Below are 57,338 nucleotides of genomic sequence, written 5' to 3' on the forward strand. Positions count from 1 at the left end.
GGAGACCGCGACCGCCGCTGCAGGTAAAGCGGATGACCTGAACAGTACGTTTCGCACCGGTATCGACAACCAGAAGAAAAATACCGAGAGCCTGAAGCAGCAGCGCCAGGAGCTCCAGACTCTGCTCAACAAAATCAGCCCCGTTAACAAAGCGTTGGATGAACTCGATACCATTCAGGAGAGCCTGTCTAAGTTTCGCAGTAAAGGGCTGGTGGATGATGAAGATTTTACGCGTTACAACAGCGTGCTTGAGTCAACCCGCGCGAAACTAGCGCAGGTCATGGAATCTGAAACAGCAGAGGGACGTGCTCGCATTGAGCAGGCACAGGCAGCACAACGGGCAGCTGCCGCAGGCAAAACTTTTATCGACTCACTTGAGGATCAGGTTGCAGCTATCGGAAAAACCCGTGCAGAGTTACTCGAACTGAAGGCGGCCCAACTCGGCGTGTCGGATCGCGCTGCGCCAATGATTGCCCGACTAAAAGAGCAGGAAGAGTCCTGGAAATCGGGAGCTATCAGTGCGGGGCAGTACCGTAATGCCATGCGTTACCTGCCAATGCAAATGACGGATATTGTGACCTCACTGGCCTCCGGTATGCCGGTTTATATGGTTGCTATCCAGCAGGGGGGGCAGCTGCGTGATTCCTTTGGCGGGGTGGGGAACGCGCTAAAAGCGATGTTATCCATGGTCACCCCGGCGCGTGTAGCGATTGGTGGTCTGGCTGGCGCTGTACTGATTGCGGCAAAAGCGGGGGCGGACTACTTCACAGCCTACGACGAAATTAACCAGGCCATTATCAGGACTGGCAACATTGCCGGCACGTCAGCGCTCCAGATCATGGCTTCCTCCCAGTCTATTGCTGCCTCTACTGGCGCTACTGTAGGAACCGTTCAGAGTTTGATGACTGAGCTGGTTGGCATGGGATCGCTGACACAGCAGCAACTTGAAAAAGCAGCGGGCTCCACGGCGCTGGCGGTTCAGACCGGTATAGTCTCGGCTCAGGACATTACCAAGGCTTATAAGGATATTGATAAGGATCCGGTTAAGGCTCTTCAGAACCTTAATGAGCAATTCAACTTTCTCACCGTTTCACAGCTTAAGCACATTGACGAGTTAGTTAAGCAGAAAGACCAGACCGCTGCCGTTACTCAAGCTATGGATTTGTTTGGCGACACGATGGCAGAGCGCGGAGAGCAGGCTTACGACTCGCTGACGCCATTTGGCCGCCTGTGGCTTGATATCAAGGGATGGGCGTCTGAGGCTATGCAGAGCATCGGTCAATGGGTAGCTGAGCTGGCATCAAACACGCTAAAGGAATTTAACGCGATTTATTACAGCGTCGCGATAGTTTTCCAGAAGCTGAACCAGATTATTTCTTCTTCTATCGCGGCTGCGATTAATCTCGTTCCTGACTGGGCGAAAACGGATACTTTGCAGGGATGGCAGGACTATAACGAAAAAATGGCCGGCGCTTATGGTAACAGCGTATCTCAGCTGAAAAAGGACTGGGACGCAGCTGACATTAGCGCAGGCAAGTACCTCGATACATCCCGCAAAATAAGCGCCGCGACCACTCAGAAGGATCGTGAAGCAGTCGCTTCGTTTGGCAAAAAAACGAAAACAAGAAAACAGGGTACTGTATCGGCTGGCGACCGCAGTACTGACGCTGCTCAGGCCGAATTGCTGGCGCTTCAGGCGCAGTTGCGTGCTCTTCAGCAGCATAAAGGGCTGAACGACACTATCAGCCAGCAGCGCAAAGATCTGTGGACGACTGAAGCAAAATTTCAGGTGCTGGAGGAGGCCTCGCGTTCACGTTCCCTGACAAAGCAGGAACGATCCCTGCTGGCGAGTAAAGACCAGGTGCTTCAGTTGGCACGGCAGAAAGCCCTGTTAGGTGATCAGATTACCGAACAGGAACAGCTGAACAAGCGAATGGATACCTCGCAGAAATACGTCACGCAGATGGCAGAGAAGCAGGCTGCTTTGGTCGGTGGAGCTGGAATGAGCGATCGGTTAGCTCAGCGTGAACTCGCGAAAAGTCAGCTTGCCGCAGGTTGGGTGAACGCCGGCGGTTCTCTGGAGGACGTTGGTTATCAGAAGCAGCTCAAAGCGGCGAATAATTACTATGCCGCAGAGGACAGGTTGCGTGGCGACTGGTTGACCGGCGCGAAAAAGGGCTGGGCTGAATTTGAGGACTCCGCAACCAATGTTTACTCACAAGTGCAGACACTTACCAGCAATACATTCACCGGTATGGCCAGCACTCTTACAGACTTTTTTACCACTGGAAAAGCTAACTTCTCAGATTTCCTGACAACCTTTTTGAAAGGAACAGCCCAGATGCTGACACAGTTGGCGCTGGTTAACGGAATGAAGTCTGCGTTTGGGGGGACATCATTTGGTTCATTTTTCGGATTTTCTAGTGGCGGCGCAGTTCCGGAATTCAATACTGGCGGCTACACAGGGGATGGAGGAAAGTATCAGCCAAAAGGCGTGGTGCATAGTGGCGAATTCGTCTTCACCAAAGAGGCAACAAGTGCGCTGGGGGTTGGAAACCTCTATTCACTTATGCGAAGCGCACAGGGTTATGCAAATGGCGGTTATGTTGGCCACGCTCCGATGTATGGGCTTCAGTCATCATCGGCCGGTGGGGTAAGTATTCAAACGTCCGTAGTTGTTCAAAACCAGAACTCTCAGCAGCAGACTTCTGCAAATAACGATGCTGTTTCTCGCGCTTACAAGCAGACTATTGATCAATCTGTTCGGGCAGGTATTGCGAAACAACTTCAGCCTGGTGGGCTCATCTGGAATGCAACAAAATCAAGATAAGAGACATGGTGTTTGTTTTATCACATTATTCATCATGTTAAGATGTTTCCGATTGCAATCAAAGGAAACTTAAAATGAAGAAGGTAGTGGCTTTAGCTCTTGGGGCTTTAATGTTGTCTGGCTGTACTGTTCGTGTTGCTGATATGACCGTTGGTAGTACTAAAAATTACAACTTGAACGCAGCTAAGTTTGAAAAAGGTCAACGTGTGACTGGTGAAGACAAAGCTCCAATTGTTATTTTCCCGCTGGGCATTCCAAGCGTTAAAACTGCAATGGATCGGGCTATTGAAAAAGACAAGTGTTCCGTAGGCCTAAGCGATGTTGTTATTTATCAATTAAACCACGCATTTCTGTTCGGCACATATGGTTACCGTGTTGAAGGCACGCAGATTATCGACAAGTCTCAGCTTGGTTGTGAAACCCGCTAATTTCCTTCTCATATTGTCACAAGCCACCTTCGGGTGGCTTTTTTTATGGAGCAAACATGGCACTGGAAACGTTCACCTGGCGAACGCAGATACAGGCGGGAATGGAGGGAACGTTTAACCATAAAACCCGCTCTGCAACCTTTGGCGACGGCTATGAGCAGATTGCCGGGGAAGGCATCAACCCTGAAAAGCAGTCATGGCCTGTAACCCTAACGGGCAAAAATACGGACATGCTTCAGGCTCTAAAATTTTTTCGTTCTCACGTCACAAAGGCATTTATCTGGACATCTCCAGTTGGCGAAACAGGACTCTTCCGGATTGAGGCCGAATCAATCAAGTCACAGCCCTTATCCAGCAAAGTCATGACCATTTCCGCAACATTCAAACAGGCGTACGCACCATGATCACAGCAGACTATCAAAGTCTTGAGCCCGGCAACAAAGTCCGTCTTATCGAAGTTGATGGTTCTACGTTCGGCGTGGATGATGTACTGCGATTTCACGCGTACAACTTCCCGCACACAGAAGAAGAAATCGCAGCCGCTGGTGGCGATGAATCAAAGCTGAAGGCGAAAAGTATCTGGTGGCAGGGGGAAGAATATGCCGCCTGGCCGTATCAAATTGAAGGGCTTGAAGCCTCCACAGACGGAAACAGCGCCCAGCCAACGCTCACGGTTGCAGATATCGATAGCAAGATTACAGCGCTGTGCCTTGCTTATGACGATATGCTACAGGCCAAAGTTACTATCCATGACACTTATTCACATTATCTGGATGCGAAGAACTTCCCAGCAGGTAACGCAACAGCTGATCCGCAACAGGTCAGAAAACGAGTTTTTTACATCGATGGCAAAAGCAGCGAAATTCCGGGCGAAAGTATCGAATTCGTACTCGATAGCCCGATGTCGTTGCAGGGTAAGATGATCCCCACGCGCCAGCTTCATTCCCTGTGCACCTGGTGCATGCGCAATAAGTACCGCACCGGCGACGGCTGCGACTATGCCGGTACCCGCTATTTCGATAAAAACAACAACCCGGTGAGCGATCCGTCGCTGGATGAATGCCCCGGCACGCTTACGGCCTGTAAGCTCCGGCATGGAGACGGCAACGAACTGCCGTTCGGTGGATTCCCGGGCACGTCGTTGATTAGGAGTTGATATGCGCCAGAAAACCATTGATGCGATTATGGCGCACGCTGCCGCTGAATATCCTCGTGAGTGCTGTGGTGTGGTGGCGCAAAAAAGTCGTGTTGAACGTTATTTCCCGTGCCGGAACCTTGCCGCGGCACCGGAGGAAAATTTTGTCCTCTGCCCGGAAGATTACGCAGTTGCTGAGGACTGGGGTACGGTGATCGCCATCGTTCACAGCCACCCTGACGCCACTACGCAGCCGAGCGAACTGGATAAAGCGCAATGCGACTCAACGCTTTTACCCTGGCATATCGTGAGCTGGCCAGAGGGGGATTTACGCACCATTCAGCCGCGCGGAGAGCTGCCGCTGCTGGAGCGTCCTTTTGTGCTTGGTCACTTCGACTGCTGGGGGCTGGTAATGAGCTATTTCCGGCAAACGCATGGTATCGAACTCCACGATTACCGGGTTGATTATCCCTGGTGGGAAAACGACTATCCGGACAACTTCTATCAGGATTGCTGGTACGAGTGCGGATTCCGTGAATTCGTCGGGCCGCCGAAACCTGGCGATATGGTGATCATGCAGGTTCAGGCTGATAAGTGGAATCATGCGGGGATTCTGCTGGAAGGTAACATGCTACTGCATCACCTTTATGGGCATCTGAGCCAGCGCGTTCCTTATGGCGGTTATTGGCTTGAGCGCACAATGAAAATATTGCGGTTTAAAGACTGTTTCTGATAACCGCCTGTGACAGTTTTTTATGGGGGAAAAATGGCTACATTACTCAATGTTGAGCCTGTCCGCACAATTCGATTGTACGGCGTGCTAGGTGCCACCTTCGGGCGTGAATATCGTTTATCAGTAGCTTCACCAAAAGAGGCCATCCGCGCCCTGAGCATTATCGTGCCGGGTTTTGAGCGTTTCCTTAATACCAGTAAGCAACGAGGTTTAACTTATGCGGTATTCAGCGGGAAACGAAACCTTGTAAACGATGAACTCAGTATGGACAGGAGTACAGAGGAAATCCGCATCGCGCCAGTGATCATCGGCAGTAAGCGAGCCGGGGTTTTTCAGACAATCCTCGGGGTTGCTCTTGTCGCTGTTGCTGCGTTCGTCACGGGAGGGGCCGCGATCGGGATTGGTGGTACCGCTTTCGCTGGTGGATGGGGAGCTGTGGCGGGGATTGGGGCATCAATGGCGATCGGCGGCGTAGTCCAGATGCTTTCTCCCCAGACTACCGGGCTAGCCAGCAAGCAATCAGCAGATAACCGCGCCAGCTATGCATTTGGTGGCGTGACGAACACAACCTCTCAGGGAAACCCTGTCCCCATTCTCTATGGTAAACGGCGAATCGGCGGCGCTGTTGCCTCTGCCGGGATTTACGTAGAAGACCAGCAATAACAAATATTTGTCAATCAGGCCACCTTCGGGTGGTTTTTTTATGGGCGCGATATGGCTAAAACAATTACCGGACGTAAAGGCGGCAGTTCGAATTCCCGCACCCCTGTCGAGCAGCCCGATGATCTCCAGTCCGTTGCGAAAGCGAAAATCCTGATGGTTCTCGGCGAAGGGGAGTTTGCTGGTGGGCTGACCGCGAGGGATATCTATCTTGACGGCACACCTTTACAAAACGCTGATGGTTCCGAGAACTTCAGCGGTGTCGTGTGGGAGTTTCGCCCAGGGACACAGGCTCAGGATTACATTCAGGGGATACCTGGCACAGAAAATGAAATCAGCGTCGGTACCGAAGTATCCAGCGAAACAGCCTGGACGCATACCTTCACCAATACGCAGCTTTCAGCGGTTCGCCTGCGCCTGAAGTGGCCATCTCTTTTCAAACAGCAAGATAACGGGGATTTGGTAGGGTATTCCATCAACTATGTGGTGGAGCTTCAGACGGACGGTGGCAGCTGGCAAAAGGTCCTTGATACTAATGTGACCGGGAAAACCACATCCGGTTATGAACGCAGCCATCGCATCGATTTACCGAAAGCTGGCAACACCTGGACCATCAGACTGCGCAAAATTACCGCTGACGCAAACAGTGCCAAAATTGGCGACACGATGACGCTCCAAAGTTATACAGAGGTCATCGATGCCAAACTGCGCTATCCAAACACAGCTCTGTTGTACATCGAGTTTGATTCCAGCCAGTTCAATGGCTCTATTCCCCAAATTGTCTGTGAACCACGTGGTCGTGTCATCCGCGTACCGGATACTTACGATCCGGAAACAAGAACTTATAGTGGTACGTGGCTTGGGACATTCAAATGGGCCTGGACAGATAACCCTGCGTGGATATTCTACGATCTGGTGGTTAGCGACCGTTTCGGGCTTGGGGATCGTCTCACAACAGCGAACATAGACAAATGGACACTTTACCAGGTTGCACAGTATTGCGATCAGATGGTGCCGGATGGCAAAGGCGGAAGTGGCACCGAACCACGTTATACCTGCAACGTCTACATTCAGGAACGCAACGACGCTTATACGGTCCTGCGTGATTTTGCTGCTATCTTCCGCGGGATGACCTACTGGGGCGACGACCAGATTGTTGCGCTGGCGGACATGCCGAGGGATGTTGATTTTACATACACGCATGCGAACGTTATCGATGGCCGGTTTACCTATTCCAGCAGCACCACAAAGAACCGTTATACCAATGCGCTCGTATCCTGGTCTGATCCTGATAACGCCTATTCTGATGCGATGGAACCTGTTTTTGAACAGGCGCTGGTTTCGCGTTATGGTTTTAATCAACTTGAGATAACAGCTATTGGTTGTACCCGGCAATCGGAGGCGAACCGAAAGGGGCGATGGGGGATCCTCACCAATAACAAAGATCGCGTTGTTACTTTCAATGTAGGGGAAGACGGTAACATTCCACAGCCTGGCTATGTAATTGCTGTAGCCGACCGAAATCTTTCCGGACGTGACCTTGGCGGCCGTGTTTCTGCGGTGAATGGTCGTGTTTTGACGCTGGACAGGGCACCGGATGCATCTTCGGGCGACAGGATGATTGTCAATCTGCCATCAGGGGTTTCGCAGTCACGCACCATCCAGTCGATAAGGGGCAATAAAGTAACCGTTACGACCGCTTACAGCGAAACGCCTGTGGCTGAGGCCGTATGGGTCATTGAGTCTGATGAGCTCTACGCACAGCAGTATCGCGTTATTACGGTAACTGATAATAATGACGGCACGTTCACAATCGTCGGTGCAAATCACGATCCGGATAAATTCGATCGGATTGATACGGGAGCCATCATTGACCAGCGGCCGGTGAGCGTGATCCCGCCGGGCAACCAGTCGCCGACTGCGAACATCGTGATCAGCTCGTTTTCTGTGGTACAGCAAAATATCAGCGTCGAAACGATGCGCGTGAGCTGGGACCAGGCGCAGAACGCTATCGCCTATGAAGCGCAATGGCGCCGCAACGACGGGAACTGGGTTAACGTGCCGCGCAGCTCCACCACGTCATTCGACGTCCCCGGGATTTATGCAGGGCGCTACCTGGTGCGCGTGCGCGCAATCAATGCCGCAGAAATCTCGTCCGGATGGGGCTATTCAGAAGAGAAAACGCTGACGGGGAAAGTGGGCAATCCACCGAAGCCGGTCGGCTTCATCGCTTCTGAAAACGTGGTATTCGGTATTGAGCTGAGCTGGGGATTCCCCGCGAATACCGACGACACACTGAAGACGGAAATTCAGTACAGCCTGACCGGGACGGAAGACGATGTGATGCTGCTGGCAGACGTACCCTTTCCGCAGCGCAAGTATCAGCAGATGGGCCTAAAGGCAGGGCAAATTTTCTGGTACCGCGCGCAGCTGGTGGACCGCAGCGGAAACGAATCAGGGTATACAGACTTTGTGCGCGGGCAGGCCAGCATCGATGTATCCGACATCACCGATGCAATCCTGGAGGACATGAAAGGCTCCGATACGTTCAAAGACCTGATCGAGAACGCGGTGGACAGCAATGAAAAAATTGCTGGCATGGCTGACGACATCAAACAGGCCAACGACGAACTGGAGCAACAGGCGCAGAAAATTGCCCAAAATGCCCAGGATATCGGAAAGGTTCAGACCAACGTTACAAACCTGTCGAGCAAGGTCGGAGATGTGTCTTCTTCTCTGAACGAGCTTGAGCAGACAGTGGCGACGGCCGATACCGCACTGGGTCAGCGTATCGATAGCATCAACGTGTCTGTGGACGGCATGGCGGGGGGAGTGAAGAACTCCGCCATCGCGATTATTCAGGGCAATCTGGCGCAGGTGGCCGCGCGCAAAACGCTGTCGGCATCGGTCGCCGGTAACAGCGCGCAGCTGGACCGCATTGATGAGGTGATCGTCAACGAGAAGGAGGCAACGGCGCGTTCGCTGCTGAGTTTGCAAACTGACGTGAACGGCAACAAGGCATCCATCAACAGCCTGAACCAGACGTTTTCCGATTACCAGCAGGCCACGGCCACGCAGATAAACGGCATCACAGCGACCATCAACGGGCATACGTCAGCCATTACCACTAACGCTCAGGCCATCGCGAACGTTAACGGGGATCTGAAGGCGATGTACAGCATCAAGGTCGGGTTATCCAGCAATGGCCAGTACTACGCCGCAGGGATGGGGATCGGTGTAGAGAATACGCCGTCCGGCATGCAGTCGCAGGTTATCTTCCTGGCTGACCGCTTCGCTGTTACTCACCAGGCCGGAGCGACCGTTACGCTTCCGTTCGTTATTCAGAACGGGCAGGTGTTCATCAGAGACGCGCTGATAGGTGATGGCACCATCAGCAACGCCAAGATCGGCAACTACATCCAGTCCAATAACTATGTTGCTGGCTCAGTCGGGTGGAGGCTGGATAAGGGCGGTACGTTTGAGAACTACGGTTCGACAGCTGGTGAGGGGGCCATGAAACAGACAAACCAGACAATCAGCGTGCGGGACTCCAGGAATGTTTTGAGGGTGCAGATCGGGAGAATCACGGGAACATGGTAACGGGAGGCCTCTTACGGGGCCTCTTTTTTCAGGAGGACTGGATGGCGGAATATGGAGTTCAGACATGGGACGCCTCAGGCAAGGTAAACAACTATGGCGTTAAGCCTGTCAGCGTTTGTGGCTATCTCCAGCTGGCCCAGAACCAGAAAACAGGCTCTTACACCGTAGCGCTTCCACCGGGTTGTAGGCTGACCTATTTTCAGAGCATGAACGGCGATCAGTTTGGTACGAGTCGGAGGAAGATCACCATTTTGGGGGGAACAGCAACAGTGTCAGCAGTAGGCGATACCGACTACTCAGCAGGGACTGAGCCTGCGGCAGCGGCTTATCTCATTTTCCAGATCGAGAGGGCATAAATGGCGGAGTATGGCGTTTTACTGACGACCACGAGCGGGGAAGTATGGGTGACCGCTAACAGCTCGCCAATCGCTCTTCAGGCGCGAAAGACAGCGGCACTTCAGGGAACATCGGGGTTCAATACCAAAGTGACGCACACATTCCCCGCAGGTCAGCCTGTTGTCGCCTTCGTTCATTGCACGGTTGAGGTCGAAATAACTCAGACGATAAGCGGGAACACCATCACGATTGATTTTTTCAGACCGAATGCAACCGGCACAGCGTACGTTTATTTTTTCTCTATTTTCCCGCAGACAAAGCCAGACTACGGGCTGGCTGTGTGGGATGCATCAGGGACGCTGATTTTAACAAACGAAACGCGCACGCTGAGCGATGTTGTCACCCTCGGTACCGCCGGGGTGGATGCCAGCTCAGGATACAACATCAATACAACTCTGGCGGGGAAGTGGGCCTGCATGCCTGCCATGCTGGGACTAATTACCGGGGTTGTATCGGCTGGCGGTCAACCGCAGCCCTACTCGGCCATATACAAGAGCATGGCAAAACTTGAGGGAAGCAATACGCGGATATTCGCCAGGCCGCAGACAACCCCCGGCGGTAACCTTCAGAACGTTACGTATTCGAATCTGAGGAACGTGATTATGGCCATCAACTGCGCCAACTATGATTGATCGTTTTGAACGATCAATTTCGAATAATTGATCTACCAAATCAATTATATCCCATTGATTCATATTGTTATTGTGTAGCTTCATGAATGCCCTGGGATATAACCACTATGAAAAATATGATTCTTTGCCTGGCGGTAGCGGTATTGCTCTCCGGTTGCGCTGGCGTTATTGAGAAGCAGCAACCCGTATGCACCGGAACAGCCCTGGTCGGCGGACAGGAAAGCAGCGTCCAGATCTACGGAGTCCGTAAACAAAACAATCAGACACAGTACCGCGCCGGTTATCCCTTTAACTGGACCTGGGTGAGCGCCAACACGTTCACCAGCACCACCTGCCAATAACTCATTCTGTCTCAAAACAAACCCCGCTCCGGCGGGGTTTTTTATTGCCTGGAGAAAATATGCTTTATAACACTGGCACCATCGCCATTAACGGAAACACCGCAACCGGCACCGGCACGAACTGGACGGCGCCAGCCAGTCAGATTCGGGTTGGCCAGACGTTGTTTGTTCTTTCTAACCCGGTACAGATGTTTCAGATCACAGCCATCAACAGTGCGACGTCACTGACGGTTACGCCTGCCGCTTCTCCGGCGTTGAGCGGCCAGAAGTACGGCATTCTTGTTACTGATAGTCTCTCGGTCGACGGCCTGGCGCAGAGCATGTCTCAGCTCATCAACGAGTACGACGAGAACATCGGCGCCTGGGAGACGTTCGCCACCACCTCAGCAAACCAGAACATCACCGTTACCATCAACGGCACTCGTGTAACTATTCCGGCGATCGGTAAGCTGGCGCAGAAGGGGAGTAATGGAGCTATCCCGATTGGGCAGGGCGGGACCGGGGCAACGAATGCCGCTGATGCTCGCACAAACCTCGGTTTGGGAAGTGCCGCAACAGCCGCACTAACCACATCATCAACTGATATGACTCTAGGTCGGGTTCTGAAAGTTGGTGACTTTGGATTAGGCAGAACAAATCTGAATGCGTCTGACGCCACTTTAAATGCAAATGACGTAACTTTCTCGTGTTTTAGTTCTGGCCCTGGTGCCAGCGGTTCTAATTATTATGACCCCTATTCCACCATGATAACTGGCGTACGTGTGGGGGGAGGTGATGGCACAGGTTATGTATCGCAAATACAGCTAACAGTTGATAATCGAATGGCATCACGTCGAAGATATCTTAATAACTGGTCACCGTGGGCCGTCTATTATTCCTCGGCGAACACCACTACGGCATCAGATGGCACGCTTAAGGCAGCTTCGCCGGTGGCCAGAATCGTGAAATCTCAGAACGAGAACCAGCGTACCGATGTTGACGAAGTAGGCTTCACCTGGTGCGGCTGCGGTACGGCGAACGCCGAGGCTGAAGGGATCAAAATCTCTCGGCTGGATGTTGGGGTATATATTCTTACCGGTTCGGATGGCCTGGCATCAGAAGGCTGGCAGCTGCTGCCGCCAATGGACCCTGGCGGCATGGGAGAGCTTGGGATTGTTGAAGCAGAGCAGGCAGAAAGCGGTGGGCTGACTATCCGCCTGTTTAAGCGAAAATACATGCTGAGCGATGAAGGGGAGATCGTCAAAACAAAAGGGGAACCGATGGACGTGCCGGTGAACAGCTGGATCGATGTTCGCTTGGATATCCCTGATGATTCTGCCTTTAATCAGATGATCAATCAGAAACTTCAGCCATAGCTGCACGCTGATTCCAGATACTGTTTTGCGGCATCTCTACACGGACACTGACAAACTGATCGGCCGGAATATCGGCCGGTTCGCCATCCACGAAACCTTCCCGTGAGTTCCTCGCAAATATCGGTGCTGACGGGTATTCCCGGTGGAATGTTTTCACGAGCACTGATCCGTCGGCATTAACCTCATAGTCAAGCCAGATTAGGGCCTGCCCATTACGATCTTTAGGGATATCGAAGCCACCATCAATCCCACCCCACGCCGCATCTGAATTCATACCCATGCAGCCCTCGATCAGATACTCTCCGGCTTTCAAACGAGTTACAGAACAGCCTTCTGATTCGTCATTAGTTTCAAACGAACCGTCTGCAAAAAGCTTAACTACTGGGGATGCTGCCTTAAGAGTTCCGTCGCTGGCTTTTGTAGTGTTCTGCGTCGAATAAAGGGTATGCGTCGTGGAGAACCCGACGTTAGCATTGCCCTGAATTGTTCCATTACCCTGACGATACTTGAGCCCCTGAGAGGTTGAGGCAAGCTGCCACGACACATAGCCACCACCTGACGGATCATGCCACCCACGTAGCGTTAGCATGCCCGTATATGTATCTACTCCACTACCTCCTCCCCACGCATTGCCACCGGACTGAATACCGAAGGACATACCGAGAGGATATTGGGCTATAGCGTCGTAAGAGGCGAGACTGCGATAATCACGATGACATTGCGCCATTACAGCGGCGCCATTAAGGTACGAAATTCCTGGGGCAAACTGACTATCAACATCTCGTGTAGCGCTGTTTCCTAAACCGACGTTTTATAGATTGCCCTGCGGCAGCCATGCCGATAACTTCACCTGATTTTTTTGCAGAAAATATTGGGTGAAAAATATGCAAATTGGCTACGTAAGGGTGTCAACAAATGACCAAAACACAGATCTTCAGCGACAAGCTCTCGAACGCGCAGGATGTGAACAGGTTTTTGAGGAAAAAATGAGCGGGACGGTAGCGAACCGGCCAGCGCTTAAAAAGCTTCTGCGAACGCTGAATGAGGGCGATACGCTGGTGGTGTGGAAGCTGGATCGCCTCGGGCGAAGCATGCGGAACCTGGTACTGTTGGTGGACGAACTCCGGCAGCGCGGCATCCACTTCAAAAGCCTTACGGACAGCATCGACACTTCCAGCCCAATGGGTCGTTTCATCTTCCACATCATGTCAGCCCTGGCCGAGATGGAGAGGGAGTTAATCGTGGAACGCACCCGGGCAGGACTGGCGGCAGCCCGGGAGAAAGGGCGCATAGGCGGCAGACGGCCAAAGTTAACCCCTGAGCAATGGACGCAGGCTGGCAGGCTGATCGCAAACGGAGTGGACAGAAAGCAGGTGGCGATTATTTACGACGTTGCGGTGTGCACCTTGTATAAGAAATTTCCGGCGCGGTAGTGGCAGAGGAAAAAATTTTAAACATTTAATCCAATTTTCGTAATAAAGTATTGAAGGAATGTAATAAAGTTGTTGAAATGTTGGTAAGTGGTTAGGTTGAGCATTGGCGGTCTTCATGGCAAAAACAGATTCTATAACACCTGAAGAGTTCAGGGCTATTCACTTTGGGTTGTCTAAGATCTCATCAACATGGGCAGACTTATGGTTAACATTATTTTCTCTCCGTGCTGAAGGTAGCAGGGTTATTACTATTAGATATTCCGATATCGAAGATGACATGCTGCACTTGGCTGGAACTCCAAAATTTGAGCCACGAACAATTAGATTAAATTTAATGCTTTCTAAGTTGATTGCGTACAGAAAGGATTGCAATCCTTCTGATATTTATGTTTTCCAGAGTAGATCAAATCGAGTTAAAGGGCTGGCTAGACCTGTGACTGTAATAGCAATGAATAATGCCTTAAAACAAGCATCCAAATATGTAACAAGGAAAAACATCACCATGAAAAGTGCTTTAAGGGTAATCGGAAGGAACTAGTTGGACGGGGGTTCATACACTACATACCCACCTGTGTATGGAAGGTTAGGGCGATGGTCTATGAGCACGTCCTTTATCAAGTCATTATTCTCCCTGATGATTGTCGATTGACTACTCGATCGGATTTAAGAAATGTACTTGCATGAATCTTAGGAGGGATTTCAAGTAAGTAAAATGAGATCCTGATCAGAATAAATCAAACCGGGCATTGAGCAGAGTGAATAATAAAGCAGCGCATGCAAGGTTTAAGACTATAACAAAATGGGCAGAAACATTCATTGAACAAATCTCCGGTTCATGTATTAGACAGAGAATAACTGTAATGTAAAACCATCTTTCAAACACCTACTAAAAAAGACAGATAAACCAAGGTGGCGTCCGATGAGGTAGCTAAGCATTTTTGCCTTGTATAGGTCTTATCATCGGAGCATGGGGTTATGTTGGCTTGTTGAGTGCTGAGAAATGAAGAGATTAGAGGTTTAGAAGAGGGAGCCGGCCTGTCAAACGAGATAGTTTACTTACGACGCTCAACATATTGAATTATGTGGCTTTATCGTGGTGGGTTGAGGGGGGGGAACGAACTTATCACAATGCATCACAAGCATACAGTCCTCTTTCGCTTGGTGTCTGAAAGTAGATGGGGACGATTTTTCACTTTTTCTTCTAAAGGTCCAGAGTACTTTGCCGATAGTGAACATAGCGGCGCAGGAGCCTAATGGTGGAAGCCGTATACTTAAATTAAGTTCAGTCAAACAGGAATTACTATCATGGCACAAGTCATTAATACCAACAGCCTCTCGCTGATCACTCAGAACAACATCAATAAAAACCAGTCGGCAATGTCTACAGCCATCGAACGTCTGTCTTCAGGCCTGCGTATCAACAGCGCTAAAGACGACGCAGCGGGCCAGGCGATTGCTAACCGCTTCACCTCTAACATCAAAGGCTTGACTCAGGCTGCACGTAACGCAAACGACGGTATCTCTCTGGCGCAGACAACCGAAGGCGCACTGTCCGAAATCAACAACAACTTACAGCGTGTTCGTGAACTGACTGTTCAGGCGCAGAACGGTACCAACTCCGATTCAGATTTGACTTCCATCCAGGATGAAATCAAATCCCGCTTAAGTGAAATTGACCGAGTATCTGGTCAGACTCAGTTTAACGGCGTGAACGTACTGGCCAAAAACGGGACAATGTCTATCCAGGTTGGTGCTAATGATGGGCAGACTATTGATATTGATTTACAAAAGATCGATTCTTCAACATTAGGTTTATCAGGATTTAATGTTCAGAATTCCTCAACATTAACAACTACTGCTGTCAAAAGTAGTTTCGCCGATTCTGGTACCGCTATTGGCGCAATCGACGTTGCTACTTTAGGTGCAGGTGCAACTGCATCTGCCGTATCCTTCGATGACATAACTGGTAAGTACTATACAACAATCTCGGGTTCGGCGAATTCATCGGAGAATGGTGTCCATGAAGTAACAGCGGCAGCAGGTAGTTCAACATTAGGGACCTCTGTAGGTAGTATTCCTGTAGGTTCCCGTACTGTAACTGAAATTCAAACTGGTACGGCAATTAATACTACAGCTGCAGCCGCGACTCTCGTTGGTGCTAACGTTACAGGTGCGACGAGTGCGAATACTTCTTTAGTTAAAGTTTCAGCTACCGATTCTCAAGGTAATGTCACTGACGCTGGATATGCAATTTCTTACAATGGTAAATTGTATAAGACTGACTACAACGGTGCTGATAATACCACCATTGATGTTAACACTGTTAAATACACCGATTCCACTGGTGCAACTGCTACTGGTGCTGTTGAATTAGGTGGAGTTGATAAACAAACTGCCGTTGTTAATGTGGGCGGTAAAAATTATGCAGCAGATCAAGTCAGCGGTCACGATTTCAAAAATGGTGCAGCATTAACCGCAGTGGCTTCCACAGCAACCACGAATCCGTTGGAAAAACTCGATCAGGCTATTTCTCAGATTGACAAATTCCGTTCTTCTCTGGGTGCTGTACAGAACCGTTTGAATTCTGCGGTAACCAACCTGAACAATACCACTACTAACCTGTCTGAAGCGCAGTCCCGTATTCAGGACGCTGATTATGCGACCGAAGTGTCCAACATGTCTAAAGCTCAGATTGTTCAGCAGGCAGGTAACTCTGTTCTGGCTAAAGCTAACCAAGTTCCTCAGCAGGTTCTGTCTCTGCTGCAAGGCTAATCCAATACCTATATACGAAACCCTGCCAGTGCAGGGTTTTTTTTATTGAATAAATAAAGATGTATTTTGTGGCTAAATCCACTGATAGTAATTATCACTTTTAGCTTAGGATGCTTTCAGTGATTTTGTTGTTCTTATAGGATTTATTATGATCAAAAAAAAGGCATTTAAATTTCTGCTTGAACCAAGTAAAAGTCAGATTTCTGACGTTTTGGTTTTTGCTGGTGCCTGCCGTTTTGTCTATAATAAAGGCCTTGCTCTCCTAAGCGAAAACTATAATAACGGCAAGCCGTTCCTGAACTATAATAAACTTGCACCTTTATTAGTCGAGTGGAAAAATGATAATAAGTTGGAGTGGCTTAAACTTTGTCCATCTCAATCCTTACAGCAATCATTACGTGATCTCGATAGGGCTTTTCAGAATTTCTTTTCAGGAAGATCACAGTATCCTCGATTCAAAAAGAAAGGCCGCAGTGATTCCTTTAGAGTCCCATGCCAAAGAGTTAGATTAGACCAAGAAAAAGGTTTGGTATCATTGCCTAAATTAGGATGGGTTAAGTACCGTAAAAGTCGTGCAATCACTGGAGATTTGAAAAATGTTACAGTGTCAAGAAAGTTTGATAAGTGGTACATAAGTTTTAATACTGAGGAGGTTGTTTCTAATCCGGTTCATTCATCAGTTGATAAGACAAGAATTTTACTCAATGATGGATATGTTACCCTGTGCACGGGGGGCGATCTTTCAGTCAAAAAATTTACTAGTCTAGTTGATGAAAAAAAAATAAAACGTCTTAATAAAGAGTTAAGTAGGAAAGTTAAAAACAGTAACAATTGGCTGAAAAATAAAAAGAAAATTGACAAAATAAGATTAAAGTCAGGTAGTTTCAGACTGGATGCTATACATAAGATAACTACGACAATATGCAAAAAACACGCAGTTGTGGAAGTGGTTAACGTAAAGAATTTTGTATCGGATAAAAATAACATTGCAACAAGTATGAGATACGAACTTGTTAGGCAATTATTGTATAAACAGGAATGGTTAGGTGGGAAAATAATTCATCTGGATGCTTAGTATTTATTAAATATCCTTTGAGAGATTTTTCACTCGTTTTTTAATATAAATCAAAGTGATTATTGGCGGCAGGGCATGTCGTTTCAGTTTGTGGAGGAAGGTTTTTTTAACTTCTGTTGAAGCAAAAATCTCGGATGTCATTGAGAATGTCAACGTCTGGTCCAATACTAATTGGTGATTTTTGTATATAATTCATAAAGTAAAAATTCGTCGGTTGTTGATGTAAGAGCAACCGACGAAGATTCTAAGGAATTTCAATCATCCTGTAAACCAGTCATCTGCGCTTTCCAACGCTTCTTGTGACACTTCCTGTACATATGTCTTATTCCCTTTTTTCTAAGCCACACAATGGACAAGCCATCATTGCTTGCCGTCTTGACGATCATCTCTATGTATTCATAATGCGTACTCAGGCGCTTTGTCAGCTCCTGAGTCAGCGCGTTAATGGAGTCTTTCGGCAAAGCCCTCGCTTTATTTTTGGCAATACAGATCTCGACACGCATGATAGTCACTGCCAATCACTGGTTAAATACACAGTCCCTAAAGCCCAGAACTAAAGACTGTCAAGTCAATTGGCGGATTATCAGTTCAGCTTTGAAAGTTTTTTGATGTTAAGAATGGTCTACAAGCCTTATGGTGTCTGCTCTCTGGTGAAATTAGTCGTGGGGCATGGGTGGGGCAAAAAATCCTTGTTAAGTTCGTTAAACTTCGCAAATCTCGCTTTGCATCGTTCTCGCTCAGCCCTTGTTTAATGCGCTCCTGGACGATTTTTATCGATTTTAAAAATTATGCGTTCATATTATAAAAATGTAGCTAAAAAGGGCGTTGTGCCTGAAAAGATGAACATTCTGCATAGCGCGTTTTACACAACAGGAATATATTGAATCGTTACTCGACAAACGATGCATAAGGTTTTCTATGACACAACAGCCACAAGCTAAATACCGCCACGACTATCGTGCGCCGGAATACCTGATAAGCGATATCGATCTGACTTTCGACCTGGATGCCACAAAAACCGTGGTGACGGCGGTAAGCCAGGTGACGCGCCAGAGCGCGACAGCCGTGCCGCTGCGTCTGGATGGTGAAGACCTGACGCTGGTTTCCCTGCATATTAACGATGAAGCCTGGTCAGACTATAAAGAAGAAGGCAACCAGCTGGTCATCGACAACCTGCCGGAACGCTTTACCCTGCGCATCGTGAATGAAATTAGCCCTGCCGCCAATACCGCGCTGGAAGGACTTTACCAGTCAGGCGTAGCCCTGTGTACCCAGTGTGAAGCCGAAGGTTTCCGCCACATTACCTGGTATCTGGATCGCCCGGACGTCCTGGCGCGCTTTACCACCAAAATTATTGCCGACAAAACGCTGTACCCGTACCTGCTTTCCAACGGCAACCGGATTGGTGAAGGGGAACTGGAGAATGGCCGTCACTGGGTACAGTGGCAGGATCCGTTCCCGAAACCCTGCTATCTGTTTGCGCTGGTGGCGGGAGATTTCGATGTCCTGCGCGACACCTTTAAAACGCGCTCTGGCCGTGAAGTCGCGCTGGAGCTGTTCGTGGACCGTGGCAACCTTGACCGCGCACCGTGGGCAATGACTTCCCTCATCAACTCCATGAAGTGGGATGAAACGCGCTTTGGCCTCGAATATGACCTCGACATCTATATGATCGTTGCGGTCGATTTCTTCAACATGGGCGCGATGGAGAATAAAGGTCTTAACATCTTTAACTCTAAATACGTGCTGGCGCGTACCGATACCGCCACGGATAAAGATTACCTCGATATCGAACGCGTTATCGGCCACGAATATTTCCATAACTGGACCGGGAACCGCGTCACCTGTCGCGACTGGTTCCAGCTGAGCCTGAAAGAGGGCTTAACCGTCTTCCGCGATCAGGAGTTCAGCTCCGATCTGGGATCGCGGGCGGTGAACCGCATCAACAACGTGCGCACCATGCGTGGTCTGCAATTTGCAGAAGATGCCAGCCCAATGGCGCACCCGATCCGCCCGGATAAAGTCATTGAGATGAATAACTTCTACACCCTGACGGTGTATGAAAAAGGCGCTGAAATTATCCGTATGATCCACACCCTGCTGGGTGAAGAGAATTTCCAGAAAGGGATGCAGCTTTACTTTGAGCGTCACGACGGCAGTGCGGCCACCTGCGACGATTTTGTTCAGGCGATGGAAGACGCCTCTAACGTCGATCTGTCTCATTTCCGCCGCTGGTACAGCCAGGCCGGTACGCCGATCGTGACGGTCAAAGACGACTACAACCCGGAAACCGAGCAGTACACGCTGACCATCAGCCAGCGCACGCCGCCAACGGCCGAGCAGGAAGAGAAACATCCGCTGCACATTCCGTTCAGCGTTGAGCTATACGACAACGAAGGCAACGTGATCCCGTTACAGAAGGGCGGCCACCCGGTGCATAACGTGCTGAACGTGACCCAGGCAGAGCAGACCTTTATCTTCGATAACGTCTATTTCCAGCCCGTTCCTGCCCTGCTGTGCGAATTCTCCGCGCCGGTGAAACTCGAATATAAGTGGAGCGATCAGCAGCTGACGTTCCTGATGCGTCACGCGCGCAACGATTTCTCGCGCTGGGATGCGGCACAAAGCCTGCTGGCGACCTACATCAAGCTGAACGTCAACCGTTACCAGCAGGGCCAGCCGCTGACGCTGCCGGTTCATGTGGCAGACGCGTTCCGTGCCATCCTGCTGGATGAGAACATTGACCCGGCGCTGGCGGCTGAAATTTTAACGCTGCCTTCTGCGACTGAAATCGCCGAGCTGTTTGACATCATCGACCCGATTGCCATCGTCGCCGTGCGTGAAGCGCTGACCCGCACGCTGGCGACCGAACTGGCAGATGAGTTCCTCGCCATTTACAACGCCAACAAGCTGGACGCGTATCGGGTGGAACATGCGGATATCGGTAAACGTTCCCTGCGCAATACCTGCCTGCGCTATCTGGCGTTTGGTGAGGCAGAGCTGGCGAACACGCTGGTCAGCAAGCAGTACCACGAAGCCGATAACATGACGGATGCCCTGGCCGCGCTGGCCGCAAGCGTTGCCGCCGAGCTACCGTGCCGCGATGCGCTGATGCAGGAGTACGACGACAAGTGGCATCAGGATGGTCTGGTGATGGACAAGTGGTTCATCCTTCAGGCCACCAGCCCGGCAGCCGATGTACTCAGCAAAGTACGCAGCCTGCTGAAGCACCGTTCGTTCACCATGAGCAACCCGAACCGCGTCCGCTCTCTGATTGGTGCCTTCGCCAGCAGCAACCCGGCCGCGTTCCATGCCGAAGACGGCAGCGGTTATCAGTTCATGGTTGAAATGCTGACCGAGCTGAACAGCCGTAACCCGCAGGTGGCGTCTCGTCTGATTGAGCCGCTGATCCGCCTGAAACGTTACGATGCGCAGCGTCAGGCGAAAATGCGCGCCGCGCTTGAGCAGCTGAAAGGGCTGGAAAATCTGTCTGGCGATCTGTACGAGAAGATTGCTAAGGCGCTGGCCTGATGTAAAAAAGCCCGGTGGCGCTACGCTTACCGGGCCTACGTGGGGTCGCGGGGCATCGGTTTTCTCCCTCTCCCTGTGGGAGAGGGCCGGGGTGAGGGCATCAGGCATTAGCCTTTATCCGCTGAATCTCCGCTTCCCCACGTTTCATCACCCGATCCAGTACTTCGGCTTCCAGCTCCGCCAGTCTGGCCGATCCCACGCGGCGAGGACGTGGAATATCTACCGTCAGATCCAGACCAATTTTGCCCTCTTCTATTAACAGCACCCTGTCTGCCATTGCCACGGCTTCACTGACATCATGCGTCACCAGCAGCACCGTAAAGCCGTGCGTCTGCCAGAGGGTTTCAATCAGATCCTGCATCTCGATCCGCGTCAGCGCATCAAGCGCGCCGAGCGGTTCATCAAGCAGCAACAGGCCGGGACGGTGAATCAGCGCGCGTGCCAGCGCTACGCGCTGCTTTTGTCCACCCGACAGGGCCGCAGGCCACTCTCCCGCGCGATTCTCCAGCCCTACCGCAGCGAGTGCCTGCCGGGCGTCCTCCCGCCAGCTGCCCTTCAGGCCCAGCCCGACGTTATCCATCACCGCTTTCCACGGCAGCAGACGCGCGTCCTGAAACATCATGCGCGTATCATCCTGAATCGTGGCCAGCGGCGTAGTGCCTGCCAGAATGTCACCGCTATTTGGCGCTTCCAGCCCGGCTAAAAGACGCAGCAGGGTACTCTTGCCGCCACCGCTGCGGCCGACAACGGCCACAAACTGTCCGGCAGGAATATGCAGATCCAGTGCATTCAGAATGGTGTTGTCGCCGTAGCGTTTGGTCACGCCGTTCAGCAGTAACGGTGTTCCCTGGTTCAGTCGTGCAGTATTCATGCTTTCGCCTCCTGAGCGGTGTAGGCCGGGTTCCAGCGCAGCCAGCTACGTTCCAGCCACTGGGCGCTGACGTCCGCAAGTTTGCCGAGCAGGGCATAAAGGATAATGGCAACCACCACCACGTCCGTTTGCAGGAACTCGCGGGCGTTCATCGCCAGATAACCAATGCCGGAGTTAGCCGAAATGGTTTCCGCCACGATCAGGGTTAGCCACATCAGGCCGAGCGCAAAACGCACCCCAACCATAATGGAGGGCAGGGCGCCCGGCAGGATCACATGGGTAAACAGGGCAAAACCTGACAGGCCATAGCTGCGGGCCATCTCCACCAGACCGCGATCGATATTACGGATCCCATGCCAGGTATTGATATAAATCGGGAATAACGTTCCCAGCGCCACGAGGAAAATTTTGGCGCTCTCATCAATGCCAAACCACAGGATAACCAGCGGAATAAGCGCCAGATGCGGCACGTTGCGCAGCATCTGAACGGAGGTATCCAGTAGCCGCTCACCCCAGCGTGACAGGCCGCTGATCAGCCCCAGCGTCAGGCCGATGCTTCCGCCAATCGAAAAGCCAATTACCGCGCGCCAGGAGCTGATGGCAAGATGTTGCCACAGCTCACCGCTGGCGCTTAGCGACCAGAACGCTTCCACAACGCCCTCCGGAGAGGGCAAAATGCGGCTCGACAGCCAGCCAGTTGAAGACGCCAGTTGCCAGACGAAGACAATGCCGACGGGCAGAAACCACGGCGCGGCGCGCAGCAGCCATTTTTGTGCGGTTGCAGACATGGTGGCTCCTTAGCTTTGCGCGACTTTTCTCGGGATAAACGCGTTCGCCACGGCTTCGCCCTGCAACTGAAGCTGACGTGGCTGCGGAATTTCCGGGATAGCGACATCCAGGTGCGGGAAAAGCAGTTCACCCACCTTGTACGCCTCCTCCAGATGTGGGTAGCCAGACAGGATAAAGCTGCCGATCCCCAGCGCCGCGTATTCATTAATGCGTGCCGCTACGGTTGGACCGTCGCCGACCAGTGCCGTGCCGGCGCCGCCGCGCACCAGACCTACCCCGGCCCACAGGTTCGGGCTGATCTCAAGATTTTCACGCTTGCCGTTGTGCAGGGAAGCCATCCGATGCTGGCCCACGGAGTCGGTTTTGGCAAACGCCGCCTGTGCTTTAGCGATAGTGTCGTCGTCCAGATGAGCGAGCAGACGGTCGGCGGCTTGCCAGGCCTCGTCGTTGGTTTCGCGGACGATCACGTGCAGGCGAATGCCGAAGCGTACCGTACGGCCATGTTCTGCGGCTTTAGCGCGTACCTGAGCAATTTTCTCTTTCACCAGCTCCGGTGGCTCGCCCCAGGTCAGATAGAGATCGACCTGCTCAGCCGCCAGCTCCTGCGCCACGTCCGACGATCCGCCGAAATAGAGAGGAGGGCGCGGCTGCTGTACCGGCGGGAAGTAGAGCTGCGCATTGCGAACGTGGATATGTTTCCCTTCGAAGGTGACGGTTTCCCCTTCCAGCAGACGTCGCCAGACGCGGGTGAACTCTGCGGAGGCTTCATAGCGCTCGGTATGATCGAGAAAGACGCCATCGCCCGCCAGCTCCTGCGGATCGCTGCCCGTCACCAGGTTGAACAGCGCACGGCCGTTGGAAAGCCTGTCCAGCGTTGCCGCCTGACGCGCCGCGACGGTTGGCGACACCACGCTCGGGCGCAAGGCTACCAGGAATTTCAGGCGCTGGGTGACGGGGATCATTGACGCGGCAACCAGCCACGCATCCTCACACGAGCGGCCCGTCGGGATCAGTACCCCGGTAAAACCGATGCGGTCTGCCGCCTGGGCGATCTGCTGTAGATAGCCGTGATCGACCGGGCGGGCGCCTTCTTCTGTGCCAAGATAGTGTCCATCACCGTGGGTGGGTAAAAACCAGAAAAGATTCAGACTCATGATTTTTTTCCTTCAATGCCAGCGGGTTGCCAGATGCGTTCGCGAATATTCACCTGCTTTGGAACCAGGCGGTTTTGATAAAAGAGGTCTGCCGTTTGCTGCTGGAGAGCGGCAACGTGGGCGTCAACCGGTGCTATGGTGGTGGGAGGACGGTGGTCAAGATAGGTGGCGATCACCGGTTCAGGCAGGCCCATGGTTTTTGCCAGCAGCGTGATGCTCTGCTGACGCTGGCTTTGGGTCAGCGCATCGGCCTGAGAGAAGGTATCCAGCACCTGCTGAATAAATGCGCCATTTTTCTCAGCGTAAGGACGTGCCGCCAGGTAGAACGAACCGGTCTGCTTCAGGGTGGTGCCGTCTTTCAGCACCCGCACACCGCCCTGCAACAGTGCGGCGGAGTAGTACGGATCCCAGATAGCCCAGGCATCAACATTTTTTTGCTGAAACGCCGCGCGCGCATCGGCAGGCGTCAGGTAAACGGGCTGGATATCGGTGAATTTAAGGCCGGCCTCCTGCAACGCGCGCAGCAGCAGGTTGTGCGAGCTTGAACCTTTCTGGAAAGCAACCTTATGGCCTTTGAGGTCGGCGACGCTTTTGATCTCGCTGTTTTCCGGCACCAAAATAACCTCTGCCTTCGGCTTGGCGGGCTCAACGCCAACGTAAACCAGATCCGCCCCGGCAGCCTGCGCAAAGATCGGCGGGATATCGCCGGTGCTGCCTAAATCAATACTCCCGACGTTCAGCGCCTCCAGCATCTGTGGTCCGGCAGGGAACTCGACCCATGAGAATTTGGTCTCCGGGAAACGCTTCTCAAGCAACGCATGGCTTTTCGCCAACACCATGCTGACGCTGCCTTTCTGATAACCGATACGCAGGCTCTCCGGCGCTTTCTCCGCCGCCTGAGCCAGCGACGCCACTGCCAGCAGACCTGCCAGCCCGATACGGGTAACTGTTTTAAACATGCGCCACTCCTTGTGATTGATGAAATGCTGCCGCGTGGCGATCCCGACGGTTCAGGGCGTGCCAGAAGGTTTCGAGCGCACTGTCGAGGCGGGTTTGCAGATTCGGCGTGAAATGGGGTTTATGCTGGTAGTCGATTACCTGTGAGTCGTCAGCGAAGACGCCATGCAGGATCTCCTGCGCTTTCAGCGCGTTCAGAACCGGCTTGAGGGCATAATCCACCGCCAGTAAATGAGCTACCGTACCGCCTGTGGCCAGCGGCAGGACGACCTTACCGTCCAGCGCGCGTTCGGGCAGCAGATCGAGCAGCGTTTTCAGTGCGCCGGAAAAAGAGGCTTTATAAATCGGTGTCGCGACGACCAGCCCGTCAGCACTCTTAAGTTGTTCGATCAGGGTTTTCAGCGCCGGGCTGTCGAAACGGGCGTAGAGCAGATCTTCAGGCGCGAAATTGTGCAAATTCCAGTGACACACTTCGACATCCAGAGCATTAAGCTTTTCGCGAGCGTATTCCAGCAGTGCGCTGGAGCGAGAGGGGAAGCGGGGGCTTCCGGCCAGGGTAATGACGCGCATGGTTGCTCCTTATAACTAATTGTTTGCTTTTATCTAACATTCATAACAATTTTCAGGAGTGTGACATTGCGTGGTTATTCCACTAAATGATTTATCCTCAGGATGAATGCAGAAAAATGCATAAGAAGCGAACCGATAAGTAAACGATTGCGTTTTACGTGGCTTTTTTTGCCACAGGTCAATTCCCTTTCCGGGCGGAATCGCACATAATCCCCTCCCGGTTTGCACACCGGGAATCCAGGAGAGTTCATGTACTACCCCTTCGTTCGTAAAGCCCTTTTCCAGCTCGATCCTGAGCGCGCTCATGAATTTACATTTCAGCAGTTACGCCGTATTACAGGAACGCCTCTGGCCGCGCTGGTGCGTCAAAACGTGCCGGAAAAACCAGTTCAGTGCATGGGCCTGACTTTCAAAAATCCACTGGGCCTGGCGGCCGGTCTGGACAAAAATGGCGAATGCATTGATGCACTCGGTGCGATGGGCTTTGGCTCGATCGAAATCGGGACGGTGACGCCGCGTCCGCAGCCGGGAAATGACAAGCCACGTCTGTTTCGCCTGGTTGAAGCCGAGGGGCTGATCAACCGCATGGGCTTTAATAACCTTGGCGTCGATCATCTGGTTGAGAACGTTAAGAAAGCCCATTTTGATGGCGTGCTGGGTATTAATATTGGCAAAAATAAAGACACGCCGGTCGAGCAGGGTAAAGATGACTATCTGATTTGTATGGAAAAAGTCTATGCCTATGCCGGTTATATTGCGGTGAATATATCTTCGCCTAACACCCCAGGGCTGCGTTCATTACAATATGGCGAAGCGCTCGACGATCTTCTTAGCGCCATTAAAAATAAACAAACGGCGCTACAGGCGATCCACCATAAATATGTTCCGGTCGCGGTTAAGATCGCCCCGGATCTTTCGGCAGAAGAATTGATCCAGGTTGCCGACAGTTTAGTTCGCCATAATATTGATGGTGTGATTGCAACCAATACAACACTCGATCGCTCTCTCGTTCAGGGAATGAAAAACTGTGACGAAGCGGGTGGATTAAGTGGCCGTCCGGTACAATTAAAAAGCACCGAAATTATTCGCGCACTCTCCGCAGAATTAAAAGGTCAGCTGCCGATTATTGGCGTGGGTGGCATTGACTCTGTCATCGCTGCACGTGAGAAGATGGCGGCAGGTGCATCGCTGGTGCAAATTTATTCCGGCTTTATTTTTAAAGGGCCGCCGCTGATTAAAGAAATCGTCACGCATATCTAATCTTTTCTCTTAATCAGACAACCAGGGCTTTATTTCCAGCCCTGGTTGTTTTATATTCCGTCATTGTTGCTTATTTAAACATTATAGTCTTTTATTACTAGTGTTATAAGCGAAGCGGCAAACAGGACATTTTTAGTACAGGACGTTTAGGGGACGGGAGAGAAACATGCGAATTAAACCTGACGATAACTGGCGCTGGTATTTTTGTGACGAGCATGACCGTATGATGCTCGACTTAGCCAATGGCATGTTGTTTCGCTCTCGTTTTGCGCGCCGAATGTTAACGCCAGACGCGTTTGCTCCCTCAGGCTTTTGCGTTGACGACGCTGCACTCTATTTCTCTTTTGAAGAAAAATGCCGCGAGTTCGATCTCTCCAAAGAACAGCGCGCTGAACTGGTACTAAATGCGCTGGTGGCGATCCGTTTCCTGAAACCGCAAATGCCGAAAAGCTGGCATTTTCTCGCCCACGGCATGTGCTGGACCCCGGCTATCGGCGATGCGGCGAGCGTCAATCTGAGCGATACCGAAGAAGAGGTGAATTTGCTGGTGGTTGAACCCGGTGAAAACGCTGCGCTCTGTTTGCTGGCCCAACCCGGCGTGACCATTGCCGGGCGAGTTATGCAGTTAGGTGATGCCATCAAAGTGATGAATGACAGGCTGAAGCCACAGCTGCGCGTTGATTCCTTCAGCCTTGAACAGGCAGTTTAAGCTTCCAGCTGTACGGATGTTTTCGGGACACAGCTACAGCACAGGATCGTGCCGTCACTGCCAATCGCAGATTTCTTCAGGGCACTTACTTCACCATCGACCAGTTTAATGCGACAGCATCCGCAAATCCCCGCGCGACAGGAATACGGTACGCGGATACCTGCCTGCTCCAGCTGTTCCAGTAGCACCTGCTGATTGTTACCACGGATAACTTTGCCTTCCCAGTGAATATCCACCGCGGAAGCGACGTTGGTGACAACGTCAACCATCTCTTCTTCCTGACCTGCGCCGTACACCCTGGCAGGCCCGCGGGTGAGAATTTCGACCTCGTCGCCCACGCGGATCACGCCGCTGGAGCGGGGGATCAGGTTCTGGCCGAAGTCGACATCGCCGTTATCCTGCGCGGTACGAAATGACTGCAAGGTTTTCAGCGGTTCGCCGGAAGGGTGTTTCTGACCTTTCTCCGGGCTGACGGTGGTAAAAATACAGCGGCTGCACGGCTTCACGACATCAAAAATAACGCTGCCGATGCGGATCACTTTCCAGGTATCTTCATCCCAGGCATTCGCTCCGGTCACCACCAGATTCGGGCGAAATTGCTCCATCTGCACGCTGGCTTTGCAACGGTTTTGTAAATCACGCAGCGAGGCCTCGCTGGTCAGAAGGAAGGGAAAACCATCCGCGAAGGAGAGAGGAACCGCATCGTGGCGCTTCACGCGACGGGTCAGCGCAGGCCCAACCCAGCGCAGCTGAACGTCACGGGAGAAAAAGCCGCTCAGCCACTGGTTAATGTTATCCGGCGCGATACGCGCGGTAAAATGATTGCCCCACACTTCCGTTGGCGCATCAAGCGGCGCAAAATCAGCAAAGCGGATCACGACGCTTGAACCGTCCGGCGCAGTCAAATGCAGCCCGTCATGAAGCGGGGAAGGGGTAAAGCGAACCATCTGCGGGAACTGACGTGCGGTGATAAACGTACCGTCAGGCTCGGTGACCATAAAAATACGATCGAAGGCGAATCCGCTCATATCGGCCAGCGCGTGAGAGACGCCGATGCCGCGCATGGATTTCACCGGATGAATAAAAAGCCTGGATAACGTCGCCACTGCACACTCCCGCTAAAGAAAATAAGCCTTCAACTTTATGACATACACGCCATATTAGCTATAATGCGCGACAATTTTCTATGAGTAAAAGTGACGATATGAATTCTCTGTTTGCCAGTACGGCCCGTGGGCTGGAAGAGCTGTTAAAAACTGAACTGGAAGCCCTGGGCGCGAAAGAGTGCCGGGTGGTTCAGGGTGGTGTCCATTTTGAGGGCGACACGCGGCTTATTTACCAGAGCCTGATGTGGAGCCGTCTGGCGTCGCGCATCATGCTGCCGATGAAAGAGTGCAAGGTCTACAGCGATCTTGATCTCTACACCGGCGTACAGATGATCGACTGGACAGAGATCTTCACCCCGGACGCTACCTTTGCGGTGCATTTCAACGGCGTCAACGATGAGATCCGCAACAGCCAGTATGGTGCCCTGCGCGTTAAGGATGCCATTGTGGACTGCTTCACGCGTCGCAATAAAGAACGTCCGAACGTTGACCGTGACAACCCGGATCTGCGTATCAACGTCTGGCTGAACGGCGATACGGCCAGTATTTCCCTGGATCTGAGTGGCGCAGGCCTGCATCTGCGCGGCTATCGCGATCGCACCGGAATGGCGCCGATCAAAGAAACGCTGGCTGCCGCTATCGTGATGCGCTCCGGATGGCAGCCAGGTACGCCGCTGCTCGATCCGATGTGCGGTTCCGGTACGCTGCTGATTGAAGCCGCGATGCTGGCCACCGACCGTGCGCCAGGGCTGCACCGCGGCCACTGGGGCTTCAAAGGCTGGGCGCAGCACGATGAAGCCATCTGGAAAGAGGTCAAAGACGATGCGCAGACCCGCGCCCGTAAAGGGCTGGCGGAGTACACCTCTCACTTTTACGGTTCGGACAGCGATGCACGGGTGATTGAACGCGCGCGCAGCAACGCCCGTCGTGCCGGTATCGGCGAGCTGGTGACCTTCGAGGTGAAGGACGTGGCGAACCTGACCAATCCGCTGCCAAAAGGCCCGTACGGTACGGTGATCAGCAACCCGCCGTATGGTGAGCGTCTGGACAGCGAGCCGGCGCTGATTGCACTGCACAGCCTGCTGGGCCGCAACATGAAAGCGCATTTCGGCGGCTGGAACCTCTCCCTGTTTAGCGCCTCGCCGGAGCTGCTGAGCTGCCTGCAATTGCGTGCCGATCGCCAGTTCAAAGCGAAAAACGGCCCGCTGGACTGCGTGCAGAAAAACTACCATCTGGCAGAGGTAGCGGCGGATAGCAAACCGTCAGGCGTGGCGGAAGATTACGCCAACCGCCTGCGCAAAAACCTGAAGAAATTTGAGAAGTGGGCGAAGCAAGAAGGCATCGAATGTTATCGCCTGTACGACGCTGACCTGCCCGAGTACAACGTGGCGGTTGACCGCTATGCGGACTGGGTGGTGGTTCAGGAATACGCCCCGCCGAAAACTATCGATGCGCAAAAAGCGCGTCAGCGTATGCTGGATGTGATTGCGGCCACCATCGCCGTACTCGGCATTTCGCCAAACAAGCTGGTGCTGAAAACCCGTGAGCGTCAGAAAGGTAAAAATCAGTATCAGAAGATGGGCGAGAAAGGCGACTTTCTCGAAGTGGGCGAATATAACGCGCGCCTGTGGGTTAACCTGACCGACTACCTTGATACCGGCCTGTTCCTCGATCACCGTATCGCCCGCCGCATGCTGGGCCAGATGAGCAAGGGGAAAGACTTCCTGAACCTTTTCTCCTATACCGGCAGCGCCAGCGTTCATGCGGGGCTTGGCGGCGCGCGTAGCACCACCACGGTAGATATGTCCCGGACTTATCTGGAGTGGGCAGAGCGCAACCTGCGTCTTAACGGCTTAACCGGCCGTCAGCATCGCCTGTTACAGGCCGACGTGCTGGGCTGGCTGCGCGATACCGACGAGCAGTTTGACCTGATCTTTATCGATCCGCCGACCTTCTCTAACTCCAAGCGTATGGAGGATAGCTTTGATGTTCAACGCGATCACCTGCGCCTGATGACCGACCTGAAGCGTCTGCTGCGTAAAGGCGGCACCATTATGTTCTCGAATAACAAGCGCGGATTCCGCATGGATCACGACGGCCTGGCCGAACTGGGACTGAAAGCACAAGAAATCAGCCAAAAAACGCTGTCTCAGGACTTTGCCCGTAACCGTCAAATCCACAACTGCTGGCTGATCTCCGCGGTCTGAAAGGAAAAATAAATGTCTTTAATTAGTATGCACGGCGCGTGGCTCTCTTTCAGCGACTCACCGCTTCTCGATAATGCAGAGCTGCATATCGAAGATAACGAGCGCGTCTGTCTGGTGGGCCGTAACGGCGCAGGTAAATCGACGCTGATGAAAATCCTCAACCGTGAGCAGGGGCTGGATGACGGCCGTATTGTTTACGAGCAGGATCTGATCGTCTCTCGTCTGCAACAGGATCCGCCGCGTAACGTCACCGGCAGCGTGTACGATTTTGTGGCCGAAGGGATTTCAGAGCAGGCGGAATACCTCAAGCGTTACCACGAGATTTCGCATCTGGTGATGACGGACCCGAGCGACAAGAATCTCAACGAGCTGGCAAAAGTGCAGGAGATGCTCGATCACCACGGTCTGTGGCAGCTGGAAAACCGCATTAACGAAGTGCTGGCCCAGCTTGGCCTGGAAGCGGATATGGAGCTGTCGGCGCTCTCCGGCGGCTGGCTGCGTAAAGCGGCGCTGGGTCGTGCCCTGGTGAGCGGGCCTAAGGTGCTGCTGCTGGACGAACCGACGAACCACCTGGATATCGAAGCGATTGACTGGCTGGAAGGGTTCCTGAAAACCTTTAACGGTACCATTATCTTCATCTCCCACGACCGTTCGTTCATCCGCAACATGGCCACGCGCATTGTCGATCTCGATCGCGGCAAGCTGGTGACCTATCCGGGCGATTACGATACCTATCTGCTGGAGAAAGAAGAAAACCTGCGCGTGGAAGAGCTGCAAAACGCCGAGTTCGACCGCAAGCTGGCCCAGGAAGAGGTATGGATCCGTCAGGGCATTAAAGCGCGTCGTACCCGTAACGAAGGCCGCGTTCGCGCCCTGAAGGCGATGCGCCGCGAACGTAGCGAACGCCGCGAAGTCATGGGTAGCGCCAAAATGCAGGTGGAAGAGGCGTCCCGCTCGGGCAAGATTGTCTTCGAAATGGAGAACGTGAATTATTCGGTTGACGGCAAAGTGCTGGTGAACGGTTTCTCCGCTCAGGTTCAGCGCGGCGACAAAATTGCGCTGATCGGCCCGAACGGGTGCGGTAAAACCACACTGCTGAAACTGATGCTCGGTCAGCTTCAGGCCGACAGCGGTCGTATCCACTGCGGTACCAAACTGGAAGTGGCGTACTTCGACCAGCACCGCGCCGAGCTGGATCCAGACCGTACGGTGATGGATAACCTCGCCGAGGGTAAACAGGAGGTCATGGTTAATGGCAAGCCGCGTCACGTGCTGGGCTACCTTCAGGACTTCCTGTTCCACCCGAAACGCGCTATGACGCCGGTGCGCGCGCTGTCCGGGGGAGAGCGTAACCGTCTTTTGCTGGCGCGTCTGTTCCTGAAACCCAGTAACTTATTGATTCTCGATGAACCGACTAACGATCTGGATGTCGAAACGCTGGAACTGCTGGAAGAGTTGATTGATGGTTATCAGGGAACCGTAATGCTGGTCAGCCACGATCGTCAGTTTGTCGATAACACCGTGACCGAGTGCTGGATCTTCGAAGGCAAAGGGCGCATCGGGCAATATGTGGGCGGCTATCATGACGCGCGTGGACAGCAATCGCAGTCGCTGGCGCAAAAACAGGCGAAGACCAAAAATGTCGCTGAACCTGTTGTTGCAAAGGCAGAAACTGTCAAAAAGTCTCCTGCTAAAATGAGTTATAACTTGCAGCGCGAGCTGGAAGGGCTGCCGCAGCGTCTGGAAGAGCTGGAAGCTGCACTGGAAGCACTGCAAATCCAGGTCGCTGATGCGTCATTCTTTACGCAGCCTCACGACTATACTCAGAAAGTATTGGCTGAACTCTCCCAGGCTGAACAGGCGCTGGAAGAGGCATTTGAGCGCTGGGAGTACCTTGAGTCTCTGAAAAACGGCGCATAAACAGGGATAATCTATGTGTGACCAGCACCATGCCGATCGGCATATATTATGCTCGCAATGCGATATGCTCGTGGCGTTGCCAGAGCTTGGTCACGGACATAAGGCTGCCTGCCCGCGCTGCGGCGCTGCGCTGACGACCGAGTGGGACGCGCCAAGGCAGCGTCCTACGGCTTATGCGCTGGCAGCCTTATTCATGTTACTGCTCTCCAATCTCTTCCCTTTCATCTATATGAAAGTGGGCGGGATGACCAGCCAGGTGGATTTACTGGAAATACCAGGCGTGATGTTCTCGGAAGATTACGCCAGCCTTGGCACCTTCTTTCTTCTTTTCGTGCAGATCGTCCCGGCTTTTTGCCTGGTCGTCATTCTGCTGCTGGTCAACCGCGTCAGGATGCCCACTGTCCTTAAAATCAAACTCGCGCGGATCCTGTTCCAGTTGAAAAGCTGGGGGATGGCGGAAATTTTTCTCGCGGGTATCCTGGTCAGTTTCGTGAAGCTGATGGCCTACGGCGATGTGGGGATTGGCAGCAGCTTTATTCCGTGGTGTCTGTACTGCGTGCTACAACTGCGCGCGTTCCAGTGCGTGGACCGACGCTGGGCCTGGGACGATATTGCCCCGGCGCCTACGCTCTCGCAGACGGTAAAGGTGGGCGTACCGGGTATCCGTCAGGGGCTTCGCTCCTGCTCGTGCTGCACCGCCGTGCTGCCCGCGGATGTCGAGGTGTGCCCGCGCTGTGAAACAAAAGGTCACGTCCGGCGTAAAAATAGCCTGCAATGGACCATGGCGCTGCTGGTGACCTCTGTCATGCTCTATCTGCCCGCCAATATCTTGCCGATCATGATCACCGATCTGCTCGGCGACAGAATGCCCTCGACCATACTGGCCGGGGTGATTTTGCTGTGGAGCGAGGGGTCTTACCCTGTAGCAGGCGTCATATTCCTCGCCAGTATTATGGTTCCGACCTTAAAGATGATTGCCATTGCCTGGCTTTGCTGGGATGCAAAAGGGCACGGTAAGCGAGACAGCGAGCGTATGCATCTGATTTATGAGGTCGTGGAATTTGTTGGCCGCTGGTCGATGATTGACGTGTTCGTGATTGCGGTTCTCTCAGCGCTGGTGCGTATGGGGGGGCTGATGAGTATTTATCCCGCTATGGGGGCGCTGATGTTTGCGTTGGTCGTCATTATGACCATGTTTGCGGCCATGACCTTCGACCCTCGTTTATCGTGGGATCGTGAGCCCGATTCAAGCCATGAGGAAGAGTAAGAGCATGGAAAATAAGAGTGGAGAGGCTAAAGTGCAGAAGGTCAGAAACTGGTCGCCGGTGTGGATTTTCCCCATCGTGACCGCGCTGATCGGTGCATGGATCCTGTTTTATCATTACAGCCATCAGGGACCGGAAGTCACGCTAATTACCACCAATGCAGAGGGGATTGAGGGCGGAAAAACCACCATCAAGAGCCGCAGCGTGGATGTGGGTGTCGTGGAAAGCGCGACCCTGACGGATGATTTAACCCATGTTGAAATCAAGGCCCGCCTGAATGCCGGCATGGAAAAACTGCTCCATGAAGATTCTGTTTTTTGGGTAGTGAAACCGCAGGTCGGAAGAGAAGGGATCAGCGGCTTAGGGACGCTATTGTCAGGGGCCTACATCGAACTCCAGCCCGGCAACAAAGGCGCCCAGCCAGCAAACTATCAGCTGCTGGATTCACCGCCGCTTGCGCCACCGGATGCAAAAGGGATCCGCGTTATTCTGGACAGCAAAAAAGCGGGCCAGCTCTCGCCGGGCGATCCGGTGCTGTTCCGTGGGTATCGCGTCGGTTCGGTTGAAACAAGCACCTTCGATCCGCAAAAACGGACCATCAGCTATCAGCTTTTTATCAATGCGCCTAATGACCGCCTGGTGACCAGCAACGTTCGCTTCTGGAAAGACAGCGGGATCGCGGTGGATCTGACCTCTGCGGGGATGCGCGTTGAGATGGGTTCACTCACCACGCTGTTTGGTGGGGGCGTCAGTTTTGATGTGCCGGAAGGTATAGATCTGGGACAACCGGTGGCGGAGAAAACCGCCTTCAGGCTGTTTGACGATCAAAAAAGCATTCAGGATGCGCTCTATACCGATCACATCGACTACCTGATGTTCTTTAAGGACTCTGTACGCGGCTTGCAGCCTGGGGCGCCAGTTGAGTTCCGCGGTATCCGTCTGGGGACCGTGGGACAAGTGCCTTACTTTGTTCCGGGACTCAAGCAGATGCTTGATGATGATTATCGTATTCCGGTGCTGATCCGCATTGAGCCTGAGCGTTTGATTAACCAGATAGGCGAGGACCAGGATATTGGGGAGCATATCAGCGATCTGATGAATCGCGGTCTGCGTGGCTCGCTGAAAACTGGCAACCTGGTCACAGGGGCGTTATATGTCGATATGGACTTCTATCCAAAAGCGCCACCAATGACGGGGATCCGTGAATTTGGCGGCTACAAAATCATTCCTACGGTCAGCAGTGGCCTGGCGCAGATCCAACAGCGCCTGATGGAAACACTGGATAAGATCAACAATCTGCCGCTGAATCCAATGCTTGAGGCCGCGACGGGATCACTGCATCAGAGCCAGGCGACGATGCAACGTCTGCAAACCACGCTGGATAATATCAACAAGATCACCGCCAACCAGTCCATGCAGCAGCTGCCGCAGGATATGCAGAAAACGTTGCGCGAACTGAATCGCAGTATGCAGGGCTTCCAGCCGGGCTCAGCGGCTTACAACAAGATGGTGGCGGATATGCAACGTCTTGATCAGGTTTTACGCGAGCTACAGCCCGTTCTGAAAACGCTCAATGAAAAGAGCAACGCGCTGGTGTTTGAAGCGAAAGACAAAAAGGATCCTGAGCCTAAGAGGGCGAAACAATGAAAAAATGGCTAATCATCGCAGGCGCACTGGTATTAACGGCCTGTAGCTCTGGAAGCGATAACAAAAGCTACTACCAGTTGCCGTTAAGCGCGCAATCCGGTGCGCAGAGTAGCAGCTCGCAGGGCAGCCGTCTGCTGTGGGTTGAACAGGTTGCCGTGCCAGATTATCTGGCGGGCAACGGGGTGGTCTACCAGACCAGCGATGTGCAGTACGTTATCGCCAACAATAACCTGTGGGCCAGCCCGCTGGATCAGCAGCTACGCAATACGCTGGTGGCGAATCTGAGCAGCCAGCTCCCTGGTTGGGTAGTCGCCTCGCAGCCTCTGGGAAGCGATCAGGATACCCTGAATGTTAACGTGACGGGATTCCATGGCCGCTATGATGGTGCGGTTGTTATCAGCGGGGAGTGGCTCTTGAATCATCAGGGCCAGCTGATTAAGCGTCCTTTCCATCTGGAACTGAAGCAGCAGAAAGATGGCTATGACGAAATGGTGAAAGTGCTTGCGCAGGGGTGGGCACAGGAGTCGGCTGCTATCGCAAGAGAGATTTCCCGGCTGCCATAAGTAAAATTCATCGACGAAAGCCGCACTCAGCTTCTTGCTGATTGCGGCTTTTTTTTCGTTTTATGTTCAGTTTGTTACTTGTCCCGCGTCACATTTTTTGTACAAACGATCTTCCATGTAGCTCACAAATATGACACCCGTATGAATTTTGAACGTTGACGCTGACGCCGATTCGGGGTATTCGTTAACTGTGCTTGCACATATTGCAATCACTGTTTTCTTTCCACCAGACAAAAGAATGAGGGAAACGAGGCATGAAGAGACAGAAACGAGATCGCCTGGAAAGGGCTCATCAACGTGGTTATCAGGCTGGCATCGCCGGACGTTCAAAAGAAATGTGTCCCTATCAGGCCCTGAATCAAAGGTCCCAATGGCTAGGGGGCTGGCGAGAAGCCATCGGAGACAGGGCAGTACTTGCTTGATACCGTCTCTTTAAAAAGAAACCTCCGCAATGCGGAGGTTTCGCCTTTCTGGAAGGGGCTAAATGCCGTTATCAGAAAGCGGAGGTATCCTGGAACAGACCCACTTTCAGGTCGTTCGCAGTATAGATAAGACGACCATCTACCAGCACTTCACCGTCCGCCAGGCCCATAATCAGGCGGCGGTTAACGATGCGTTTGAAATGGATACGGTAGGTGACTTTCTTCGCGGTAGGCAGAACCTGACCGGTGAATTTCACTTCGCCTACGCCCAGCGCACGGCCTTTACCTTCACCGCCAAGCCAGCCCAGATAGAAGCCAACCAGCTGCCACATGGCATCGAGGCCCAGGCAGCCAGGCATTACCGGATCGCCAATAAAGTGGCAACCGAAGAACCACAGGTCCGGGTTGATATCGAGTTCTGCTTCTACGTAACCCTTATCAAAGTTGCCGCCGGTTTCGGTCATTTTCACGACACGGTCCATCATCAGCATATTTGGGGCCGGTAACTGCGGGCCTTTCGCACCAAACAGTTCACCGCGACCAGAGGCAAGAAGGTCTTCTTTAGTATAGGATTCGCGTTTATCTACCATGTTCTCAGTAAGCCTTATTTTAGTGAAGGACGCAGGATAGCTAACACGTGTACGCTGAACAAGTCCGATCAGTTAGCACTAAACCAACTTAACCAGCGTAACGGCCACGGATAACGATGACGAGCATCCTGCTGTGTCGCCTGAGCTATACGTTCCTGAATTGTCTGCATCAGGGTTGTCTGGCCTTCGCCGTCCCAGGCCAGGTTTGTCAGTAAGGGTAGAGCATCCTCAACCCCTTCGATGGCCCAGACGGCGAATTGTTCCTGCTCTACCGCATCCAGAATCGCCTGGCTCAGGCTCAAATGGCGAGCGTTAGGCGCCGGAATAATCACGCCCTGTTTGCCGTTTAAACCGCGCTGCTGGCAGATAGCAAAGAAGCCTTCGATTTTCTCATTCAGTCCACCCACCGGTTGAGCACGACCAAACTGATCTACGGAACCGGTAATCGCAATATTCTGATTAATCGGTACGTCTGCAAGCGCGCTGATCACGGCGCACAGCTCTGCCATCGAGGCGCTGTCGCCGTCGACTTCACTGTAGGACTGCTCAAAGGTCAACGAGGCAGAGAAGGGGATCTGCTGCTCCAGCTGAAGTTCAGACATCAGGAATGCCTGCATGATCATCATGCCTTTGGCATGAATGTTTCCGCCCAGTTCGGCCTTGCGTTCGATATCGGTAAATTCGCCGTCACCAATGTGCACGACACAGCTGATACGGGAAGGCTCGCCAAAGGCGCGCGGGTGTCCGGGGAACTCGATGACGGACAAGGCGTTGATTTGCCCGATACGTTCGCCTTCGGTCTCCACCAGAATCTGTTCCAGCAGAATTTCATCCTGCATACGGTCAGCAAGATAACCTTCACGCCATTCACGCTGGGCCAGCATCTGGCTAAGCTGCTCACCAGTAAACGGACCGTTGCCGCTGATAACGCCCACTTCACGCAGCTGTTTACCGATCCAGAGCGGGCAGAGCGGCAGGGTTTCCTGATCGCCAGTGTAGCGTACGGCCTCGCGGATTAAGCCCGGCCACGCATCCTCGGCAGGCGAGGGCAGCGCGAAACGTTCCGCCACGGCCATAACCCACTGACACCACTGCGCCATGTCATCGGCATCGGCGATCTGAATATTGTCTTCAAATTCACTGTAAACCGCCTGCTCCGCGAGTTCTGGCTCCATTTCCTGGAAATCAGCCAGAGATTCACGGTCACCCGTCAGCACGACGGTCAGCGACAGCGGCATAGACGGAATGGAAACAGGCAGCGGACGTGAATCGTCGTAGCCTATCCAGTCAAAACGTTGCTGCATCACCACCGTTTTCAGGCGCATCCACAGCAGAGGCTGTGCGAGCAGGGTGCGAAGGGAGATGAGCAACACACCACCGTTCGCGCGGTGTACCAGACCGGGTTGCAGTGACACATCGCCATTGAACTGACGAAGGCAGCCGAACAGCTGTTCTGCTTCCACCCAGTTGGCGGTGATCACTTCGCCTTTTGCAGCGAATTGTCCGTCTGCCTGCGTGGCAGGTTCGAAGGTCACGTCACGTCCGGCAATATGGTACTGACCACCAAAAACGGCATTCGTTTTTGGATGCAACTGGCGCATGGCATCACCGAGAAGCGTCAGATACTCGGCTTCTTCCGGGGCTTTGAGCAGCATAAAAGGAGATGTAGCCCATGGGGATGACATCTGCTCCAGCGCGTAATGCAAACGCGGTTGTGTATCGCTAAGTATGAATTCGTGTTCTTTTGTGAGGTCTGGCTGTGCAAACAGCTCCTGATAGCTCTCGGTATCCGGAACCAGGTCACGCCATGCAAGTTTCGTAATGGTCAAAGTTGATGTTTTTTAGTCAGAAGTAAAACCGTGGAGTATACCGTAAGCGGCGCACTCTGCCCAATCAGGATTCGGGTTTTCGTCATGCGGATCGCCTGCGGCGTTTCACAGGATATGATTTCTTTTCAGCAGATTGCCAAAAAACTGATATTCTGAACAGAGTTACACGGTAACACTGAGATCGCAATGAAATATCAACAACTGGAAAACCTCGAAAGCGGCTGGAAATGGAAGTACCTGGTCAAAAAGCACCGTGAAGGGGAGCTGATCACCTGCTACATCGAAGCCAGCGCGGCACAAGAAGCTGTGGATATGTTGCTGACCCTCGAAAACGAACCGGTACAGGTCAACGGCTGGATTGAGAAACACATTAATCCGGCCTTGTTAAACCGGATGAAGCAAACTATCCGTGCTCGTCGTAAACGGCATTTCAATGCCGAGCATCAGCACACCCGTAAGAAATCGATCGACCTGGAGTTCATGGTCTGGCAGCGTCTGGCCGGGCTTGCGCAGCGGCGCGGAAAAACCCTGTCGGAAACGGTGGTGCAGCTGATTGAAGATGCCGAGCACAAAGAGAAGTATGCCAGCCAGATGTCGACGCTGAAGAACGATCTACAGGCACTGTTAGGTAAAAAATAAGCTTTTTACTTTTCTTCAGATAATAAAAAACCCCGCATCGCGGGGTTTTTTTATAAGACGATAACTTATGCCGCAGGCTGAGTTACAACGTCTTTGATACCTTTAACTTCGATCTCTACGCGACGATCTGGTGCCAGGCAGTCGATCAGTGCAGCGCGTGGTTTCACGTTGTCACAGGTAGAACCGGTAACTGGGTTAGATTCGCCCATACCACGTGGGGAGATCTTGTTAGCTGGGATACCTTTAGATACCAGGTAATCAACTACAGACTGAGCACGTTTCTCAGACAGACCCTGGTTGTAAGCGTCAGAACCGATACGGTCGGTGAAGCCCAGAACCACTACAGAACCGTCTTTAGGATCCAGGTTGCTCAGCTGGGTGTACAGCTGATCCAGTGCCTGCTGACCTTCTGGTTTCAGGGTAGCTTTGTTGAAGTTGAACAGAACGTCAGACTTCAGAGTGAAGTGCTTGGTCTGTACTTCTGGAGCCGGAGCCGGAGCTGGAGCTACGACTGGCGCATCTTCCTGCTGACCGAAACGGTAAGAAACACCAACGCTCAGCATGCCGTTGTCTGGACGAACGCCAACGGTAGCACCGTCACCGATGTTGTTAACCCACTGGTATTCCAGACGGGTAGCGATGTCACGGGTCATTGCCCACTCAACGCCACCAGCGAATACTGGGGAAACACCAGTGTCGTGGTCGTCACCAGCGATGCTGTTGCTGGAGTCTGCACGCCATACCATGCCGCCCAGACGGGTGTACACGTCCAGATCGTCAGTCACTGGGTAACCCAGTTTTGCGGTCAGCTGTACGCCTTGAGCTTTGAAAGCGCCATTTACGTTGTCGCCTTTGTAAGGCATACGACCTAACCAGTCGTAACCCATTTCAAAGCCAACATACGGGTTAACCTGATAGCCACCGAACGCACCTGCACCCAGCTGGCTCTCGTGAGTAGGGCCATCGTTGTTCAGGCTGCTGTTGTACCAACCGGTGTCATGGAACTGAGACCAGCCCAGTTTACCACCTGCATACCAGGTATTATCTTTCGGAGCGGCCTGCGCTACGGTAGCGAAGCCAGCCAGTGCCACTGCAATCGCGATAGCTGTCTTTTTCATTTTTTGCGCCTCGTTATCATCCAAAATTTGCCATGAATATCTCCATCGGAGGAATCACGGTTAAATCCTTCACCGGGGGGCGTGGTCAAATATAAACCTACCGATATCTTCGGCTTAGGCCGAGCACCCCTGGCGATGTAAAGTCTACAACGTAGCTGAAAACTTACAAGTGTGAAGTCCGTCAGGCATATGAAAAAAAAAGTTCCGTATACCTAATATTTAACAATTTTTGAACGAATTTTGTGCAGTAAAATTAACGAGAACCGCGTCAGACAAGCCTTGCCGCAGTTTTGGCGCGTTGAACTTTTTTTGCATACTGCGGTCGAAAAAAATTCCAGGAAAACTCTTAAAATGACTCAATGGTACACATTTGAGTGAATTTTTAGCCCGGGATGTTGTCCTCTGCGATAGGAATCTCCACGAACCGGCCGCATGATGAAACCCATCGCGTTACCTTCTTCAGCCGCTTCAGTCAGACGCAAATGTTCCTCTTGCGACAGATCCTCCGGCAACCACCCAATCACGACGCTATAGTTCCCGGTACGTAATGCCCGGACCATCGACTCGACCGTATCGCAAGGGGAGAGTTGATTAATCTGCATCACCTTCGCTAACGGCAGGCCAGCCGACTGAACCCATTCACGACTTAATTTTTGCTGTGGCGTCAGCCAGAGCTGCCAGCGAGACTGTTGCCCGAGCTGCTGCAAAAGCGGCAGGAGTAAGAGTTGTGTTAACAGCGGCTGGTCTTCACGGTAAACCACTTCACTGATAAGCCCTGTCGATACACGCCCGATAGAATTCTGCGCAGCATTGCCTGCGGCAGAAGTGGAAGGTGTTAAGTGATTTGCATAGCCTGAAGTGTACATATTCATTCCAGCCCTGTAGTTACTGTATGGATATACAGTAACCCCTGTGTGCATAAAGATCAACCTCATTTTCGGAAAGCGACTCGCAAATTTCATCCATTCCTGGTGAACCTGAAAAAATCATCTTGCCCAACGGCAATAAGTTTCCTATTTTCCTGCTAACGGATCCGTTAGTAATAAATATCGTGTTTACTGTATGATTTTTAATGGAATTATCATGAAAAAGATATCTTATGATCGGATTTATCAATCTCAGGAATACCTCTCTCCGCTGGGCGAAATTCATCATCGCGCCCTGTTTGGCGGTTATACCCTGGCCGTGGATGAAGCGGTGTTCGCGATGGTGTCTGACGGCGAGCTGTACCTTCGCGCCTGTGAGCAAAGTGCAAAATACTGTGTAAAAAACGCCTCCTCTTTTCTGACCCTGATGAAACGAGGACGGCCAGTGCTGCTTAATTACTACCGTGTGGATGAAGGTCTGTGGCAAAACAGGGAAAAGCTGCTTCAGCTCTCCTCGTTTGCGCTCGATGCCGCCAGGAAAGAGCGCTACCAGCGCCATCAGCGTAACCGGCTTAAGGATCTGCCGAATCTGACCTTTCAGATTGAGGTCCTGCTTATGGAGGCGGGCATTACCAATGAAGAGACGCTACGACAGTTGGGGGCGAAGACGAGCTGGCTGAAAATGCGCTCTAAGAATAAAGCGCTGAGTATCCGGGTATTGTTCGCGCTTGAAGGCGCCATCGAAGGGTTACATGAAGCGGCACTACCGGCGGATATTCGCCGGGAGCTTATGGAGTGGTTTAATGCGCTGCCTGAGTCGCAGGGCCATCATTCCGCCAGGTAGCGATCTTCTGTCGCAGCCGACAAATTTCCGGCAGCAAAGCGATAAGCAGGCCAATTTGCTGTAGGACCAGCGGAGCTTTGTTGTCGGTGCCAGGATCAAGGTGTGCGATACGTTGCACCAGTTCATCCAGTGCCTGGTGAACCCGTGGCTCATCCGCAGGTTGATGATGAAGCGCATCATCAACGTAGCAAACGGCGTCGTCCAGCAGCGCCAGGATGCCCGGATTTGTCAGTTTCTCACGGTGGGCGCCAAGGGTAGAGATATAGCTGGTGAACGTGTGGTTCAGACACAGCAGGCGGAAGGCTGTCTCCCGGATTTCTGCCGTGGCGCGCGGCTCAGTTGACATATTCGAGACAACGGAAGCCAGCTCTGCGTCCGTGTTATGCGCATCGCGACGGGCAATCCGATAGGCCAGACGGTTATCGCGACCCTGATGGTATTGCTCAAGAATAGCATCCAGATAGCGGCAGTTGGCGTTCATTGCTCTGTCGGACACGCGCGGTAAGTTACGAAAACGCCAGTCCGGCCAGATAAAGCTCACCGCCGCCCAGGCAATGGCGCAGCCGATTAGCGTGTCGATCACGCGGGGGAGGGCCACTTCAAAGCCTTCACCCAGCAGATTGAAGCAGAGCAGCACCAGCAGCGTGATGAACATCGTGGCGTGGGCGTACTGCACATTGCGGAAGGCGAAAAACAGTACACCGGTAATCACGATCAGGATCAGTTGCCCTTCTACGGATGGCACAAAGTAGAGCACCGGCAGCCCGATGGCGACCCCGACTAATGTCCCGACAATACGCAGCGCGAGCCGATGGCGGGTAGCGTTATAGTTCGGCTGGCAGACAAACAGGCTGGTCAGCAGGATCCAGTAACCGTGGTGCAATCCTGTTATCTGGATAAACGCGTAGCCGACGCACAGAACCAGCGACATCCTTACCGCATGGCGAAAGAGGGCGGATTCCGGCGTAAAATGACGGCTCAGGCGCAGCCACATATCGCTGAAACCGTTGAGACTGTCGTCGGCAAGCTGGTTGTCGGCGTCATTGCCCGGCATTGCCATCGCCTGTTCAGACTCAATGGTGGCGAGCTGAGCATCGATGGCTCTCAGGTTGTTGAGCAAGAATCCCAGGGCTTTGAACTGTTCCGGCGATGTCCCACTGGCCTGAACGCGATCGAGGGCCGCATCCAGATGACTGAATGCGCGTTCAAAGCGAGGATCGTGCTGATAGGGCGTGCGCAGCAGTATTGAGCGCGCAAGTTGCTGGCAGGCCTGAGACTGCATCGACAGCAGGCGCTGGAAACGGAACATCACGTCGCTGTAGCGGAATTTCTCGCGCAGGTCAGCGTACTGCACATGCGAGGAGCTGGCGCGCTCGTGAATATCCTGGGCGACAAAGTAGTAGTGCAGTGTGCGCCGGGTACCGCGCTGACCGCGATCGCCGCGCAGACGGGTGAGCAGAGACGCTTTGGTCTGATTCAGCGTGGCGACCAGCTGGCCATTTGCCAGCGCCAGATCGTACAGGGGCGCTTGGCTGTCCTCTTCAATATCCGGATCAAACAGCCGGGATTTCAGCTCCAGATAGTGGGCCAGCTGTTCGTAACTGCGGGCAATGTTGTCCTGTAAGGCACGAACCGGAAAAATAAGATGTCCGGTTAAGGTCAGCAGGTTATACCAGATAGCGCCCAACAGCAGCAGGACCGGCTGCTGATACCACTGATCGTAAAGAGAGACGCCCAGCATGGTGTAAATGGCAATCAGCAGGGCGCCAAACGCGATAGTGGCGTAGCGTTGCCCGAGGCCGCCGAGCAAAATGAAGCCGCTGGTGGACACCGTCAGCCCTAAGGCAAACAGCCAGGGCCAGGGGAAAAGCAGCTCAACGGAGGCGGAAGCAATAAAGAAGCAGACCAGCGTGATGACCAGATTACGCAAACGACCGGCCAGGCGGTCGTCGAGATCCGCCAGCGCACCGGCCACCACCCCAAGCGTGAGGGGGATGGTGAGCTTCACGTCATTTAGCCACCACGGCAGAGCGACGGTGCCGCAGAGGGCGATAAAGATCCTGACGTTATACAGCCAGTTACTGTTCCACGTATAGCGACGAAGCAGGGGGCTTAGCATGAGTGCGGCCAGTCCTTATTACTGAAAACGGCGACGGGCGTTGGCTTCACGCGCGGCTTGCGCGACTTCGACCGGGACAACACGGCGTCCTACCGGCCACAGGGCGATGGTAGCAATTTTGAAATTAGCGATGCCAACCGGAATGCCTATAATCGTGATGCACTGGGCGATACCAGCGAAGATATGCATCAGACACAACCACCAGCCAAAGAAGATCAGCCATAAAATATTCAGCAGCGTGCCGCCGGTATTCATCAGGGCATTTTTTCTTTCCGGCTCCAGCTCATCCACGTGTACGGCTTCATTTCCATAAGGAACGAGGGACAGTTTGGTGATTTCCCAGCAGGAGCGCGTCAGCGGAAGGGTGAAGATGAGCACGATGCTCACCAGAGTGGCAAAAAGCCAGGAAAGGGTGGTGGCAAAACCGCCAAGGACAAAATTCAACACATTCAGAACGGTACGCATAAACCCTCATTTCCTTCGATATGATTAACGCCCGGTGATTGTAACGTTTTTTTGGGCTGGAGCACCTTAAAACTGGCAGTTAAACTGTCTGACAAATTATGACCTCGTGGATCCGGCAGGATATGGAACTGAAAGCAACTTCAATGGGCAAACGCCTGGCGCAGCACCCTTACGACAAGGTTGTCCTTCTCAATGCGGGAGTGAAAGTCTCCGGGGAACGCCACGAATACCTTATTCCGTTTAATCAGCTACTGGCCATTCATTGTAAACGAGGGCTGGTATGGGGGGAGCTGGAGTTCGTCCTGCCGGCAGACAAAGTGGTGCGACTCCACGGGACCGAGTGGGCGGAAACCCAACGCTTCCACCATCATCTGAACACGCGCTGGCAGCAGTGGAGCCAGGAGATGAGCGTGATAGCCGCACAGGTGCTACAACAGGTGCTGGACGATATCGCGCTAAGCAATACGCAGCAGAAGTGGCTGACGCGCCAGCAAACCGCCGGGCTTCAGCAAAAAATCGCCCAGGCGCTGACGGCATTGCCTTTACCGGTGGCGCGGCTTGAGGAATTTGATAACTGCCGCGACGCGTGGCGGAAGTGCCAGGCCTGGCTGAGCGATATCGAGAAAAGCCGTCTGGCGCATAACCAGGCCTGGACTGAGACGATGCTTACGCAATATGCCGATTTCTTCAGTACGGTGGAGTCATCGCCCCTCAATCCTGCCCAGGCGCGCGCCGTGGTGAATGGCGAGCAGTCTCTGTTAGTGCTGGCAGGCGCCGGGAGCGGCAAAACGTCGGTGCTGGTGGCGCGCGCGGGCTGGCTTCTGACAACGGGCGAGGCGGTTGCCGACCAGATTTTGCTGCTGGCCTTTGGCCGTAAGGCGGCGCAGGAGATGGATGAGCGCATTCAGGCGCGTTTGCATACCCAGGATATCTCGGCGCGCACGTTCCACTCCCTCGCTTTACACATCATTCAACAGGGCAGCAAAAAAGTTCCTGTTGTCAGCAAACTGGAAAATGACGCTCAGGCTCGCCAGGCGCTGTTTATCAAGGCATGGCGTCAGCAGTGCAGTGAAAAAAAGGCGCAGGCGAAAGGCTGGCGTCAGTGGCTTGAAGAGGAACTCAACTGGGAGGTGCCGGAGGGCAGCTTCTGGCAGGATGAAAAGCTGGCGCGCCGGCTGGGCTCTCGTCTCGACCGGTGGGTAAGCCTGATGCGCATGCACGGCGGCTCTCAGGCGGAGATGATAGAAAGCGCACCGGAGTCGATCCGCGCTGTGTTTTCTAAACGGGTTAAGCTGATGGCGCCGATGCTGAAAGCGTGGAAAACCGCGCTGAAAGACGAAAACGCGGTCGATTTTTCGGGGCTGATCCATCAGGCCATTATCATTCTGGAGAAAGGGCGCTTCGTCAGCCCGTGGAAACACATCCTGGTGGATGAGTTTCAGGATATCTCGCCGCAGCGCGCTGCGCTGCTTTCGGCGCTGCGGGCGCAGAATAAACACACGTCGCTGTTTGCCGTGGGCGATGACTGGCAGGCTATCTACCGTTTCAGCGGGGCGCAACTATCCCTCACGACGGCCTTCCACCACTATTTTGGGGAAGGCGATCGCAGCGATCTGGACACCACCTACCGCTTCAACGCGCGGATTGGCGAAATAGCCAACCGTTTTATTCAGCAGAACCCGCACCAGCTGTCGAAACCGCTTAACAGCCTGACGTCGGGGGATAAAAAGGCCGTCACGCTGCTGGCGGACGATCAGCTGGAACCGCTGCTGGATAAACTGAGCGGCTATGCGAAACCGGATGAGCGCATTCTGGTCCTGGCGCGTTATCATCACCTCAAGCCGACGGCGCTGGAAAAAGCGGCGACGCGCTGGCCAAAACTTCAGCTCGATTTTATGACCATTCACGCCAGTAAAGGGCAGCAGGCCGACTACGTGATTGTGGTGGGGCTAAAAGAGGGGAGCGACGGTTTCCCTGCACCGGCGCGGGAATCCGTGATGGAAGAGGCGTTATTACCTGTTCCGGAAGATTTCCCGGATGCAGAGGAGCGGCGTTTACTGTACGTGGCGATAACCCGCGCGCGCCATCGCGTGTGGCTCTTGTTCAACAAAGAGGAGCCGTCGGTGTTTGTCGATATTTTGAAAAGTATTGACGTGCCGGTGGCGAGAAAGCCGTAACGCGCCGGGCAAATTCTGTAGGCCCGGTAAGCGCAGCGCCACCGGGCAAAAAACTACTTCAGTCTCTCCGCAAGATAACGCTGATAATCCGGGATCAAAATCTCCACCGGATCGTTAAACTGCGGCGATTCAATGATGAAATCTGCCGTTGAAAGATTGGTGGCTACCGGAATGTTCCACACCGTCGCCAGACGCAGCAGCGCTTTAACGTCCGGATCATGCGGAACCGCGTTCAGCGGATCCCAGAAGAAAATCAGAACGTCAATTTTACCTTCTGAAATCTGAGCACCTACCTGCTGGTCACCCCCCATCGGGCCGCTCAGCATGGCATTCACTTCCAGACCGGTTTCGCGGTGGATCAGGTTGCCGGTTGTTCCCGTGGCAGAAAGGGCATGACGCTGTAAAAGAGGCTGATGGCGACGAACCCAGTTAAGCAGCATTTGTTTACAGTGATCGTGCGCAACCAGAGCAATGTGCTTGCGCGCCGGAAGTGTGCGTGTTGTCAGTTCCATAATCTTATCCGTGAGGTTACCTCGTTACACGATGACGGGAACTGGCTGATGCTGCAAGAGAAAGGACGAAAAAATGTGGCTTACGACGAAGGTTGTTGCTTCGCCCATTGCAGAAAACGGGCGCGCGTGTCCGGATCGGCATTCTGGAACCAGAACTTGAGGCGTTGCTCAGTAAGGGTCTGCGACTGAGGGGGGAGTACATCCAGCTCCGATACGCCCGAAAGCAGGGTACTGTCATCCGCCATCATGGTGGCGAACTGGGGCAGCGAGGCGCGCCTGCTGGCCCTGTTGTAGGTCTCGGTGTCCGCTTCATAGTCTGTTCCCTTTGACCTTTTTGTCAGCGCCAGAATATCCAGTTTTACCGGGATGGGCATGGAGTCCCCGTCCACCAGTTCAATGCGCGGCGAGGCATCAAATGCCAGTGACTCCTTTTCTGTCTCAAGGCGCGGGAGACGAAAATTGACCTGGCTGATAAGCTGGGTATTAAAGCTGGCCACCAGCGGAGGAGAAATGTACACCTGCTGTTCGTTGTCGGCGAGGCGAATGGTCTTTTCCACCCGAAAAACCACCTGATGAGGGCCGTTATCCAGCTCGATACTGTCTGCACCCCGCAGCAGGGAGCTGGAGACTTTTTTCCCGTCCAGCACCAGCAGGTCAATGTCGGTTGAGAGTCTGAGGGTGGTTGCGAAAACACAAACCGGCATGATTAACGCAACCATAGCCCAGGCAATGCCGGTTTTCATAGCAGACTCCTGTAGACAAACTACCCGGTAAGAATGTATCAAAAGTTTTCGACAAACACGTTTACTAACATATAGACATATTCTGCCGTTTTGCCCTCATACTTCTGTATGGGATGCGTGGTTGAGATGTCCGCTTTGACGTACACTTTGAAAAAAGCCAGGAGGAAGAGCATGAAAGAGAACGACATTGTCGAGATTCTGACGTCCACGCGCACTATCGCGCTGGTCGGCGCGAGCGATAAACCGGATCGCCCAAGCTATCGGGTCATGAAATACCTTCTGGATCAGGGTTATCACGTGATCCCGGTCTCGCCGAAGGTGGCGGGGAAAACGCTGCTGGGCCAGCATGGCTATGCGACGCTCGCGGACGTGCCGGAAAAGGTGGATATGGTGGACGTTTTTCGTAATTCAGAGGCGGCCTGGGGCGTGGCGCAGGAGGCGATTGCCATCGGCGCGAAAACGCTGTGGATGCAGCTGGGCGTGATTAATGAGCAGGCGGCCGTGCTGGCGCGCGATGCCGGGCTGAAGGTGGTGATGGATCGCTGTCCGGCAATCGATATTCCCCGTCTGGGGCTGGCAAAATAAAAAAAAGCCCGTTTGACGGGCTTTTTTACACCTTTAGTTGCGCAGTCTTGGTGCCTGTAACTGTTTGCGGATGGTCTGAGCAAGCTCGTCCATAGTGGGTTGTTCCGGATGCTCATCCTGTAGTTCACCACTCAGCTGCGCTTCGGCAAGATAGGTATGGACAGGCTGACCATCGTCGCCCTCCATAACCACATGATACCAGGGCGCGGCGCGAAGCGCTGCGTCAACGGCCAGATCGTCTGCTGACGGTTCATCAAGGGAATACTCCGGGTCGATATCCACGACCACACCCAAATATCCAAGCAAGGTGTGGCGGACCTGCTGGCCGATACCGAATTTGCTGGCAATCATAGTCACCTCCCGGGAAACATTACATACACACTATGTGCGGGCAATATTTCTCTTTTCAAGTTACATGACGCGACAGGCAAACCCTTTCAGATACAGCCCTTCCGGGTAGGTAGCGATCACCGGGTGATCGGCGGCCTGACGGAACTGCTCTATAAATTGTACATCACGACCCGCATCTATTGCGGCATCGGCGATGATTTTTTGGAATAAATCTGTCGTCATCAGGCCAGAGCAGGAGAACGTCAGCAGCACGCCGCCCGGGTTCAGCAGCTGGATCGCCAGCATGTTGATGTCTTTATAGCCACGGCAGGCGCCCATCAGCTGGCTTTTGTTTTCAACAAACTTCGGCGGGTCCATCACGATGATGTCAAATTTCTCGCCCTGGTCGCGGTATTTACGCAGCAGTTTGAATACGTCGTCGCGCACAAACTCCGCTTTGCTCAGATCCAGCTTATTCAGCTCAACGTTCTGCTTCGCCACGTCCAGCGCTTCCTGTGAGGTGTCGACGCTCACCACCTGAGCACAGCCGCCCATCAGGGCAGAGACCGCAAAGCCGCCGGTATAAGAGAAGCAGTTCAGCACGCGTTTATCGGCAACGTACTGGCGCGTTGCCAGACGGCTGTCACGCTGGTCGAGGTAATAACCGGTCTTATGGCCGCCCTGGATATCCACCAGCAGCTTCATGCCATGTTCTTCGATAGGCAGCAGGGCAGGCGGCAGTTCGCCGGTGACCAGGCCTTGCGTCAGCTCCATGCCCTCTTTTTTACGTACGGCCACGTCGCTGCGGTCGTAAATGGCACATTCCGGGAACAGGGTTTGCAGGGCGCTAATCAGCGCGGCACGCTGGTATTCCGCCCCGGCGCTCAGCAGCTGCAACACCAGGAAATTGCCGAAGCGGTCAATGGTCACGCCCGGCAGCCCGTCGGACTCTCCGGCAATCAGACGATAGCTGTCCAGCCCGTCACGCTTTGCCAGCCACTCGCGCCACTGCTGCGCCTGTTGCAAACGACGGACAAAGAAGTCGATATCGATGGTTTCTTCTTTATCGAATGTCCAGACGCGCGCGCGGATCTGAGATGCTGGCGAGTATGCGCCGCGTGCTAACCATTTCCCCTGATGGTCAACAATATCGATGGTTTCACCGAGGCTGGCTTTACCTTCCATGCGGGCAACCGCGCCGGAAAAGACCCAGGGATGGCGGCGCAGTAATGACTTCTCGCGCCCTTTGGCTAACACTAAACGTACACTCATAATTTGCTATTCTGTCGATTCCAATGAAATGGCCGCCATTTTCCCGACTTCAGTGAGGAAATGCAACGCGCCAGTCGGATAAGGAGAAGGATGATGTCAAATGTTTGCACCATTGCCTGGGTCCATGGCCTTGTACAGGGCGTCGGATTCCGCTACAGCACCCAGCGCGAAGCCCTTCAGCTCGGGCTGACAGGGTATGCGCGTAACATGGATGATGGCAGCGTGGAGGTTGTGGCCTGCGGTGAGGCGGATCGGGTTGAGAAGCTGGTGGCGTGGCTGAAAGCGGGCGGACCGCGCAGCGCGCGGGTTGATAAGGTGCTAACGGAACCGCATCAACCCGACCGGGAATACGCTAACTTCAGTATTCGCTATTAAATGCATTTTACCGGCTTTGGCAGGCCGGCGATTTTAGTCGCCTGTTTAGCCGGGCCTTTCGGAAACAGGCGATACAGATAACGGCTGTTGCCTTTCTCTTCGCCAAATTTATTCGCCATGGCTTTGACCAGCATGCGGATAGCCGGCGAGGTGTTGAATTCAAGGTAAAATTCTCGCACGAAGCGCACCACTTCCCAGTGTTCCGGGGAGAGGGTGATTCCTTCGTTTTCCGCAATTTTCTCCGCCAGCGCTTCGCTCCACTGGCTGCTCTCTTTCAGATAACCGTCGTTATCGGTTTCGATCTCTTTGCCTTCAAAACTCAACATATTCATTCACACGTTAGTCAAAAACCGCCTCAGTCTACCAAAAAAACAAAGCCCCGCATAAGCGGGGCCCTGTTCACAGCACGGTGAGTTAATCGCGGCTGGCGAAGCCCAGGATGCTCAGCAGGCTGACAAAAATGTTGTACAGCGACACATACAGGCTCACAGTGGCGCGGATATAGTTCGTCTCACCGCCGTGAATGATGTTGCTGGTTTCATACAGGATTGCGCCGGATGAAATCAGGATAAACACCGCGCTGATTGCCAGATGCAGCGCAGGCAATTGCAGGAAGATGTTCGCCAGCATACCGACCAGCACAATCACGATACCTGCCATCAGCATACCGCCAAGGAAGGACATGTCCTTACGGGTGGTCAGCACGTAGGCCGAGCAGCAGAAGAACACCAGCGCGGTACCGCCCAGCGCCATACCAATCACGTCGCCCATTCCGGCAGACAGATAGGCATTCAGGATTGGCCCCAGAATGTAGCCCAGGAAGCCGGTAAAGGCGAACGCGGAGAGAATACCCACCGGTTTATCCGCGGTTTTGTAGGTCAGGAACATCAGACCATACATACCTACCAACGTCAGGATCAGGCCCGGAGAAGGCAGCATCAGTACGGTGCTGGCCGTCGCGGTGATCGCCGAAAACGCCAGCGTCAGGCTGAGCATGAAATAGGTATTGCGCAGCACCTTATGGGTGCTGAGTAGCGATGTGCGGTCGCGTGAAGAAGTAATTATACGATCCATGAGTCACTCTCTTATGACAGATGTAATTAGCGCAAAGAATAGGAAACGGCGCGGCAGACGCAAAGTGGTTTTACCCATCTTTACTCATCCCCTTAGGGATTATGCTGGTTTTTTATTCTGGCAAAGCCTTTGTACTCAGAATGAAGTGCGGTTTGTAGAGCGTATTCAGATCAACCTCTTATAGGTCACTGAAAAATATTGCGTTATTTCCCTAAGGCCGCTAAGAGTTATTTCCGGATCGTCATAAAAACAGACAATAAGGCGAAGGAAATGAAACCACAAACACGCACGCACTTTACACTCTCTTTGTTAACCGCAGGGATCCTGTGCGCCAGCACGGCAACCTGGGCGGCTAACGTGCCGGCAGGAACCCAGCTGGCAGATAAGCAGGAACTGGTCAGGAACAACGGCAGTGAACCCGCCTCGCTCGACCCGCATAAAGTCGAAAGCGATGTCGAATTCAATATTATCAGCGATTTATTCGACGGGCTGGTCAGCGTCTCTCCGGCAGGTGAAATCCAGCCGCGCCTGGCGGAGAAATGGGAAAATAAAGACAACACCGTCTGGACGTTCCATCTGCGTCCGGGCATTACCTGGAGCGATGGAACCCCCATCACCGCGGAAGATATTGTCTGGAGCTGGCAGCGGCTGGTCGACCCGAAAACCGCCTCTCCGTATGCCAGCTATCCCGGTAGTATGCGTATCGTCAACGGCACTGATATCGCAGAAGGCAAAAAAGCGCCCGAGTCGCTGGGGGTGAAAGCCATCAATGACACCACGCTGGAAGTTACGCTCAAGCAACCTAACGCCGCTTTCCTGGCGATGCTGGCTCACCCGTCTCTGGTGCCAATTGATAAAGTCCTGGTAGGCCGTTTCGGTGATAAGTGGACCAAACCGGAGCACTTCGTCAGCAGCGGGGCCTATAAACTGTCACAGTGGGTGGTTAACGAACGCATTGTGGCGGTGCGTAACCCGAAATATTGGGATAACGAACATACCGTCATCAACAAGGTGACCTATCTGCCCATTTCCTCTGAAGCTGCTGACGTCAACCGCTACAAAGCGGGCGAAATCGACATTGTTTACACGGTGCCGATCAACCAGTTTGCTCAGCTGAAGAAAACGCTGGGGAGCGAGCTGGACGTTTCACCGCAGCTTGCCACCTATTATTATCAGTTCAACACCACCCGGCCGCCGTTCAACGACGCCCGCGTGCGCAAGGCGCTGAACCTGGCGCTGGATAAAGACATCATCGCCGGGAAAGTATTAGGGCAGGGCCAGCGCCCGGCATGGTTGATCAGCCAGCCGGATATTGGCGGCGTCAAGCTTCAGAACCCGGATTACGCCAGCTGGCCGATGGATAAACGCATTGCTGAGGCGAAAAAGCTGCTGGCCGAAGCCGGATTTAACGACAGCCATCCGCTCAGCTTTAATCTTCTCTATAACACTTCGGAATCGCACCAGCGTATTGCCATTGCCGCCAGCTCAATGTGGAAGAAGAACCTCGGCGTGGAGGCGAAGCTGCAAAATCAGGAGTGGAAAACCATGCTTGATACCATGCACACCCATAACTTTGACGCGGTACGCTACGCCTGGATTGCCGATTACGACGATGCAGCAACCTTCCTGAATACCTTCCGTACCGGGGATAGCCAAAACACCACTCAGTACAGCAATCCGGACTACGATCGGGCACTGGTGAACGCGGCGAAATCGAAAACGGCGCAGGAGCGCGGTAAGTTCTACCAGCAGGCAGAAGATCTGCTGGGACGGGATGTACCGGCGATCCCGGTCTATCATTACGTGCGCACGCACCTGGTGAAACCGTGGGTAGGGGGCTTCACGCCAGACAAGCTCGGGTACTACTACACCAAAGATATGTACATCAAAAAGCACTAACGATCCGCGGTGGATATTATGCTGCCAAAACGGCCAATCTGTCGTCTATTCAACCGATTAAACGCATTTTGGCTATTTTTAAAGCGAACGAATGCGCGCACTCTTTACAGCGCGCGGTGAGGTGTTTATAGTTCGCCTCACTTAGGAAGCGTGGCCGAGCGGTTGAAGGCACCGGTCTTGAAAACCGGCGACCCGAAAGGGTTCTAGAGTTCGAATCTCTACGCTTCCGCCAAATTCGAAACCCCTGCGATAGCAATATCGCAGGGGTTTTTGTTTTTGCGCCAGTCTTCCGTCATGCCACCATGTTGTAGCTTATCGTGATCCCGGCGTCGGCCTTGCAGACCTGAGCTTTTACGCACCAGGTGTCCTCGATGTTTGCCGGCGTCAGAACCGCTTCGGGCGCGCCCGTGGCGGCGATCTGCCCGGCCTTCAGGAGGATCAGACGCTGGCAATAATTGGCCGCAAGATTGAGATCGTGCAGTGCAACCACCACCGTAAGCGGCAGCTGTGAAACGAGCCGCATCAGCTCCAGCTGGTGCTGAATGTCCAGGTGGTTTGTCGGTTCATCGAGCAACAGCACCTGCGGCTGCTGGGCCAGCGCGCGGGCTATCTGGCTTCGCTGGCGCTCTCCGCCAGACAAAGAGTGCCATCGCCGCTGGCGTAAGCGGCATAACTGCATCAGGCCAATCGCCTGCTCAACCGCAGCCTCATCGTCGCGCGAGGTTTTCTGGAATGTTTTCCGGTAGGGCGTACGCCCCAGTCTGACAATGTCCTCAACGGTCAGTTCTCCGTCGACCTCAGCATGTTGCGGGACAAACGCCATGTGCTGCGCGCGTTTTTTCAGCGGCATCATGCCGAGCGTTGTGCCATTAAGCGCCACGCGTTCGCTGAGTCGTGGAAACAGCCCGGCGAGACAGCGCAGCAGCGTCGACTTGCCCGAGCCGTTTGGCCCTAACAGGCCGATAATCTGCCCGGATGGCAGGTCGAGATCGATATCCTTAAGCACCGTCTGCGCTTGTCGGGTTACGGTTAACCCGGCCACAGTAATATTCATGGATGCTCCTTTCGGTTTTGATAAAGCAACGCCACAAAGACGGGGGCGCCTACCAGCGCAGTCACCACCCCGATGGGCAGAACCTGGTGCACAATCAGCGTGCGTGAGACGATATCGGCGAGGATCATAAAGTGGGCGCCGATAAGAAACGTCAGCGGGATAGATAGACGATGGCCCGGCCCACATAGCATGCGCGTTACATGGGGAATGACCAGCCCGACAAACCCCACTGCGCCCGTGGCGCTCACCAGCGTTGCGGTAACAATGGCACAGGTCAGCAATAAGACAATACGCACGGCGGTAACCGGGATCCCCAGCGTGGTGGAGACCTCATCCCCGAAGGTGAAGGTGTCCAGCGCCCGTGAAAAGAGCAATACCACCAGTAAACCCGCAAGCGTAACGGCCAGCGCCAGCAGCGTGTCAGGCCAGCGCACGCCGCTCAGACTTCCCAGCAGCCAGAACATGACGCTACGGGACTGCTCGGCATTGGCGGACGTACTGACGACGTACGCGGTCATGGCGTTGAAGAGCTGGGTGCCCGCAATGCCAGCCAGCAAAATGCGCGACGGGCTTTCACTCATCCCGTTCGTAATCACCATGATGAGCGCAAAGGCGGCGCACGAGCCGACAAACGCACCGCTGCTCACGCCAATCACGCTCCCCCCGATGCCGAGAAGCATCACGCAGACGGCCCCCAGCGATGCGCCCGCGGAAATCCCCAGCAGATAAGGCTCAGCCAGAGGATTACGCAGGATCGACTGCAACACCAGCCCGCACAACGCCAGGCCGCCGCCGCTGCACGCGGCCATTACTGCCCGGCTCATGCGATATTGCCAGACGATACCTTCCTCCGTTTGCGGCAACGCATAAGAGGTCAAACCCAGTCCGTTGAGGATCGCTTTCCCGGTACTGGCATACGACACCGGCATATCACCGATACTGGCGGCAAAGACCAGCATCAGCGGCAGCGCCATGGCACCGGCTGCCAGTAAACCCTGCTGGCGGCGGTCAAAAGCGAAATGACTCATTGTTCATCCCGGAAAGAAGCCAGCCGATCGCTGATAAGCTCAACCGCATCGACGTTACGCAATGAAGGGTTTAACGACATCGCTGGCACCACGATGATGTGGTTGTTCCTGACCGCAGGCATGTTCTTTGTCACCGGGTCACTGCGCAAGAACGCTTTTTTTACCTCAACGTCATCGGCAGGGTAGAGCCTGCGGGACATCCCGGCGATAACAATCACGTCCGGCTGCGATCGGGCTATATGTTCCCACGTTACAGCGGGCCATTCGTCGTGAGAGTCAATAATGTTCTTCAACCCCAGCGTGCGGCTGATCCAGCCAGGCGCGCCGTAATTCCCGGCCACCCAGGGATCGCCATTCAGACGGCTGCTGGAGAACCAGAATACAACGCTAAGCGGTTTCGCGGAGGCGCGCGCCTGGGCCTTTTTAATACGCTCCGCCAGCGCACGATTGAGCTGCTCACCTCGCGCGGAAACATCAAAAATCGTCGCCAGATCTGTCACTTCCCGTGTAATTTCCGCCAGTGAAAACGGCGCGCTACGTGCTCCGTCTGCGTTTGAGGTTTCCGTTACCGTTTTATCCGTGCAGTCGGCAGGGGAGATCCACGTATTAATCCCCAGCGACGCAAACTGCTCACGGGTTCCCACTTCTCCCTGCGGACCAATGTGCCAGTGATACTGTGCGAGAACGAGTTCAGGTTTCTGCCCTGCCACGGCCTCAAAGGAGGGGGAATTATCCGCAAGCCTGGGGAGGTTTTTCCCGGCATCCTCCAGCGGGGCCGGGAGCTTGCCGAACCAGACTGACGTCGCGGCGATCGTTTTCTCCAGCCCCAGTGCGAGCAGTAATTCTGTTTCATGCTGACCCACGGTCACGACGCGCTGAGGAGCCTGCGTAAAGGTCTGCTTAACGCCGCAATTTTCAATCGTGAGGGGCCAGGTGGTTGCGGCGAAAGCGGCAGGCGCCATGGAGAGCAGTGAAGCCAGAAATAACCCATTTTTAAGTAACATAGAACGCAATCCGAAATTGTTATGTTATAACATAATACATATATTGTGACTGAGAGCAACACGCTCACCGTCGCTTGTTGCAGAAACGAAAGGCTGGACTATTCTCAACATACCCACCTGGCATTCGCGGGTTGCCTGAAAAATAACAAGATTTCTGACCTGGGGTAGTAAGGATGAAAAAGATCCTGCTCGCGTTTGCGTTCTGTTTTGCCGCCCTGAGCGCCTTCTCATCGTATGCCGCAGAGCCCCGCCAGGCGCCTACGGAGCAGGAGCGCGCCCGAACGGTCTACATCTTCCATCAGCCCATCGTCATGCTCCAGGCGAAATTTGGCCTGACCACGCCGGAAGAACGCGTTTTACGCATCCGCAACACCCTGCGCAATTTTACCGAGGCGGATGTGCGTGAGCCGCTCAGCATCGTTCCCGTGACCCGCTATAACCAGCAGGGACGGCT

Annotated in this window: 53 protein-coding genes, 1 tRNA gene and 1 pseudogene (2 of these 55 only partly in view); 32 read left to right on the plus strand and 23 right to left on the minus strand. The window is 53.4% G+C overall.

Translation table 11 applies throughout. From position 1 onward, the window contains the following. The 11 genes from SK50_RS10255 to SK50_RS10305 form a co-directional block, all read left to right on the plus strand. Positions 1-2,830 carry the 3' portion of a phage tail tape measure protein gene (locus SK50_RS10255; RefSeq protein WP_048229372.1) on the plus strand. The gene continues 83 nt to the left of window position 1, outside the view, so the window shows 2,830 of its 2,913 coding nt (coding positions 84-2,913); its start codon lies beyond the left edge, outside the window; the stop codon is at positions 2,828-2,830. Between the two features lie 74 nt (positions 2,831-2,904). Further along, complete coding sequence (locus tag SK50_RS10260) at positions 2,905-3,258, plus strand: hypothetical protein (protein WP_020690998.1); 354 nt, start codon at positions 2,905-2,907, stop codon at positions 3,256-3,258. A 56-nt stretch (positions 3,259-3,314) separates the two neighbouring features. Further along, positions 3,315-3,662 carry a phage tail protein gene (locus SK50_RS10265; protein ID WP_023296494.1) on the plus strand — a complete coding sequence of 116 codons (348 nt, stop codon included), beginning with the start codon at positions 3,315-3,317 and terminating at the stop codon, positions 3,660-3,662. Continuing rightward, on the plus strand, positions 3,659-4,414 hold the full coding sequence (locus SK50_RS10270) for a phage minor tail protein L (RefSeq protein ID WP_048229374.1): 756 nt from the start codon (positions 3,659-3,661) through the stop codon (positions 4,412-4,414). The genes SK50_RS10265 and SK50_RS10270 overlap by 4 nt, the downstream gene beginning before the upstream one ends. Position 4,415: 1 nt before the next feature. Then, positions 4,416-5,126 carry a C40 family peptidase gene (locus SK50_RS10275; protein ID WP_048229376.1) on the plus strand — a complete coding sequence of 237 codons (711 nt, stop codon included), beginning with the start codon at positions 4,416-4,418 and terminating at the stop codon, positions 5,124-5,126. A gap of 33 nt (positions 5,127-5,159) precedes the next feature. Next, the gene (locus tag SK50_RS10280) at positions 5,160-5,789 is read left to right on the plus strand and encodes a tail assembly protein (protein ID WP_048229378.1); all 630 of its coding nucleotides are present in this window, start codon (positions 5,160-5,162) and stop codon (positions 5,787-5,789) included. A 51-nt stretch (positions 5,790-5,840) separates the two neighbouring features. Beyond that, the gene (locus SK50_RS10285; protein ID WP_048229380.1) at positions 5,841-9,386 is read left to right on the plus strand and encodes a TipJ family phage tail tip protein; all 3,546 of its coding nucleotides are present in this window, start codon (positions 5,841-5,843) and stop codon (positions 9,384-9,386) included. A 41-nt stretch (positions 9,387-9,427) separates the two neighbouring features. Then, positions 9,428-9,742 (plus strand): hypothetical protein, encoded by a 315-nt coding sequence (locus tag SK50_RS10290; protein WP_048229382.1) that lies wholly within the window; start codon positions 9,428-9,430, stop codon positions 9,740-9,742. Then, positions 9,743-10,414: a hypothetical protein gene (locus SK50_RS10295; protein ID WP_048229384.1), complete on the plus strand. Its 672-nt coding sequence runs from the start codon at positions 9,743-9,745 to the stop codon at positions 10,412-10,414. Between the two features lie 107 nt (positions 10,415-10,521). Further along, positions 10,522-10,755, plus strand: coding sequence for a phage exclusion lipoprotein Cor (locus SK50_RS10300; RefSeq protein WP_017694300.1), 234 nt, complete (start codon positions 10,522-10,524; stop codon positions 10,753-10,755). 59 nt (positions 10,756-10,814) lie between these two features. Continuing rightward, entirely contained in the window at positions 10,815-12,110 is a 1,296-nt protein-coding gene (locus tag SK50_RS10305; RefSeq protein WP_048229385.1) for a phage tail fiber protein, read from the plus strand. On the opposite strand, the gene SK50_RS24140 is transcribed toward SK50_RS10305, so the two are convergent. Beyond that, a complete protein-coding gene (locus SK50_RS24140) occupies positions 12,088-12,837 on the minus strand; it encodes a phage tail fiber protein (protein WP_255353954.1) in 750 nt (249 codons plus the stop codon). The genes SK50_RS10305 and SK50_RS24140 overlap by 23 nt on opposite strands. Before the next feature lie 157 nt (positions 12,838-12,994). Here SK50_RS24140 and SK50_RS10315 point away from each other — a divergent pair, with 157 nt between their 5' ends. The 4 genes from SK50_RS10315 to SK50_RS10325 all read left to right on the plus strand — a co-directional run bounded on the left by SK50_RS10315 (position 12,995) and on the right by SK50_RS10325 (position 17,390). Continuing rightward, positions 12,995-13,543 carry a recombinase family protein gene (locus tag SK50_RS10315; protein WP_045350188.1) on the plus strand — a complete coding sequence of 183 codons (549 nt, stop codon included), beginning with the start codon at positions 12,995-12,997 and terminating at the stop codon, positions 13,541-13,543. A gap of 115 nt (positions 13,544-13,658) precedes the next feature. Then, positions 13,659-14,081 (plus strand): hypothetical protein, encoded by a 423-nt coding sequence (locus tag SK50_RS23845; RefSeq protein WP_032665393.1) that lies wholly within the window; start codon positions 13,659-13,661, stop codon positions 14,079-14,081. Between the two features lie 767 nt (positions 14,082-14,848). Next, positions 14,849-16,315 (plus strand): flagellin N-terminal helical domain-containing protein, encoded by a 1,467-nt coding sequence (locus SK50_RS10320; RefSeq protein WP_048229387.1) that lies wholly within the window; start codon positions 14,849-14,851, stop codon positions 16,313-16,315. A 148-nt stretch (positions 16,316-16,463) separates the two neighbouring features. Then, the gene (locus SK50_RS10325; protein WP_048229388.1) at positions 16,464-17,390 is read left to right on the plus strand and encodes an RNA-guided endonuclease InsQ/TnpB family protein; all 927 of its coding nucleotides are present in this window, start codon (positions 16,464-16,466) and stop codon (positions 17,388-17,390) included. Positions 17,391-17,648: 258 nt separating this feature from the next. Here SK50_RS10325 and SK50_RS10330 read toward each other — a convergent pair. Then, positions 17,649-17,893, minus strand: a pseudogene (locus SK50_RS10330) (DinI-like family protein). A 415-nt stretch (positions 17,894-18,308) separates the two neighbouring features. On the opposite strand from SK50_RS10330, the gene pepN reads away from it, so the two are divergent. Beyond that, positions 18,309-20,921 carry an aminopeptidase N gene (pepN, locus tag SK50_RS10335; protein WP_015570910.1) on the plus strand — a complete coding sequence of 871 codons (2,613 nt, stop codon included), beginning with the start codon at positions 18,309-18,311 and terminating at the stop codon, positions 20,919-20,921. 100 nt (positions 20,922-21,021) lie between these two features. Here the strand turns inward: pepN and ssuB are convergent, their stop codons facing one another. From ssuB to ssuE, 5 genes are read right to left on the minus strand one after another with little or no spacing between them, the layout of a single operon-like run. Then, the gene (gene ssuB, locus SK50_RS10340) at positions 21,022-21,792 is read right to left on the minus strand and encodes an aliphatic sulfonates ABC transporter ATP-binding protein (RefSeq protein WP_045344711.1); all 771 of its coding nucleotides are present in this window, start codon (positions 21,790-21,792) and stop codon (positions 21,022-21,024) included. Further along, complete coding sequence (gene ssuC, locus SK50_RS10345; protein ID WP_045333940.1) at positions 21,789-22,580, minus strand: aliphatic sulfonate ABC transporter permease SsuC; 792 nt, start codon at positions 22,578-22,580, stop codon at positions 21,789-21,791. The genes ssuB and ssuC overlap by 4 nt, the downstream gene beginning before the upstream one ends. Before the next feature lie 9 nt (positions 22,581-22,589). Next, positions 22,590-23,735, minus strand: a complete 1,146-nt coding sequence (gene ssuD / locus SK50_RS10350; RefSeq protein ID WP_045344710.1) for an FMNH2-dependent alkanesulfonate monooxygenase — start codon at positions 23,733-23,735, stop codon at positions 22,590-22,592. Further along, entirely contained in the window at positions 23,732-24,694 is a 963-nt protein-coding gene (locus SK50_RS10355) for a sulfonate ABC transporter substrate-binding protein (RefSeq protein WP_023303399.1), read from the minus strand. The genes ssuD and SK50_RS10355 overlap by 4 nt, the downstream gene beginning before the upstream one ends. Beyond that, positions 24,687-25,262: an NADPH-dependent FMN reductase gene (gene ssuE, locus SK50_RS10360; protein ID WP_003858180.1), complete on the minus strand. Its 576-nt coding sequence runs from the start codon at positions 25,260-25,262 to the stop codon at positions 24,687-24,689. The genes SK50_RS10355 and ssuE overlap by 8 nt, the downstream gene beginning before the upstream one ends. Positions 25,263-25,511: 249 nt before the next feature. Between ssuE and pyrD the strand changes: the two genes are divergently transcribed. Both pyrD and zapC read left to right on the plus strand, forming a co-directional pair. After that, on the plus strand, positions 25,512-26,522 hold the full coding sequence (gene pyrD / locus SK50_RS10365) for a quinone-dependent dihydroorotate dehydrogenase (RefSeq protein ID WP_015570907.1): 1,011 nt from the start codon (positions 25,512-25,514) through the stop codon (positions 26,520-26,522). Between the two features lie 166 nt (positions 26,523-26,688). Next, on the plus strand, positions 26,689-27,231 hold the full coding sequence (zapC, locus tag SK50_RS10370) for a cell division protein ZapC (protein ID WP_015570906.1): 543 nt from the start codon (positions 26,689-26,691) through the stop codon (positions 27,229-27,231). On the opposite strand, the gene SK50_RS10375 is transcribed toward zapC, so the two are convergent. Continuing rightward, positions 27,228-28,337 (minus strand): YcbX family protein, encoded by a 1,110-nt coding sequence (locus SK50_RS10375; RefSeq protein WP_017384813.1) that lies wholly within the window; start codon positions 28,335-28,337, stop codon positions 27,228-27,230. The genes zapC and SK50_RS10375 overlap by 4 nt on opposite strands. A 98-nt stretch (positions 28,338-28,435) precedes the next feature. On the opposite strand from SK50_RS10375, the gene rlmKL reads away from it, so the two are divergent. The 6 genes from rlmKL to rmf all read left to right on the plus strand — a co-directional run bounded on the left by rlmKL (position 28,436) and on the right by rmf (position 36,361). Beyond that, positions 28,436-30,544 (plus strand): bifunctional 23S rRNA (guanine(2069)-N(7))-methyltransferase RlmK/23S rRNA (guanine(2445)-N(2))-methyltransferase RlmL, encoded by a 2,109-nt coding sequence (gene rlmKL, locus SK50_RS10380; RefSeq protein ID WP_040118285.1) that lies wholly within the window; start codon positions 28,436-28,438, stop codon positions 30,542-30,544. 12 nt (positions 30,545-30,556) lie between these two features. Beyond that, on the plus strand, positions 30,557-32,464 hold the full coding sequence (locus SK50_RS10385; protein ID WP_045344709.1) for an ABC transporter ATP-binding protein: 1,908 nt from the start codon (positions 30,557-30,559) through the stop codon (positions 32,462-32,464). Positions 32,465-32,477: 13 nt separating this feature from the next. Beyond that, complete coding sequence (pqiA, locus tag SK50_RS10390; protein ID WP_023303400.1) at positions 32,478-33,731, plus strand: membrane integrity-associated transporter subunit PqiA; 1,254 nt, start codon at positions 32,478-32,480, stop codon at positions 33,729-33,731. 4 nt (positions 33,732-33,735) lie between these two features. After that, positions 33,736-35,376, plus strand: a complete 1,641-nt coding sequence (gene pqiB / locus SK50_RS10395) for an intermembrane transport protein PqiB (RefSeq protein WP_015570901.1) — start codon at positions 33,736-33,738, stop codon at positions 35,374-35,376. Then, positions 35,373-35,939, plus strand: coding sequence for a membrane integrity-associated transporter subunit PqiC (gene pqiC, locus SK50_RS10400; protein WP_015570900.1), 567 nt, complete (start codon positions 35,373-35,375; stop codon positions 35,937-35,939). Before pqiB ends, pqiC begins: the two co-directional genes overlap by 4 nt. 254 nt (positions 35,940-36,193) lie before the next feature. Next, positions 36,194-36,361, plus strand: a complete 168-nt coding sequence (gene rmf, locus SK50_RS10405; RefSeq protein WP_003858162.1) for a ribosome modulation factor — start codon at positions 36,194-36,196, stop codon at positions 36,359-36,361. A gap of 71 nt (positions 36,362-36,432) precedes the next feature. Here the strand turns inward: rmf and fabA are convergent, their stop codons facing one another. Next, positions 36,433-36,951 carry a bifunctional 3-hydroxydecanoyl-ACP dehydratase/trans-2-decenoyl-ACP isomerase gene (fabA, locus tag SK50_RS10410; protein ID WP_000227926.1) on the minus strand — a complete coding sequence of 173 codons (519 nt, stop codon included), beginning with the start codon at positions 36,949-36,951 and terminating at the stop codon, positions 36,433-36,435. A gap of 68 nt (positions 36,952-37,019) precedes the next feature. After that, positions 37,020-38,780 carry an AAA family ATPase gene (locus SK50_RS10415; protein WP_048229389.1) on the minus strand — a complete coding sequence of 587 codons (1,761 nt, stop codon included), beginning with the start codon at positions 38,778-38,780 and terminating at the stop codon, positions 37,020-37,022. A gap of 186 nt (positions 38,781-38,966) precedes the next feature. Here SK50_RS10415 and matP point away from each other — a divergent pair, with 186 nt between their 5' ends. Then, the gene (gene matP / locus SK50_RS10420; RefSeq protein WP_006809347.1) at positions 38,967-39,419 is read left to right on the plus strand and encodes a macrodomain Ter protein MatP; all 453 of its coding nucleotides are present in this window, start codon (positions 38,967-38,969) and stop codon (positions 39,417-39,419) included. Between the two features lie 65 nt (positions 39,420-39,484). Here the strand turns inward: matP and ompA are convergent, their stop codons facing one another. Then, the gene (gene ompA, locus SK50_RS10425; protein ID WP_017694761.1) at positions 39,485-40,537 is read right to left on the minus strand and encodes a porin OmpA; all 1,053 of its coding nucleotides are present in this window, start codon (positions 40,535-40,537) and stop codon (positions 39,485-39,487) included. Positions 40,538-40,893: 356 nt separating this feature from the next. Then, positions 40,894-41,403, minus strand: a complete 510-nt coding sequence (gene sulA / locus SK50_RS10430; RefSeq protein ID WP_026094322.1) for an SOS-induced cell division inhibitor SulA — start codon at positions 41,401-41,403, stop codon at positions 40,894-40,896. Between the two features lie 217 nt (positions 41,404-41,620). On the opposite strand from sulA, the gene SK50_RS10435 reads away from it, so the two are divergent. After that, complete coding sequence (locus SK50_RS10435; RefSeq protein WP_017384804.1) at positions 41,621-42,247, plus strand: TfoX/Sxy family DNA transformation protein; 627 nt, start codon at positions 41,621-41,623, stop codon at positions 42,245-42,247. Here SK50_RS10435 and yccS read toward each other — a convergent pair. Together yccS and SK50_RS10445 are read right to left on the minus strand one after the other, a co-directional pair. Next, positions 42,204-44,366, minus strand: a complete 2,163-nt coding sequence (gene yccS, locus SK50_RS10440) for a YccS family putative transporter (protein ID WP_015570895.1) — start codon at positions 44,364-44,366, stop codon at positions 42,204-42,206. The two genes, SK50_RS10435 and yccS, sit on opposite strands and share 44 nt — an antisense overlap. A gap of 18 nt (positions 44,367-44,384) precedes the next feature. Continuing rightward, entirely contained in the window at positions 44,385-44,831 is a 447-nt protein-coding gene (locus SK50_RS10445; protein WP_003858149.1) for a YccF domain-containing protein, read from the minus strand. A 122-nt stretch (positions 44,832-44,953) separates the two neighbouring features. Here SK50_RS10445 and helD point away from each other — a divergent pair, with 122 nt between their 5' ends. Then, complete coding sequence (gene helD, locus SK50_RS10450; RefSeq protein WP_045344708.1) at positions 44,954-47,008, plus strand: DNA helicase IV; 2,055 nt, start codon at positions 44,954-44,956, stop codon at positions 47,006-47,008. 53 nt (positions 47,009-47,061) lie between these two features. On the opposite strand, the gene mgsA is transcribed toward helD, so the two are convergent. Both mgsA and SK50_RS10460 read right to left on the minus strand, forming a co-directional pair. Beyond that, entirely contained in the window at positions 47,062-47,520 is a 459-nt protein-coding gene (gene mgsA, locus SK50_RS10455; RefSeq protein WP_045344707.1) for a methylglyoxal synthase, read from the minus strand. Between the two features lie 80 nt (positions 47,521-47,600). Continuing rightward, positions 47,601-48,263, minus strand: a complete 663-nt coding sequence (locus SK50_RS10460) for a curli synthesis inhibitor (RefSeq protein ID WP_045344706.1) — start codon at positions 48,261-48,263, stop codon at positions 47,601-47,603. A 171-nt stretch (positions 48,264-48,434) separates the two neighbouring features. Between SK50_RS10460 and SK50_RS10465 the strand changes: the two genes are divergently transcribed. Then, a complete protein-coding gene (locus SK50_RS10465; RefSeq protein ID WP_045344705.1) occupies positions 48,435-48,848 on the plus strand; it encodes a CoA-binding protein in 414 nt (137 codons plus the stop codon). 33 nt (positions 48,849-48,881) lie between these two features. Here the strand turns inward: SK50_RS10465 and hspQ are convergent, their stop codons facing one another. Beyond that, positions 48,882-49,199, minus strand: coding sequence for a heat shock protein HspQ (gene hspQ, locus SK50_RS10470; RefSeq protein WP_017693678.1), 318 nt, complete (start codon positions 49,197-49,199; stop codon positions 48,882-48,884). Positions 49,200-49,259: 60 nt separating this feature from the next. After that, complete coding sequence (gene rlmI / locus SK50_RS10475) at positions 49,260-50,450, minus strand: 23S rRNA (cytosine(1962)-C(5))-methyltransferase RlmI (RefSeq protein WP_048229391.1); 1,191 nt, start codon at positions 50,448-50,450, stop codon at positions 49,260-49,262. A gap of 93 nt (positions 50,451-50,543) precedes the next feature. Here rlmI and yccX point away from each other — a divergent pair, with 93 nt between their 5' ends. Then, a complete protein-coding gene (gene yccX / locus SK50_RS10480; RefSeq protein ID WP_023296278.1) occupies positions 50,544-50,825 on the plus strand; it encodes an acylphosphatase in 282 nt (93 codons plus the stop codon). Here yccX and tusE read toward each other — a convergent pair. Both tusE and yccA read right to left on the minus strand, forming a co-directional pair. Then, positions 50,822-51,151, minus strand: coding sequence for a sulfurtransferase TusE (gene tusE / locus SK50_RS10485; RefSeq protein ID WP_003858129.1), 330 nt, complete (start codon positions 51,149-51,151; stop codon positions 50,822-50,824). The two genes, yccX and tusE, sit on opposite strands and share 4 nt — an antisense overlap. An 88-nt stretch (positions 51,152-51,239) precedes the next feature. Continuing rightward, positions 51,240-51,899 carry an FtsH protease modulator YccA gene (yccA, locus tag SK50_RS10490; protein ID WP_003858127.1) on the minus strand — a complete coding sequence of 220 codons (660 nt, stop codon included), beginning with the start codon at positions 51,897-51,899 and terminating at the stop codon, positions 51,240-51,242. Positions 51,900-52,169: 270 nt separating this feature from the next. Here yccA and SK50_RS10495 point away from each other — a divergent pair, with 270 nt between their 5' ends. Both SK50_RS10495 and SK50_RS10500 read left to right on the plus strand, forming a co-directional pair. After that, a complete protein-coding gene (locus SK50_RS10495) occupies positions 52,170-53,798 on the plus strand; it encodes an ABC transporter substrate-binding protein (RefSeq protein WP_048229392.1) in 1,629 nt (542 codons plus the stop codon). A gap of 144 nt (positions 53,799-53,942) precedes the next feature. Further along, positions 53,943-54,030 (plus strand) — tRNA-Ser (locus SK50_RS10500). A gap of 60 nt (positions 54,031-54,090) precedes the next feature. Here the strand turns inward: SK50_RS10500 and SK50_RS10505 are convergent. The 3 genes from SK50_RS10505 to SK50_RS10515 are packed head-to-tail and all read right to left on the minus strand — an operon-like array spanning position 54,091 to position 56,884. Continuing rightward, complete coding sequence (locus tag SK50_RS10505; protein WP_015570887.1) at positions 54,091-54,852, minus strand: ABC transporter ATP-binding protein; 762 nt, start codon at positions 54,850-54,852, stop codon at positions 54,091-54,093. After that, positions 54,849-55,880 (minus strand): FecCD family ABC transporter permease, encoded by a 1,032-nt coding sequence (locus tag SK50_RS10510; protein WP_015570886.1) that lies wholly within the window; start codon positions 55,878-55,880, stop codon positions 54,849-54,851. Before SK50_RS10510 ends, SK50_RS10505 begins: the two co-directional genes overlap by 4 nt. Beyond that, the gene (locus SK50_RS10515) at positions 55,877-56,884 is read right to left on the minus strand and encodes an ABC transporter substrate-binding protein (RefSeq protein ID WP_045344071.1); all 1,008 of its coding nucleotides are present in this window, start codon (positions 56,882-56,884) and stop codon (positions 55,877-55,879) included. The genes SK50_RS10510 and SK50_RS10515 overlap by 4 nt, the downstream gene beginning before the upstream one ends. Positions 56,885-57,057: 173 nt before the next feature. On the opposite strand from SK50_RS10515, the gene SK50_RS10520 reads away from it, so the two are divergent. Then, positions 57,058-57,338 carry the start of a mechanosensitive ion channel family protein gene (locus SK50_RS10520; RefSeq protein WP_048229394.1) on the plus strand. 1,333 nt of this gene lie beyond the right edge of the window, so the window shows 281 of its 1,614 coding nt (coding positions 1-281); the start codon lies at positions 57,058-57,060; its stop codon lies off the right edge, out of view.

It is taken from the genome of Enterobacter sp. BWH64, assembly GCF_001037645.1.
In the GTDB taxonomy this organism is placed as follows: Bacteria; Pseudomonadota; Gammaproteobacteria; order Enterobacterales; family Enterobacteriaceae; genus Enterobacter; species Enterobacter hormaechei_C.

What these genes read in the sequence shown, in the direction of transcription:
- SK50_RS10260 (WP_020690998.1), top strand. Translation starts at nt 2,905, where the DNA reads ATGAAGAAGGTAGTGGCTTTAGCTCTTGGGGCTTTAATGTTGTCTGGC.
- SK50_RS10265 (WP_023296494.1), top strand. Translation starts at nt 3,315, where the DNA reads ATGGCACTGGAAACGTTCACCTGGCGAACGCAGATACAGGCGGGAATG.
- SK50_RS10270 (WP_048229374.1), top strand. Translation starts at nt 3,659, where the DNA reads ATGATCACAGCAGACTATCAAAGTCTTGAGCCCGGCAACAAAGTCCGT.
- SK50_RS10275 (WP_048229376.1), top strand. Translation starts at nt 4,416, where the DNA reads ATGCGCCAGAAAACCATTGATGCGATTATGGCGCACGCTGCCGCTGAA.
- SK50_RS10280 (WP_048229378.1), top strand. Translation starts at nt 5,160, where the DNA reads ATGGCTACATTACTCAATGTTGAGCCTGTCCGCACAATTCGATTGTAC.
- SK50_RS10285 (WP_048229380.1), top strand. Translation starts at nt 5,841, where the DNA reads ATGGCTAAAACAATTACCGGACGTAAAGGCGGCAGTTCGAATTCCCGC.
- SK50_RS10290 (WP_048229382.1), top strand. Translation starts at nt 9,428, where the DNA reads ATGGCGGAATATGGAGTTCAGACATGGGACGCCTCAGGCAAGGTAAAC.
- SK50_RS10295 (WP_048229384.1), top strand. Translation starts at nt 9,743, where the DNA reads ATGGCGGAGTATGGCGTTTTACTGACGACCACGAGCGGGGAAGTATGG.
- SK50_RS10300 (WP_017694300.1), top strand. Translation starts at nt 10,522, where the DNA reads ATGAAAAATATGATTCTTTGCCTGGCGGTAGCGGTATTGCTCTCCGGT.
- SK50_RS10305 (WP_048229385.1), top strand. Translation starts at nt 10,815, where the DNA reads ATGCTTTATAACACTGGCACCATCGCCATTAACGGAAACACCGCAACC.
- SK50_RS24140 (WP_255353954.1), bottom strand. Translation starts at nt 12,837, where the DNA reads ATGGCGCAATGTCATCGTGATTATCGCAGTCTCGCCTCTTACGACGCT.
- SK50_RS10315 (WP_045350188.1), top strand. Translation starts at nt 12,995, where the DNA reads ATGCAAATTGGCTACGTAAGGGTGTCAACAAATGACCAAAACACAGAT.
- SK50_RS23845 (WP_032665393.1), top strand. Translation starts at nt 13,659, where the DNA reads ATGGCAAAAACAGATTCTATAACACCTGAAGAGTTCAGGGCTATTCAC.
- SK50_RS10320 (WP_048229387.1), top strand. Translation starts at nt 14,849, where the DNA reads ATGGCACAAGTCATTAATACCAACAGCCTCTCGCTGATCACTCAGAAC.
- SK50_RS10325 (WP_048229388.1), top strand. Translation starts at nt 16,464, where the DNA reads ATGATCAAAAAAAAGGCATTTAAATTTCTGCTTGAACCAAGTAAAAGT.
- pepN (WP_015570910.1), top strand. Translation starts at nt 18,309, where the DNA reads ATGACACAACAGCCACAAGCTAAATACCGCCACGACTATCGTGCGCCG.
- ssuB (WP_045344711.1), bottom strand. Translation starts at nt 21,792, where the DNA reads ATGAATACTGCACGACTGAACCAGGGAACACCGTTACTGCTGAACGGC.
- ssuC (WP_045333940.1), bottom strand. Translation starts at nt 22,580, where the DNA reads ATGTCTGCAACCGCACAAAAATGGCTGCTGCGCGCCGCGCCGTGGTTT.
- ssuD (WP_045344710.1), bottom strand. Translation starts at nt 23,735, where the DNA reads ATGAGTCTGAATCTTTTCTGGTTTTTACCCACCCACGGTGATGGACAC.
- SK50_RS10355 (WP_023303399.1), bottom strand. Translation starts at nt 24,694, where the DNA reads ATGTTTAAAACAGTTACCCGTATCGGGCTGGCAGGTCTGCTGGCAGTG.
- ssuE (WP_003858180.1), bottom strand. Translation starts at nt 25,262, where the DNA reads ATGCGCGTCATTACCCTGGCCGGAAGCCCCCGCTTCCCCTCTCGCTCC.
- pyrD (WP_015570907.1), top strand. Translation starts at nt 25,512, where the DNA reads ATGTACTACCCCTTCGTTCGTAAAGCCCTTTTCCAGCTCGATCCTGAG.
- zapC (WP_015570906.1), top strand. Translation starts at nt 26,689, where the DNA reads ATGCGAATTAAACCTGACGATAACTGGCGCTGGTATTTTTGTGACGAG.
- rlmKL (WP_040118285.1), top strand. Translation starts at nt 28,436, where the DNA reads ATGAATTCTCTGTTTGCCAGTACGGCCCGTGGGCTGGAAGAGCTGTTA.
- SK50_RS10385 (WP_045344709.1), top strand. Translation starts at nt 30,557, where the DNA reads ATGTCTTTAATTAGTATGCACGGCGCGTGGCTCTCTTTCAGCGACTCA.
- pqiA (WP_023303400.1), top strand. Translation starts at nt 32,478, where the DNA reads ATGTGTGACCAGCACCATGCCGATCGGCATATATTATGCTCGCAATGC.
- pqiB (WP_015570901.1), top strand. Translation starts at nt 33,736, where the DNA reads ATGGAAAATAAGAGTGGAGAGGCTAAAGTGCAGAAGGTCAGAAACTGG.
- pqiC (WP_015570900.1), top strand. Translation starts at nt 35,373, where the DNA reads ATGAAAAAATGGCTAATCATCGCAGGCGCACTGGTATTAACGGCCTGT.
- rmf (WP_003858162.1), top strand. Translation starts at nt 36,194, where the DNA reads ATGAAGAGACAGAAACGAGATCGCCTGGAAAGGGCTCATCAACGTGGT.
- fabA (WP_000227926.1), bottom strand. Translation starts at nt 36,951, where the DNA reads ATGGTAGATAAACGCGAATCCTATACTAAAGAAGACCTTCTTGCCTCT.
- matP (WP_006809347.1), top strand. Translation starts at nt 38,967, where the DNA reads ATGAAATATCAACAACTGGAAAACCTCGAAAGCGGCTGGAAATGGAAG.
- ompA (WP_017694761.1), bottom strand. Translation starts at nt 40,537, where the DNA reads ATGAAAAAGACAGCTATCGCGATTGCAGTGGCACTGGCTGGCTTCGCT.
- sulA (WP_026094322.1), bottom strand. Translation starts at nt 41,403, where the DNA reads ATGTACACTTCAGGCTATGCAAATCACTTAACACCTTCCACTTCTGCC.
- SK50_RS10435 (WP_017384804.1), top strand. Translation starts at nt 41,621, where the DNA reads ATGAAAAAGATATCTTATGATCGGATTTATCAATCTCAGGAATACCTC.
- yccS (WP_015570895.1), bottom strand. Translation starts at nt 44,366, where the DNA reads ATGCTAAGCCCCCTGCTTCGTCGCTATACGTGGAACAGTAACTGGCTG.
- SK50_RS10445 (WP_003858149.1), bottom strand. Translation starts at nt 44,831, where the DNA reads ATGCGTACCGTTCTGAATGTGTTGAATTTTGTCCTTGGCGGTTTTGCC.
- helD (WP_045344708.1), top strand. Translation starts at nt 44,954, where the DNA reads ATGGAACTGAAAGCAACTTCAATGGGCAAACGCCTGGCGCAGCACCCT.
- mgsA (WP_045344707.1), bottom strand. Translation starts at nt 47,520, where the DNA reads ATGGAACTGACAACACGCACACTTCCGGCGCGCAAGCACATTGCTCTG.
- SK50_RS10460 (WP_045344706.1), bottom strand. Translation starts at nt 48,263, where the DNA reads ATGAAAACCGGCATTGCCTGGGCTATGGTTGCGTTAATCATGCCGGTT.
- SK50_RS10465 (WP_045344705.1), top strand. Translation starts at nt 48,435, where the DNA reads ATGAAAGAGAACGACATTGTCGAGATTCTGACGTCCACGCGCACTATC.
- hspQ (WP_017693678.1), bottom strand. Translation starts at nt 49,199, where the DNA reads ATGATTGCCAGCAAATTCGGTATCGGCCAGCAGGTCCGCCACACCTTG.
- rlmI (WP_048229391.1), bottom strand. Translation starts at nt 50,450, where the DNA reads ATGAGTGTACGTTTAGTGTTAGCCAAAGGGCGCGAGAAGTCATTACTG.
- yccX (WP_023296278.1), top strand. Translation starts at nt 50,544, where the DNA reads ATGTCAAATGTTTGCACCATTGCCTGGGTCCATGGCCTTGTACAGGGC.
- tusE (WP_003858129.1), bottom strand. Translation starts at nt 51,151, where the DNA reads ATGTTGAGTTTTGAAGGCAAAGAGATCGAAACCGATAACGACGGTTAT.
- yccA (WP_003858127.1), bottom strand. Translation starts at nt 51,899, where the DNA reads ATGGATCGTATAATTACTTCTTCACGCGACCGCACATCGCTACTCAGC.
- SK50_RS10495 (WP_048229392.1), top strand. Translation starts at nt 52,170, where the DNA reads ATGAAACCACAAACACGCACGCACTTTACACTCTCTTTGTTAACCGCA.
- SK50_RS10505 (WP_015570887.1), bottom strand. Translation starts at nt 54,852, where the DNA reads ATGAATATTACTGTGGCCGGGTTAACCGTAACCCGACAAGCGCAGACG.
- SK50_RS10510 (WP_015570886.1), bottom strand. Translation starts at nt 55,880, where the DNA reads ATGAGTCATTTCGCTTTTGACCGCCGCCAGCAGGGTTTACTGGCAGCC.
- SK50_RS10515 (WP_045344071.1), bottom strand. Translation starts at nt 56,884, where the DNA reads ATGTTACTTAAAAATGGGTTATTTCTGGCTTCACTGCTCTCCATGGCG.